55 protein-coding genes and 1 pseudogene (1 of these 56 cut by a window edge) are annotated in these 54,823 nt (G+C 63.3%); 25 read left to right on the top strand and 31 right to left on the bottom strand.

Translation table 11 applies throughout. From position 1 onward, the window contains the following. The 4 genes in view from AC0L2A_RS19580 to AC0L2A_RS19565 are tightly spaced (each overlapping or abutting the next) and all read right to left on the bottom strand, a layout consistent with a single transcriptional unit that may run on beyond the window. On the bottom strand, positions 1-821 hold the 5' portion of the coding sequence (locus AC0L2A_RS19580) for an SMP-30/gluconolactonase/LRE family protein (protein WP_473610174.1). Its footprint begins 61 nt before the window's first position; only the first 821 of its 882 coding nucleotides appear in the window; it begins with the start codon at positions 819-821; its stop codon lies off the left edge, out of view. Beyond that, positions 818-1,459: a 2-dehydro-3-deoxy-6-phosphogalactonate aldolase gene (locus tag AC0L2A_RS19575; RefSeq protein ID WP_473610172.1), complete on the bottom strand. Its 642-nt coding sequence runs from the start codon at positions 1,457-1,459 to the stop codon at positions 818-820. The genes AC0L2A_RS19580 and AC0L2A_RS19575 overlap by 4 nt, the downstream gene beginning before the upstream one ends. Next, positions 1,456-2,409, bottom strand: coding sequence for a 2-dehydro-3-deoxygalactonokinase (locus AC0L2A_RS19570; RefSeq protein WP_128185705.1), 954 nt, complete (start codon positions 2,407-2,409; stop codon positions 1,456-1,458). The genes AC0L2A_RS19575 and AC0L2A_RS19570 overlap by 4 nt, the downstream gene beginning before the upstream one ends. Then, positions 2,406-3,173, bottom strand: coding sequence for an SDR family NAD(P)-dependent oxidoreductase (locus AC0L2A_RS19565; RefSeq protein WP_128185707.1), 768 nt, complete (start codon positions 3,171-3,173; stop codon positions 2,406-2,408). Before AC0L2A_RS19565 ends, AC0L2A_RS19570 begins: the two co-directional genes overlap by 4 nt. A gap of 444 nt (positions 3,174-3,617) precedes the next feature. Between AC0L2A_RS19565 and gshB the strand changes: the two genes are divergently transcribed. Next, positions 3,618-4,559, top strand: a complete 942-nt coding sequence (gene gshB, locus AC0L2A_RS19560) for a glutathione synthase (protein ID WP_473610171.1) — start codon at positions 3,618-3,620, stop codon at positions 4,557-4,559. 181 nt (positions 4,560-4,740) lie between these two features. Continuing rightward, positions 4,741-6,273, top strand: a complete 1,533-nt coding sequence (locus tag AC0L2A_RS19555; RefSeq protein WP_473610169.1) for a YifB family Mg chelatase-like AAA ATPase — start codon at positions 4,741-4,743, stop codon at positions 6,271-6,273. Positions 6,274-6,380: 107 nt separating this feature from the next. Here AC0L2A_RS19555 and AC0L2A_RS19550 read toward each other — a convergent pair whose 3' ends face one another. The 4 genes from AC0L2A_RS19550 to AC0L2A_RS19535 form a co-directional block, all read right to left on the bottom strand. Continuing rightward, positions 6,381-6,923 carry a hypothetical protein gene (locus AC0L2A_RS19550; protein ID WP_473610168.1) on the bottom strand — a complete coding sequence of 181 codons (543 nt, stop codon included), beginning with the start codon at positions 6,921-6,923 and terminating at the stop codon, positions 6,381-6,383. Between the two features lie 144 nt (positions 6,924-7,067). After that, positions 7,068-9,260 (bottom strand): malate synthase G, encoded by a 2,193-nt coding sequence (locus AC0L2A_RS19545; protein ID WP_473610167.1) that lies wholly within the window; start codon positions 9,258-9,260, stop codon positions 7,068-7,070. Between the two features lie 167 nt (positions 9,261-9,427). After that, entirely contained in the window at positions 9,428-11,452 is a 2,025-nt protein-coding gene (locus AC0L2A_RS19540; protein ID WP_473610166.1) for a hydantoinase/oxoprolinase N-terminal domain-containing protein, read from the bottom strand. Positions 11,453-11,714: 262 nt separating this feature from the next. After that, entirely contained in the window at positions 11,715-12,341 is a 627-nt protein-coding gene (locus AC0L2A_RS19535; RefSeq protein WP_473610164.1) for a CDGSH iron-sulfur domain-containing protein, read from the bottom strand. Between the two features lie 560 nt (positions 12,342-12,901). On the opposite strand from AC0L2A_RS19535, the gene AC0L2A_RS19530 reads away from it, so the two are divergent. After that, positions 12,902-13,603, top strand: a complete 702-nt coding sequence (locus AC0L2A_RS19530; RefSeq protein WP_473610163.1) for a hypothetical protein — start codon at positions 12,902-12,904, stop codon at positions 13,601-13,603. Between the two features lie 249 nt (positions 13,604-13,852). Continuing rightward, entirely contained in the window at positions 13,853-15,241 is a 1,389-nt protein-coding gene (locus AC0L2A_RS19525; protein ID WP_473610161.1) for a hypothetical protein, read from the top strand. Between the two features lie 80 nt (positions 15,242-15,321). On the opposite strand, the gene lepA is transcribed toward AC0L2A_RS19525, so the two are convergent. Beyond that, positions 15,322-17,127 carry a translation elongation factor 4 gene (gene lepA, locus AC0L2A_RS19520; protein WP_473610160.1) on the bottom strand — a complete coding sequence of 602 codons (1,806 nt, stop codon included), beginning with the start codon at positions 17,125-17,127 and terminating at the stop codon, positions 15,322-15,324. A 164-nt stretch (positions 17,128-17,291) separates the two neighbouring features. Between lepA and AC0L2A_RS19515 the strand changes: the two genes are divergently transcribed. The 3 genes from AC0L2A_RS19515 (at position 17,292) to msrA (ending at position 19,883) form a co-directional block, all read left to right on the top strand. Then, on the top strand, positions 17,292-18,341 hold the full coding sequence (locus AC0L2A_RS19515) for a TadE/TadG family type IV pilus assembly protein (protein ID WP_473610159.1): 1,050 nt from the start codon (positions 17,292-17,294) through the stop codon (positions 18,339-18,341). Positions 18,342-18,757: 416 nt separating this feature from the next. Beyond that, positions 18,758-19,036, top strand: a complete 279-nt coding sequence (locus AC0L2A_RS19510) for a hypothetical protein (RefSeq protein WP_128245691.1) — start codon at positions 18,758-18,760, stop codon at positions 19,034-19,036. Positions 19,037-19,178: 142 nt separating this feature from the next. Then, positions 19,179-19,883 (top strand): peptide-methionine (S)-S-oxide reductase MsrA, encoded by a 705-nt coding sequence (gene msrA / locus AC0L2A_RS19505; RefSeq protein WP_473610209.1) that lies wholly within the window; start codon positions 19,179-19,181, stop codon positions 19,881-19,883. Between the two features lie 167 nt (positions 19,884-20,050). On the opposite strand, the gene AC0L2A_RS19500 is transcribed toward msrA, so the two are convergent. The 7 genes from AC0L2A_RS19500 to AC0L2A_RS19470 all read right to left on the bottom strand — a co-directional run bounded on the left by AC0L2A_RS19500 (position 20,051) and on the right by AC0L2A_RS19470 (position 25,727). Continuing rightward, positions 20,051-20,776, bottom strand: coding sequence for an amino acid ABC transporter ATP-binding protein (locus tag AC0L2A_RS19500; RefSeq protein ID WP_128173919.1), 726 nt, complete (start codon positions 20,774-20,776; stop codon positions 20,051-20,053). Next, positions 20,754-21,413 carry an amino acid ABC transporter permease gene (locus tag AC0L2A_RS19495; protein WP_023801425.1) on the bottom strand — a complete coding sequence of 220 codons (660 nt, stop codon included), beginning with the start codon at positions 21,411-21,413 and terminating at the stop codon, positions 20,754-20,756. Before AC0L2A_RS19495 ends, AC0L2A_RS19500 begins: the two co-directional genes overlap by 23 nt. A 10-nt stretch (positions 21,414-21,423) precedes the next feature. Continuing rightward, positions 21,424-22,095, bottom strand: a complete 672-nt coding sequence (locus tag AC0L2A_RS19490) for an amino acid ABC transporter permease (RefSeq protein WP_473610157.1) — start codon at positions 22,093-22,095, stop codon at positions 21,424-21,426. A gap of 40 nt (positions 22,096-22,135) precedes the next feature. Continuing rightward, positions 22,136-22,906, bottom strand: a complete 771-nt coding sequence (locus AC0L2A_RS19485; protein ID WP_128169341.1) for a transporter substrate-binding domain-containing protein — start codon at positions 22,904-22,906, stop codon at positions 22,136-22,138. A gap of 215 nt (positions 22,907-23,121) precedes the next feature. Continuing rightward, on the bottom strand, positions 23,122-24,126 hold the full coding sequence (locus AC0L2A_RS19480) for a cytochrome d ubiquinol oxidase subunit II (RefSeq protein ID WP_091591938.1): 1,005 nt from the start codon (positions 24,124-24,126) through the stop codon (positions 23,122-23,124). Positions 24,127-24,136: 10 nt separating this feature from the next. Further along, positions 24,137-25,495 (bottom strand): cytochrome ubiquinol oxidase subunit I, encoded by a 1,359-nt coding sequence (locus AC0L2A_RS19475; RefSeq protein ID WP_027154716.1) that lies wholly within the window; start codon positions 25,493-25,495, stop codon positions 24,137-24,139. A gap of 70 nt (positions 25,496-25,565) precedes the next feature. Next, entirely contained in the window at positions 25,566-25,727 is a 162-nt protein-coding gene (locus tag AC0L2A_RS19470; RefSeq protein WP_156941598.1) for a hypothetical protein, read from the bottom strand. Here AC0L2A_RS19470 and AC0L2A_RS19465 point away from each other — a divergent pair. From AC0L2A_RS19465 to AC0L2A_RS19450, 4 genes are all read left to right on the top strand, one after another. Continuing rightward, complete coding sequence (locus AC0L2A_RS19465) at positions 25,714-26,640, top strand: ABC transporter ATP-binding protein (RefSeq protein ID WP_473610156.1); 927 nt, start codon at positions 25,714-25,716, stop codon at positions 26,638-26,640. The two genes, AC0L2A_RS19470 and AC0L2A_RS19465, sit on opposite strands and share 14 nt — an antisense overlap. After that, on the top strand, positions 26,637-27,398 hold the full coding sequence (locus AC0L2A_RS19460) for an ABC transporter permease (protein ID WP_473514383.1): 762 nt from the start codon (positions 26,637-26,639) through the stop codon (positions 27,396-27,398). Before AC0L2A_RS19465 ends, AC0L2A_RS19460 begins: the two co-directional genes overlap by 4 nt. A 162-nt stretch (positions 27,399-27,560) precedes the next feature. Beyond that, positions 27,561-28,064 (top strand): MarR family winged helix-turn-helix transcriptional regulator, encoded by a 504-nt coding sequence (locus AC0L2A_RS19455; protein ID WP_473610155.1) that lies wholly within the window; start codon positions 27,561-27,563, stop codon positions 28,062-28,064. Beyond that, positions 28,048-28,728 (top strand): GNAT family N-acetyltransferase, encoded by a 681-nt coding sequence (locus AC0L2A_RS19450; protein WP_473610153.1) that lies wholly within the window; start codon positions 28,048-28,050, stop codon positions 28,726-28,728. Before AC0L2A_RS19455 ends, AC0L2A_RS19450 begins: the two co-directional genes overlap by 17 nt. A gap of 90 nt (positions 28,729-28,818) precedes the next feature. On the opposite strand, the gene AC0L2A_RS19445 is transcribed toward AC0L2A_RS19450, so the two are convergent. Continuing rightward, positions 28,819-30,807 carry a PhoX family protein gene (locus tag AC0L2A_RS19445; RefSeq protein ID WP_473610152.1) on the bottom strand — a complete coding sequence of 663 codons (1,989 nt, stop codon included), beginning with the start codon at positions 30,805-30,807 and terminating at the stop codon, positions 28,819-28,821. 204 nt (positions 30,808-31,011) lie between these two features. Between AC0L2A_RS19445 and AC0L2A_RS19440 the strand changes: the two genes are divergently transcribed. The 4 genes from AC0L2A_RS19440 (at position 31,012) to AC0L2A_RS19425 (ending at position 34,481) form a co-directional block, all read left to right on the top strand. Beyond that, positions 31,012-31,350 (top strand): hypothetical protein, encoded by a 339-nt coding sequence (locus tag AC0L2A_RS19440; RefSeq protein WP_027154722.1) that lies wholly within the window; start codon positions 31,012-31,014, stop codon positions 31,348-31,350. A 118-nt stretch (positions 31,351-31,468) separates the two neighbouring features. Further along, the gene (locus AC0L2A_RS19435; RefSeq protein WP_473587054.1) at positions 31,469-32,170 is read left to right on the top strand and encodes a phosphatase PAP2 family protein; all 702 of its coding nucleotides are present in this window, start codon (positions 31,469-31,471) and stop codon (positions 32,168-32,170) included. Positions 32,171-32,367: 197 nt separating this feature from the next. Further along, positions 32,368-32,637, top strand: coding sequence for a helix-turn-helix domain-containing protein (locus AC0L2A_RS19430; protein WP_023801411.1), 270 nt, complete (start codon positions 32,368-32,370; stop codon positions 32,635-32,637). A 122-nt stretch (positions 32,638-32,759) separates the two neighbouring features. Continuing rightward, a complete protein-coding gene (locus AC0L2A_RS19425; protein ID WP_473610150.1) occupies positions 32,760-34,481 on the top strand; it encodes a SulP family inorganic anion transporter in 1,722 nt (573 codons plus the stop codon). Positions 34,482-34,526: 45 nt separating this feature from the next. On the opposite strand, the gene AC0L2A_RS19420 is transcribed toward AC0L2A_RS19425, so the two are convergent. Both AC0L2A_RS19420 and AC0L2A_RS19415 read right to left on the bottom strand, forming a co-directional pair. Continuing rightward, a complete protein-coding gene (locus tag AC0L2A_RS19420; protein WP_473610149.1) occupies positions 34,527-35,474 on the bottom strand; it encodes a CHAD domain-containing protein in 948 nt (315 codons plus the stop codon). After that, positions 35,471-35,944 (bottom strand): CYTH domain-containing protein, encoded by a 474-nt coding sequence (locus AC0L2A_RS19415; RefSeq protein WP_473514376.1) that lies wholly within the window; start codon positions 35,942-35,944, stop codon positions 35,471-35,473. The genes AC0L2A_RS19420 and AC0L2A_RS19415 overlap by 4 nt, the downstream gene beginning before the upstream one ends. Before the next feature lie 104 nt (positions 35,945-36,048). Here AC0L2A_RS19415 and AC0L2A_RS19410 point away from each other — a divergent pair, with 104 nt between their 5' ends. Genes AC0L2A_RS19410 through AC0L2A_RS19395 form a run of 4 tightly spaced genes read left to right on the top strand, consistent with a single transcriptional unit; the run spans position 36,049 to position 39,805 of the window. Beyond that, positions 36,049-36,786 carry a CerR family C-terminal domain-containing protein gene (locus AC0L2A_RS19410; protein WP_473610148.1) on the top strand — a complete coding sequence of 246 codons (738 nt, stop codon included), beginning with the start codon at positions 36,049-36,051 and terminating at the stop codon, positions 36,784-36,786. A gap of 3 nt (positions 36,787-36,789) precedes the next feature. Next, a complete protein-coding gene (locus AC0L2A_RS19405; protein WP_023801406.1) occupies positions 36,790-37,743 on the top strand; it encodes an HlyD family secretion protein in 954 nt (317 codons plus the stop codon). Then, complete coding sequence (locus tag AC0L2A_RS19400; protein WP_091591967.1) at positions 37,740-38,660, top strand: ABC transporter ATP-binding protein; 921 nt, start codon at positions 37,740-37,742, stop codon at positions 38,658-38,660. The genes AC0L2A_RS19405 and AC0L2A_RS19400 overlap by 4 nt, the downstream gene beginning before the upstream one ends. Before the next feature lie 8 nt (positions 38,661-38,668). After that, positions 38,669-39,805, top strand: coding sequence for an ABC transporter permease (locus AC0L2A_RS19395; RefSeq protein WP_473610208.1), 1,137 nt, complete (start codon positions 38,669-38,671; stop codon positions 39,803-39,805). 78 nt (positions 39,806-39,883) lie between these two features. Here the strand turns inward: AC0L2A_RS19395 and AC0L2A_RS19390 are convergent, their stop codons facing one another. The 3 genes from AC0L2A_RS19390 to AC0L2A_RS19380 form a co-directional block, all read right to left on the bottom strand. Then, positions 39,884-40,537, bottom strand: coding sequence for a glutathione S-transferase family protein (locus AC0L2A_RS19390; protein WP_473610146.1), 654 nt, complete (start codon positions 40,535-40,537; stop codon positions 39,884-39,886). Positions 40,538-40,579: 42 nt separating this feature from the next. Then, on the bottom strand, positions 40,580-41,557 hold the full coding sequence (locus AC0L2A_RS19385) for a threonine/serine dehydratase (protein ID WP_473610145.1): 978 nt from the start codon (positions 41,555-41,557) through the stop codon (positions 40,580-40,582). A gap of 127 nt (positions 41,558-41,684) precedes the next feature. After that, the gene (locus tag AC0L2A_RS19380) at positions 41,685-42,008 is read right to left on the bottom strand and encodes a hypothetical protein (RefSeq protein WP_023801401.1); all 324 of its coding nucleotides are present in this window, start codon (positions 42,006-42,008) and stop codon (positions 41,685-41,687) included. A gap of 171 nt (positions 42,009-42,179) precedes the next feature. Here AC0L2A_RS19380 and mbfA point away from each other — a divergent pair, with 171 nt between their 5' ends. Continuing rightward, positions 42,180-43,163, top strand: coding sequence for an iron exporter MbfA (gene mbfA, locus AC0L2A_RS19375; RefSeq protein ID WP_027154734.1), 984 nt, complete (start codon positions 42,180-42,182; stop codon positions 43,161-43,163). A 51-nt stretch (positions 43,164-43,214) separates the two neighbouring features. Here the strand turns inward: mbfA and AC0L2A_RS19370 are convergent, their stop codons facing one another. From AC0L2A_RS19370 to AC0L2A_RS19360, 3 genes are all read right to left on the bottom strand, one after another. Then, on the bottom strand, positions 43,215-43,559 hold the full coding sequence (locus AC0L2A_RS19370; protein ID WP_473610144.1) for an antibiotic biosynthesis monooxygenase family protein: 345 nt from the start codon (positions 43,557-43,559) through the stop codon (positions 43,215-43,217). After that, positions 43,556-43,888 carry an NIPSNAP family protein gene (locus AC0L2A_RS19365; RefSeq protein WP_027154736.1) on the bottom strand — a complete coding sequence of 111 codons (333 nt, stop codon included), beginning with the start codon at positions 43,886-43,888 and terminating at the stop codon, positions 43,556-43,558. Before AC0L2A_RS19365 ends, AC0L2A_RS19370 begins: the two co-directional genes overlap by 4 nt. Before the next feature lie 96 nt (positions 43,889-43,984). Further along, positions 43,985-44,212: a DUF1127 domain-containing protein gene (locus AC0L2A_RS19360; protein ID WP_473610142.1), complete on the bottom strand. Its 228-nt coding sequence runs from the start codon at positions 44,210-44,212 to the stop codon at positions 43,985-43,987. 68 nt (positions 44,213-44,280) lie between these two features. On the opposite strand from AC0L2A_RS19360, the gene AC0L2A_RS19355 reads away from it, so the two are divergent. Then, on the top strand, positions 44,281-44,955 hold the full coding sequence (locus tag AC0L2A_RS19355; RefSeq protein WP_473610141.1) for an ArsR/SmtB family transcription factor: 675 nt from the start codon (positions 44,281-44,283) through the stop codon (positions 44,953-44,955). A gap of 8 nt (positions 44,956-44,963) precedes the next feature. Here AC0L2A_RS19355 and ligD read toward each other — a convergent pair. Continuing rightward, positions 44,964-46,002, bottom strand: a pseudogene (gene ligD / locus AC0L2A_RS19350) (DNA ligase D); the annotation flags it as partial. Between the two features lie 43 nt (positions 46,003-46,045). Then, the gene (locus AC0L2A_RS19345) at positions 46,046-46,552 is read right to left on the bottom strand and encodes a YciE/YciF ferroxidase family protein (protein WP_473610139.1); all 507 of its coding nucleotides are present in this window, start codon (positions 46,550-46,552) and stop codon (positions 46,046-46,048) included. Positions 46,553-46,970: 418 nt separating this feature from the next. Here AC0L2A_RS19345 and AC0L2A_RS19340 point away from each other — a divergent pair, with 418 nt between their 5' ends. Next, entirely contained in the window at positions 46,971-47,117 is a 147-nt protein-coding gene (locus AC0L2A_RS19340; RefSeq protein ID WP_023801394.1) for a hypothetical protein, read from the top strand. Positions 47,118-47,380: 263 nt separating this feature from the next. Here AC0L2A_RS19340 and AC0L2A_RS19335 read toward each other — a convergent pair whose 3' ends face one another. Beyond that, complete coding sequence (locus tag AC0L2A_RS19335; protein WP_473610138.1) at positions 47,381-47,833, bottom strand: Lrp/AsnC family transcriptional regulator; 453 nt, start codon at positions 47,831-47,833, stop codon at positions 47,381-47,383. Positions 47,834-47,950: 117 nt separating this feature from the next. Here AC0L2A_RS19335 and AC0L2A_RS19330 point away from each other — a divergent pair, with 117 nt between their 5' ends. Continuing rightward, positions 47,951-48,946, top strand: a complete 996-nt coding sequence (locus AC0L2A_RS19330) for a nucleoside recognition domain-containing protein (protein ID WP_473610137.1) — start codon at positions 47,951-47,953, stop codon at positions 48,944-48,946. A gap of 115 nt (positions 48,947-49,061) precedes the next feature. Here the strand turns inward: AC0L2A_RS19330 and AC0L2A_RS19325 are convergent, their stop codons facing one another. The 3 genes from AC0L2A_RS19325 to AC0L2A_RS19315 form a co-directional block, all read right to left on the bottom strand. Beyond that, positions 49,062-49,424: a DUF1850 domain-containing protein gene (locus AC0L2A_RS19325; protein ID WP_031255764.1), complete on the bottom strand. Its 363-nt coding sequence runs from the start codon at positions 49,422-49,424 to the stop codon at positions 49,062-49,064. Continuing rightward, positions 49,421-51,523, bottom strand: coding sequence for a TRAP transporter permease (locus AC0L2A_RS19320; RefSeq protein WP_473610136.1), 2,103 nt, complete (start codon positions 51,521-51,523; stop codon positions 49,421-49,423). Before AC0L2A_RS19320 ends, AC0L2A_RS19325 begins: the two co-directional genes overlap by 4 nt. Before the next feature lie 164 nt (positions 51,524-51,687). After that, complete coding sequence (locus AC0L2A_RS19315; RefSeq protein ID WP_473610134.1) at positions 51,688-52,647, bottom strand: TAXI family TRAP transporter solute-binding subunit; 960 nt, start codon at positions 52,645-52,647, stop codon at positions 51,688-51,690. Positions 52,648-52,889: 242 nt separating this feature from the next. Between AC0L2A_RS19315 and AC0L2A_RS19310 the strand changes: the two genes are divergently transcribed. Together AC0L2A_RS19310 and AC0L2A_RS19305 are read left to right on the top strand one after the other, a co-directional pair. Next, positions 52,890-53,243 carry a YciI family protein gene (locus AC0L2A_RS19310; protein ID WP_027155901.1) on the top strand — a complete coding sequence of 118 codons (354 nt, stop codon included), beginning with the start codon at positions 52,890-52,892 and terminating at the stop codon, positions 53,241-53,243. Then, positions 53,243-54,493, top strand: coding sequence for an RNA polymerase sigma factor (locus AC0L2A_RS19305; RefSeq protein ID WP_473610133.1), 1,251 nt, complete (start codon positions 53,243-53,245; stop codon positions 54,491-54,493). The genes AC0L2A_RS19310 and AC0L2A_RS19305 overlap by 1 nt, the downstream gene beginning before the upstream one ends. Positions 54,494-54,823: the final 330 nt, after the last annotated feature.

The raw sequence follows: 54,823 nt of genomic DNA, 5'->3' as shown, positions 1-54,823 counted from the left end.
ATGCCGGCTTGCGGGTCCAGCAGGCGCTGTTTCTCATCCTTGCCCGACCAGGCGGAGGTGACCGCCAGCCGGTCGGCGTCCCTGCCGACAAAGGCCGGGCAGGACGGCTGCGTCACCGGCATCGCGACCGAACGGATGAGCTTGCCGTCAGGCCCGTAGGCTTCAACGACGCTGCCGCCCCAGCAGGCGTTCCACAGGACACCGTCGCGATCGAGCACCGAACCGTCGATATAGCCCTTGGCCTTGCGGTGATCGACGAAGATTTTTGGCTCGCCAGCCGGCAGGCCGGTCGCCGGATCGCAGCCGACGCGCATCAACAGGCCGGTGCTGGTATCGGTGTAATGGGCAACGGTTCCATCTTCGGAAAAACAGATCGAGTTCGACACCGTAATGTCTGAATAGAGCCGGCGCAATTCACCCCTGAAGAACCAGTAGATCGAGCCAGCGGCCTTTGCCTCGCCCTTGCCCATCGTGCCGACCCAAAAGGCGCCGCAGGGATGGACGCGCGAATCGTTCGAGCGCGTCGCCGGATTGTCGGCCTCGATGGCCGTATGCAGCGTCATTTTGCCGGTCGCCACGTCGCGGACATGCAGGCCGGTTTCGGTGGCGATCAACTGTCTTTTGTCGTCGACGACGGCGATCGCGCTGGCCATTTGGCCAAGCTCGTGGATTTTGACGGCACCGCCGGACAGGGGCTTTTCCAGAAGCTGGCCGTTGACGATGTCGAACCAGTAGAGCGTTTCGGTGGCGGGGTCATAGCTCGGGCCTTCGCCGAGTTGACAGACATGGTCGGAAAAAACCGAAACGATGGCTTCGCTCATGGCGCTGCTCCAAACGCTGCGTCCCAGGCCGCGACTGCGGCCTGCGCCCGCGTTGCCACCTCGTCGACGCTCATACCAGGCTTGAACAGGCTGGAGCCGAGGCCGAAGACGCTGACACCGGCCGCCTTGTAGCCGGCAAAGTCCTTCTCCGACACGCCGCCGACCGCGCCGACCAGCGTCTCAGCCGGCAAAACGGCGCGCATCGCCGCGATCCCGGCCGCGCCGAGCACGCTGGCCGGGAAGAATTTCAGCGCCGAGGCGCCGAGCCGGATGGCCTGGAAGGCTTCGGTCGGCGTGAATACGCCCGGCATCGTCACCATGCCGTAATTCATCGCGCGACCCATGACCTCGGCATCGATGTTGGGGCTGACCAGCAGCCGCCCGCCGGCCTTGCTCAGTCCGTCGACATCGGCTGCGGTCAACACAGTCCCGGCGCCGACCAATGCCGTCGCCGGCAGCGCCTCAACAATTCTCGCGATGGAGACAAACGGATCCGGCGAATTGAGCGGCACTTCGATCGCTTCGATGCCGGCCTCGAAGATCGCCCGGCCGACGGCCACCGCCTCGTCCGGCTTGAGGCCGCGCAGGATAGCGACAAGCCCGCGCTCGAGCTTCGGAAACGATGCGGTCTCGGTCATGCGGCAACTCCGCTTCCAGCAATCATGCCATTTTTGCGCGCCGCCTCGATGAGGCCGGCACGCACCGCCTCGTCGGCATCGACGGCTCTCACCGCAAGTCCGGCAAGACCGAGCGCCTCAGTGTAGAGCGCGCCGAGCCCGCCGGAAGCAATCAGCACGACTGACGCCGCGCCTTTTCGATAGCGGCGGCTGGCCGAGGCGATCTCGCCGCCGATCAGCAGGCCGGACAGGCAAGCAGCGGCATCGTCGGGTTTCAGGTTCTGCAAAAGGCCCGCAGCGCGGATCGAGAACAGCCTCGATGTGACATCGCCGCCCTCGGCCAGCGCGATCTCGCACCAGCGCTGGAAAAACGGGTTGCCTGGTGCAACCGGCTTGGGCTGCTCGCCCAGCGAATGGCGCAGGATCGAATGCGCCGCCAGCACCGAAAACAGCTCGCCGGTCGGCCAGGTGCCAAAACCGGCAACGGCGCCGTCCTCGACCAGCACCCATTTGGAGTGGGTGCCGGGCATGCAGACGAGATGGCGGCTTGTTGCCGGCAAACCGGCGCCGGCAAGCTGCGTTTCCTCGCCGCGCATGACGTCAGGCGCGTCGGCCTGGCGCTGGGCAAGGCCCGGCACGATGCGGATGTCGCGGCGCTGGCCGGGAACGCGCGCAGCACCGGCAAGGATGGCGCCGATCGGCGCCGGCACGCTGACATAGGGCGCCTCCAGCCAGCCCTGGCGCGAGCCGGCCATGCCGCAGATGATCACGGGCATCGCTTCCGGCGCGCCCATCGCCGCCAGATGTCCTTCGAGGATGGTCGAAAACCCGGCCGCCTGCGCGGTGATCAGCCCGTCGTCGCCGCGACGCTCGGCGAGGACATTTCCGGCCTCATCGACCAGCCAGACCCTGAGACGGGTGGTGCCCCAATCGACGGCGGCCACAGAAGGCACGTTGCTCGCTGAGTTCACAGGAAGCCCCCGTCGACGATCAGCATCTGCGCGGTCAGCATGCGCGAAGCGTCCGACGCCAGGAACAGCACCGTGCCGACGACGTCTTCCGGCTGCATCACCTGCTTGATGCATTGCTTGGCCACGTGGGCGGAGAGCGCCTGTTCGGTGACCCAGAGCTGCTTCTGCCGCTCGGTGATCACCCAGCCGGGTGCGATCGCATTGACGCGAATGCCGTCGGCGCCGAGCTTGCCGGCAAGCCCCTTGGTCAGGCCGACGATTCCGGCCTTGGCGGCGGTATAGGCCGGCATGTCGGGGTGATTGATCAGGAACGACGTCGACGTGAAGTTGATGATCGAGCCGCCGCCGGCGCGCTTCATGCCAGGCGCGACCGCCTGTGCGGAGAAGAAATGCGGACGCAGGTTGACCGCCTGGTTGTTGTCCCAGAACTCCACGGTGACGTCTTCCACCGCGTGGCGATCGTCAAGTGCTGCATTGTTGACCAGCACGGTGACGTCGCCATGCGCCTCTGCGGCCCTGGCGGCCGAAGCCCGCAGCGCCTCGACGTCGCGTATGTCGGTCTTGAGATAGAGGGGGCGGCGGCCGAGATCCTTTTCGATGCGGTCGGCCAGCGCCAGGCTCGGGGCGTCGGCGATGTCGATGAAGGCGACCTTTGCCCCCTGGCGGGCAAAACCCTCGGTCAGCGCCGCGCCGATGCCGGAGCCACCGCCGGTGATCAGCACCGAAGCGCCCTCAAGGTCGGCAAAGCGCGCCGATGGCATCATTTTTTTCTCCCTGCGCGTGGCCCCGAAAATCGGTTGCGATTTACGGAAAAGGATCATGCGCAAAATCAAAGTGCTACAGCGTCGTTTGCGCGTCCAAAAGGACGCGCGGCGCTGTAGGCTCGGTCGGCGCGCATCCTAGCCAGCCCGGTCGGGGGAGCAAGGGAGAAAAAACAAATTCGCGGGCTTATGTCTGACAAGTCGCTCGTCAGATCGCCTTGACGCGCAAGGTGCCACGGAGGGAATTTCTGAGATAGCCGAGCGTGGCATCGAAACCCGACCGGCCCGCCGAACGGGAATCGTTGCTGCCGGCGCAGCCGAACTGACAAGGCGCTCCGCCTGCGCCTTCATCGAGGCCCAGCAGGCGATCCTCAAAATGTCGCGATTGGCAGATGACCGGCGAGGTTGTAAGGGCAAGCAGCCCATCCGATCCGCCGGAGATCCGCCATGCCTCTGAAAGTCGCTGTCCAGATGGACCACATCTCCACCGTCTCGATTGCCGGCGACACGTCGTTTGCGCTGTCGTTGGAAGCGCAGCGGCGCGGCCACCAGCTGTTTCATTATACGCCCGACCGGCTGTCGCTGCGCGACGGCAAGGTGTTTGCCGGCGTCGAGGAAATGCAGGTCCGCGACGAGAAGGGCAATCACTATTCGCTCGGCGAGAAAGTGCGCACCGACCTGTCGGAGATGGACGTCGTCCTGCTCAGGCAGGACCCGCCGTTCGACATGAACTACATCACCACGACGCATATGCTCGAGTGCATCCATCCCAGGACGCTGGTGGTCAACGACCCGGCCTGGGTGCGCAACAGCCCGGAAAAGATCTTCGTCACCGAGTTTCCCGACCTGATGCCGGAAACGCTGATCACCAAGGACAGCCAGGAGGTTGCCGCCTTCCGCAAGGAGTTCGGCGACATCATCGTCAAGCCGCTCTACGGCAATGGCGGCGCCGGCATCTTCCACCTGCACGAGGCCGATCGCAACCTCGCCTCGCTGCTCGAAATGTTCGGCCAGATGTTCCGCGAGCCCTATATCGTTCAGCGTTATCTGAAGGAGGTGCGAGCCGGCGACAAGCGCATCATCCTGATCGACGGCGAGCCGGTCGGCGCCATCAACCGGGTGCCGGCCGAGACTGATTCACGCTCCAACATGCATGTCGGCGGCCGTGCCGAAAAAACGGAACTAACGGAGCGCGAACGCGAGATCTGCGCCCGCATCGGCCCGTCGCTGAAGGAGCGCGGTTTTATCCTCGTCGGCATCGACGTGATCGGCGACTACATGACCGAGATCAACGTGACGTCGCCGACCGGTGTGCGCGAGGTAAAACGCTTCGGCGGCGCCGACATCGCCAGCCTGTTCTGGGATGCGGTCGAGGCCAAGCGCAAGTAACGTCCCTGCATGCCGGGACGGCGGTGTTCCGGCCCGTAGCCGATGCGACGCCATAACGGCACAACGTTCGATTGTTCCCGTAATGTTCTTGCCTTTGCCCAAAATCTGTGGTTGTCTCGGATGACGCCGTTCGCGGCATGATCGCATGGGCTCGGGCGAGCCCATGTCCGGGGGCAGAAAAATGGTTGCGCGGGTCCGCACGGTCGCTTTCCAAGGCATCGAGGCCGTGCCGGTCGACGTGCAGGTGATGATCGCGCCGGGCAAGGTCAACATGCACATCGTCGGCCTCGGCGACAAGGCGGTGGCCGAAAGCCGGGAGCGGGTGCAGGCGGCGCTGCACGCATCGGGCCTGTCGATGCCGTCGAAGAAGGTCACCGTCAATCTGGCGCCTGCCGACCTGCCCAAGGAAGGCAGCCATTACGATTTGCCGATCGCGCTTGGCCTGATGGCGGCGCTTGGCGCCATTCCAGGCGACATGCTGGCCGGCTACGTCGTGCTTGGCGAACTGTCGCTCGACGGCACCATCGCCGCGGTGGCCGGCGCGCTTCCCGCGGCGATCGGCGCCAATGCCGAAGGCAAGGGCCTGATCTGCCCTTTCGCCTGCGGCCCGGAAGCGGCGTGGGCCGGCAAGGATTTCGACATTCTGGCGCCGCGCAGCCTGATCGCCATCGCCAATCATTTTCGCGGCACGCAAGTGCTGTCGCGGCCGGAGGCCGGCATCCATGCCTCGGCGCGCGACCTGCCGGATCTTGCCGACATCAAGGGCCAGGAGACCGCCAAGCGGGCACTCGAAGTGGCGGCGGCCGGCGGCCATAACATGCTGATGATCGGTCCGCCAGGATCGGGAAAATCGATGCTGGCGCAGCGGCTGCCGTCGATCCTGCCGCCGCTGGCGCCGAGGGAATTGCTCGAAGTCTCGATGATCGCCTCGGTGGCCGGCGAGCTTGGTGAAGGCAAGCTGACCGACCGGCGGCCGTTCCGCGCGCCGCACCATTCGGCCTCGATGGCGGCGCTGGTCGGCGGCGGCCTGCGCGTGCGGCCGGGCGAGGCCTCGCTAGCCCACCACGGCGTGCTGTTCCTCGACGAGTTCCCCGAATTCTCGCCGCAGGCGCTCGACGCGCTGCGCCAGCCGCTGGAGACCGGCGACTGCATGATCGCCCGCGCCAATCATCGCGTCACCTATCCGGCGCGCATCCAGCTGGTCGCGGCGATGAACCCGTGCCGCTGCGGCATGGCCGGCGAGCCGGGCTATCGCTGCCTGCGCGGCGACCGCTGCCGCACCGACTACCAGGCGCGCATATCAGGCCCGCTGCTCGACCGCATCGATCTCCGGATCGAGGTGCCGGCGGTCTCGGCCAGCGATCTGATCCGGCCGGACCGGGCGGAGAAAAGTGCCGATGTGGCGCTGCGCGTGGCCCGCGCGCGGACAACCCAGCGCGAACGTTTCGAGCGGCTCGGCGCGACCTCCGTCACCACCAACGCGCACTGCTCACCCTCTGTTATCGAGGAGATCGCGATGCCGGATCCATCAGGCCTGTCGCTGCTCAGGGATGCCAGCGAAAAGCTCGGCTTTTCAGCGCGGGCCTATCACCGGGTGCTGAAGGTGGCGCGGACGCTGGCCGATCTCGAGGCCAGCGAGACGGTCGGCCGCATCCATCTGGCCGAGGCGATTTCGTACCGCATGAGTTCGGAGCGAATGGCGCAGGCGGCGTGACGTTCCCCTCCCCCCGTGAGGGAGGGAGGGTGACCGGCCCGGCCCGCAGGAACTCGACGGTCTGAGCTACGCGGCCCGATCGTTGTGGCCAATGATTTCCGCGGCAGCTACTTAACCGGAATCATGAGATGTGCGTAGGGAGTGCCCGCCCACATCACATATGGCCTGGACGTGTCAGGTTTGGGGTCAGCCGGATAGCCCTGCATCATGTCCGTTGCGTTGACGATCATCACGTGCGGTCCGGTCTCCACCCAATTGTTGCCTTCCTCGGGCTTCGTCGCATAAGGATCGGTGTTGCTGCCATCGGTGCCGCCGGCCAGCATATACATGAAGCCGACCTTGCCCTTGGGCGGTTCCTTTTTTCCAATCCACGCCATTGCCCATTCCATCGCGTTGGCATCGCCACACATTGGATCCGGGCCAGGTGTGGCCGGGTTGTCCGGCATGCACCAGAAGCCGTTTGTGCCCTCGCGCAGTGTGCGCATTGCACCCTTCTCATCCATAGCGTGGATCGCAGCGCCGCTTGCTACAGCGGGGGGTGCGGCGGATTCAGCGCTCTTGATCATCGCAGCGTCATCGGCGGCTGCGCCTTGCATCGCAACCAAACTGCCCGCCGCCACAAGGGCAGCGACCGTCAGAAGCCGTTTCATGGCCGTTCTCCGGTTTTGAGTTGATCTTGTGCATGATGTCGGACGCACGGCCTCCCAGAGCCGTTTGTCGGTAGTTAAATCGTAGCAGATCGCGTGCACTGGGACAACGACGTTTTAGTAATTGCTAATATCTGTCGGGTTATACTAAAACTCTGTACGCGCTATCGAGGGGCCTTCCTTCGCCTTCAGCTCGAGCCGCCGCGCGTGCAGCACCGGCTCGGTGTAGCCGTTGGGCTGGACCCGGCCCTTGAAGACGAGGTCGCAGGCGGCCAGGAAGGCAATCGACTTGTCGAAGTCAGGGGCCATCGGCCGGTAGAGCGGATCGCCTGCGTTCTGGCGGTCGACGACGCCGGCCATGCGCTTCATCGTCTCCATCACCTGGTCTGAGGTGCACACGCCGTGATGCAGCCAGTTGGCGATGTGCTGCGAGGAGATGCGCAGCGTCGCGCGGTCCTCCATCAGGCCTATGTCATTGATGTCAGGCACTTTCGAGCAGCCGACGCCCTGGTCGATCCAACGAACGACATAGCCCAGAATGCCTTGCGCGTTGTTGTCGAGTTCGTTCTGGACCTCCTCCGGCGACCAGTTCGGCCGCACCTCTACCGGCACCGACAAGATGTCGTCGAGCTTTGCCTTGGGGCGGCTCTTCAGCGCCGCCTGCACAGCGTGGACGTCGACCTTGTGGTAATGGGTGGCGTGCAGTGTCGCCGCTGTCGGAGACGGCACCCAGGCGGTGTTGGCGCCGGCCCTGGGATGGGCGATCTTTTCCGCCAGCATCGCCGCCATCAGATCGGGCATCGCCCACATGCCCTTGCCGATCTGGGCGCGGCCGGCCAGCCCGCATTCCAGCCCGGTGTCGACGTTCCAGGCTTCGTAGGCGGCAATCCAGACGGCCTGCTTCATGTCGCCCTTGCGGATCATCGGGCCGGCTTCCATCGAGGTGTGGATCTCGTCGCCGGTGCGGTCGAGGAAACCGGTGTTGATGAAGACGACGCGATCTTTGGCGGCGCGGATCGCCTCCTTGAGGTTGACGGTGGTGCGCCGCTCCTCGTCCATAATGCCCATTTTGATGGTGTTTTTCACCATGCCGAGCAGCGCCTCGACGCGGTCGAATATCTCGACGGCGAAGGCAACTTCTTCCGGGCCGTGCATCTTGGGCTTTACGACATACATCGAGCCCGCGCGCGAGTTTAGCCGGCGGCCGTTCGGGCCGACATCGTGTAGCGCGATCAGCGCCGTCATCGCCGCATCCATGATGCCTTCCGGGACTTCGTTGCTGTCGCGATCTGTAATCGCCGGATTGGTCATGAGGTGGCCGACGTTGCGGATCAGCATCATCGAGCGGCCGGGCAGGGACAGTGCGCGCCCATCAGGCGCGGTGTACGACCGGTCGGGATTGAGTTTTCGTGTAAACGTGCTGCCGGCCTTGGTGATCTCCTCGGCAAGGTCACCCTTCATCAGGCCGAGCCAGTTGCGGTAGACCAAAACCTTGTCCTGCGCATCGACCGCCGCCACCGAATCCTCGCAGTCCTGAATGGTGGTCAGCGCCGATTCCAGCACGACGTCGGCAATGCCGGCCGGATCGGTCTTGCCGATCTGGTTGCTGCGGTCGATCGATATTTCGACATGCAGGCCATTGCGGGTGAGCAGGACGGCTTCGGGATTATCGGCGTCGCCGCGATAGCCGGCAAACTGTTTGGGATCGGCGAGCGTGGTGGCGCCGGCGCCCTCGCCCAGCCGCAGCATGCCGTTGGCCACGGAAAGCCCGTTCACCCCTGCCCATTTGCCGGTCGTCAGCGGGACCGATTCGTCGAGAAAACCCTTCGCCCAGGCAATGACCCTGGCGCCGCGCACGGGATTGAACCTGGCGCCCCTCTCGGCGCCGTCAATCTCGGGAATGGCATCGGTGCCGTAGAGCGCATCATAGAGCGAGCCCCAGCGCGCATTGGCGGCATTCAGCGCGTAACGCGCGTTCATCACCGGCACTACCAATTGCGGCCCTGCAACCACCGAGATCTCGGGGTCGACATTGTCCGTCGCGACGGAGAAGGCCGGCCCTTCCGGCGCGAGATAGCCGATTTCCCTCAGGAAATCCTTGTAGGCTTCCATGTCGCTGGGTGCGCCATTGTCGCGATACCAGCGGTCGATCTGGCCTTGCAGCGCGTCGCGCTTTGCGAGCAGAGCCCGGTTCTTCGGCGCCAAATCATCCACGATGGCGGAGAAGCCGGTCCACAAGGCGTCGGCTGCAATGCCGGTGCCCCGCAGCGCCTCGTTCACGACGAAATCATAAAGTTCGCGGGCAATCCGCAATCCGGCGATTTCGACGCGATCGGTCATCGGGGCTTCTCCAGACGAAAGGCTTTGGCCGGGCGTTTGACACGTCAAGGTGGCAGGGTCAATTCAGCTTAGGGTGAAGGTAGGGCAATTCGCTTCTATTTCGAATGACGCCTCACCCTTTGCGTTGACGCAGGCTGGTGCGGCTCCCCCTTCTCCCACAAGGCGCCCTATACCGCGATCCTTGGCCTGCCCGACGCCACCGCCACAACATGCGCCTCGATGAACATGCGCTGGCCCTCGACGGTCGAAACGCGGAATTCGCTGGCGATCTCGATTTCGGCGCTGTCGGTGCCGGCGTCCCTGGCCCGCCCGGCGGCAATGGCGCGGACATCGGTTTCCGCTGCCGCGATCGCCGCCGCCTCGTCATTGAAGTCGCGCACGCTTTCGCCCGAGGCGACGCGAAACAGCCCTTCCTGGGGCTGGCTGACGCGCGCCTCCGCCGAAACCCTGACCTGGCCGACGACGGCGCCGAGCGCATTGGCGACATCGGTATCTTCGGGCACCACGCAGTCATGGCCGACCAGCGGCGGCAGCCCGGCATAATGCAGCGGCGCCGAGGCGCCGAGGCCGATGACCGGGCGGTCGAGCGCGACGCTGAGCCGTGCGATGCCGGGATGGGAATCGACGGCGCGCTGGACCAGCGCGTGCGCCACGGTCGCCGCGCCATCCAGCCCGTCCTCGGCAAAGGCGGTTTCGAGGATGACTTCCGCCGACAGCCGGGTCAGCGTGGTCAGCACCCGTTCCGAGATCGCCTCCGGCGTGGCGGCGATCGCCTGTCCGCGGCCGTCGCGCTTGCGGGCGAACAGCTCGGCACCGAGCCGAGCCGTGGCGGCGTCCCAGTTGGCCTGCTTGCCCAGCACATGGGCGGCGTCCGACGGCGTGAAGCCGGCGACATGCACCAGCCCGCGCGACACCAACCGGTTCAAGGTGGCGTTCTGAGCATTTGATGTCAAAAGCCGGTCGACGGCGAGCGGCGTCGGGCCGATCATCTCGTAAAGCTTGGCCTCCGCGCCGGTCAGGCCGGCGGCCAGCCGCTCCGGCACGCCGGTCCTGACCGCCAGGCGGCCATCCATGCGGCCGGGGTTCGCCCGCAGCTGGCGTTCCAGTTCGACAGTCACGGCCGCGCCATGCATCATGCCGGCCAGCGCCAGCGGCACCAGGCGGCGCGGCCCGAGCAGGATTCTTGGGTTGAGCGCGCCATCCTCCAGCGTCACTTCGGAATCGCCGCCGAGTCCAAAGGTGCGCATGGCGACCGCCTCGACCATGGTGCGGAAGCCGCCGACGGTGGCGCCTTCCGGGTCAAGCCTGGGACGGCCCTGGTCGAGCACGGCAACGTCGGTGGTGGTGCCGCCGATGTCGGAGACGACTGCATTGTCGAGGCCGGTCATGTGGCGAGCGCCGACAAGGCTGGCGGCCGGGCCTGAAAGAATCGTCTCGATCGGCCGCTGGCGGGCGAAGGCGGCCGAGACCAGGGCGCCGTCACCGCGCACCACCATCAGCGGAGCGGCGATGCCGCGCGCAGCAAGAAAGCCCTCGGTCGCCGCCACCAGCCGGTCGATCATCGAGATCAGCCTGGCGTTGAGCAGCGTTGTCAGCGCCCGGCGCGGGCCGCCGAGCTTGGCCGAAAGCTCGTGGCTGGCGGTGACCGGCAGGCCGGTCTTTTCGCGAATGAGGTCGCGAGCGGCAAGCTCGTGCGCCGGGTTGCGGGTGGCGAAATAGGCGCAGACGGCAAAGCCCGACACCGAGGCGCCCAGGTCCGGCAGCGCTGCCTCCAGCCCGGACAGATCGAGTTTTGCCGCATTGCCGTGGACATCGTGGCCGCCGGGGCAGAACACGACAGGGTCGGTGCCGAGCGCGGTCTTCAGCCCGTCGCGGGCAAGGTCGCCCTCGGCAAAGCCGATCATCACCAGCGCGACGCGGCCGCCCTGGCCCTCGACCAGCGCGTTGGTGGCAAGCGTCGTCGACATCGACACCAGTTTTATATCTGCCGGATCGGTGGCGGCTTTTTGCAGCACCGCATCGACCGCGCCCGAAATGCCGACCGCCAGATCATGGCGGGTGGTCAGCGCCTTGGCCTTGGCCAGCACTTTGCCGCTTGGTCCGCCGGCTTCCGACCACAGCACGGCATCGGTATAGGTGCCGCCGGTGTCGATGCCGAGGAACAGCGGGGAGGATTTGGTCTTGGCGGTCATATTCTGGCAGCGATCCGGCGAATTTCGTCACCGCCCCTTAGCCGATACGGAACGGCGGATAAAGCCGCGAGCGCTGGGCCACGGCGCCTAATCTCCCCCCTTGAGGGGGAGATGTCGCCGAAGGCGACAGAGGGGGTCGGTACGTCCTGACGCGACCTCCATCGTGGACAGAGGATGCAGGCGCTCTACGCGAGACGACCCCCTCTGGCCTGCCGGCCATCTCCCCCTCGAGGGGCCCTCGAGGGGGAGATTCCAGCGCCAGCTACCCTACAAACCCCACGCGCTTGTGGCTGCCATCACAGAACGGCTTGTTGGCGGAATGGCCGCAGCGGCAGAGGAAGGTGCGTTGCGTGCGGTCGACCGTGTGGCCGGTGCCGGTGACGATCTCGACATTGCCTTCGAGCTTGAGCGGGCCGTTGGTCGTCGGCGTCACGGTGAGCGGGCCATTCCTCGCGTCCAGGGCCGGCGTGTCCTTCAGCGCCGGCTCGCCGGTGGCGGCAAAACCTGATTTGGTGTGGCTGCCGTCGCAGATCGGCTTGTTTTCCGAAGCACCGCAGCGGCAGAGCGTGGCGCGAAAAGACGTCTCATCGCCAAGCACGATCTCGGCATGCAGCGCCAGCGGACCGTTTTCCCTAATGCGCACGGTGTTGACCACCGGCGGCTGTTCCTGCGGCCCGCCATCCTTTCTGATATAGGTGATGGCGCCGGACGGGCAGCTTTCGGCGATCGCCACGATCTTCTCGACACTGGCCGCCTCGGGATGGATCCACTCACCCGGTGCGTTGGGCACGAAGACATGCGGATCGCCCAGCACGCAATTGCGCGAATGGATGCAGCGCCGGCCGGAAAAGCCGACATCGATTTTCTCGCCTTCGACCGTGCCTGCCATGGGTGTGGTCTCCTCGGTTGCTGGCAGGCTAAGGCTGCCGCGCGAAGGGCGTCAAGTAGCGATCTCCCCCCTCGTGGGGGATGTCCGGTCCACCCTCCGCAGCTGCAGCACAGCTGCTGCGGAGGACGGGCAGGACGGAGGGGGCGGGCGTGAAGGACCGCCAACGTGTCAGGCTCGATCAACCGATAGTCACCGAAGGTCGCAGCTCGATTTGATCGACATGCCGGCGGGAAAGCGCCCCCTCTGCCCTGCCGGCCTTATGAGCAAAGCGTCAAACTCCACCGGATAAGATCGTCAAACTGTGGCTATGGCTATCTAATCAAACACAATTCTGCTTTGCTTCAACAATGGCGACTATCAACCTTCCAATACAAATCACTTACGACACAAGAGGCTCAACACCTTTGGTGGACGTAATAGCGGCGCTGCAAGCAGCAGACATAGCAATCCAGGATGCCGTTTCCTTACTTCCCAGCCTAATCGATGGTGTTCATATCGAGCGGAGTCAGATAAACGTTCGCTCTTTGTCCCAAGAAAGCCCCCTTCGGGAGCTATTCATAGTGTCGCTGATCGTCGCCTTTCAGGACGATTTGAAAACCGAGATTCCGCCGATGCTTGAAGACCTTTTCAAGGTCAACATACCGGACTCGTACGACTCGTTGGTCACGGTCGTTACGATGATCGTCCTGTTTTACGGCGCGTCGTTTTTGAAGGATGCAGCGGTAAAGGCGGTGGAGGATGGTGCGCTCAGGCGGAAACTAGACAACATTGTCGATCAGCTAGCCAAAAACACCGGTAAGTCGAAAGAGGACATAAAGAGAATTCTTGATGCGAAGTATGGGAAACCCGCCACGGTAAAGCGCTTGGCAAAGGCGGTGCAGGGCTTCTTCATTCCAAGCCAGCGTGAAGGCGGTGTGCCAATCCTATTTGATAGAGAACGTGTCGAGTCAGAAGTCGTCAAGCAAATCCCATATGCTGAAGAGTTCAGCGCCAAAGAGGATTTTGAACGGTACGACAGTTACAACGACGTCACGCTTGAAATACACGCTCAGGACAAGGACAAGATCAATACCGGCTGGGCGGCCGTCCCGAAAGGCGTCACAGAATCACGCCTCAGAATGAAGCTGGTCGACCCGGTGACGGCTCATGATATCTGGACCAAAGATACCGTTCGGGGGGATATCACCATTGTTTCTAAGCTCACAAGCGACGGCTATGCACCGGCGGAAATCCATCTGACCGCTGTACGCAATTCGGACTAAATCGAATTTCAAGACCCTACTTTGCGGCAGGAAACCGCCCCACTGATTCTGCGATTCCGGCTCAATGACGAAAATTATCGCCGCGCGCCGCGCGGGTTGAACAACTCGACGGCGACGGTGGGCTGACTGCTTCTTCATGAAGAGGGCCACGTCGGCGGCATACAAGTGCAGAGGATTTATCTTTCCTTGCAGGCAACTTACAGTATTTGACACGAATCCAAATAGGTTGGCATCTGGAAGGAAGTTCCCATGATAGATGAGACGACAGATGCACCCGTAGACGGTGGTGATCAAATCTCTCTTAAAGATCCGCTCATATCCAAAACTCGACCGGTCGTCGGGCTAGGAGTTCCCACCGGCCTTGCAAAGCAGATGGCGGGCCTCGGCTCTGGATCGGATTTCGCCAAGCAGGTGATGGGCCTCGGGTCCACTTCCAGCCTTGCAAAGCAGATGGCGGGCCTCGGCTCTGGATCGGATTTCGCCAAGCAGATGATGGGCCTCGGCTCCACCTCCAGCCTTGCAAAGCAGATGGCGGGTCTCGGCCTTGGATCGGATTTCGCCAAGCAGATGATGGGCCTCGGCTCTACTTCCAACCTTGCAAAGCAAATGGCGGGTCTCGGCTCTGGATCGGATTTCGCCAAGCAGATGATGGGCCTCGGCTCCACTTCCAACCTTGCAAAGCAAATGGCGGGTCTCGGCCTTGGATCGGATTTCGCCAAGCAGGTGATGGGCCTCGGCTCCACTTCCAGCCTTGCAAAGCAGATGGCGGGTCTCGGCCTTGGATCGGATTTCGCCAAGCAGGTGATGGGCCTCGACGCAACGGCCAAGTTCGCTAGACAAATGGCGGGCTCTGGTTTTGCCAGGCCCTCCATTGGCGACGCGTTAGGCTTGGCTGCAAAGCTAGGTCCGTTCTCCACCCGCCAAATGGTCGGTGCAATTCTGGCGGAAGCCAAAGTCGCCGCAGAGGGTGTAGGGCGAGATAAAGCCGTCGAATCTTCTTTGACGATCGATGCATTCGAGTTTGCTCAGGCCGCAGATCGCAAAACCGAGCAGCTCTCCACGGCACTGGAGTTTCTCGGGGAATTTCAGGACGCGTTACAAGGTTGGCTGGGAAGAGCCCGCTCCCTACCCGAAGCAATCGGTTTAGCGAACTGCATAATAATTGTGCTGATGGCCATACAGATATGGCTAGCCTGGACGCCAGCAGACGCAGACGATTTTGCGGAACTTAGCGAAACGATGCAGCAACAAACAACGATTTTGAAAAAAATCGGCGACTTAGAGAAAAATCGCTTAACCGATTACTTTTCAAGTAAAGAGGAAGCCAAAGCTAATATTGAAGCACAAACCCGCATTAGTGAAAAGATTGTCGAACTTTTGGAACTCGGCCTCCAGTACCCAGTCACCCTCTTTCAAAGGGAAAATACCTATTATCAGGCTAGCCGCACAATCGTCCTTAAATCCGATAGAAAGATGACATCGGACGACGCTGGCGTAGTTTCCGCCGGGGAAGTGGTGATGCTAATCGATCGGCAAAGCAAATGGGTCTTGGTCGAGGCTTTTGATCCATTACTTGGCAAAGCGGTTAGAGGTTGGGCACGGAAGAAGTACTTCCGTGATATGCGACCGCGCAGATAGCGCCCCGCCTGCCCCCGGCAGCTCCCCCCGGACTGGCGCTCACCTACCGGATCGATACGTCCCCCCTTTGGCCGAACCGCTCAATCCCCCATCTTCAGCGCCTGAATAAAAGCCTCCTGCGGGATATCCACCTTGCCGAACTGCCGCATCCGCTTTTTGCCCTCTTTCTGCTTGTCGAGCAGCTTGCGTTTGCGCGAGACGTCGCCGCCGTAGCATTTGGCGGTGACGTCCTTGCGCAGCGCCGAGATTGTCTCGCGGGCGATGACCTTGCCGCCGATCGCGGCCTGGATCGGGATCTTGAACAGATGGTTCGGGATCAGTTCCTTCAGCTTCTCGCACATCAGCCGGCCGCGCTTTTCTGCCGCCGTGCGGTGGACCAGCATCGACAGCGCGTCGACCGGCTCCTCGTTGACCAGGATCGACATTTTAACCAGGTCGCCTTCCTTGTAGTCGGTCAGGTGATAGTCGAAGGAGGCGTAGCCCTTGGAGATCGACTTTAGGCGATCATAGAAGTCGAAGACGACTTCGTTGAGCGGCAGATCGTAGGTCAGCATGGCGCGCTTGCCGACATAGGACAGGTCGGCCTGGATGCCGCGCCGGTCCTGGCAGAGTTTTAGGATGCCGCCGAGATACTCGTCAGGGGTGAGGATGGTGGCGCGGATCCACGGCTCCTCGATGGCCGATATCTTGACCACGTCGGGCATGTCGGCGGGGTTGTGCAATTCCTTCGTCGTGCCGTCGCTCAACAGCAGCCGGTAAACGACCGACGGCGCCGTGGCGATGAGGTCGAGGTTGAACTCGCGCTCCAGCCGCTCCTGGATGATTTCCAGATGCAGCAGGCCAAGGAAGCCGCAGCGATAGCCGAAACCGAGCGCAGCACTGGTTTCCATTTCAAAGGAGAAAGAAGCGTCGTTGAGGCGCAGCTTGCCGACTGCGGCGCGCAAATCCTCGAAATCGGCGGCATCGACCGGGAACAGGCCGCAGAATACCACCGGCTGCGCCGGCTTGAAGCCGGGCAGGGCCTGTGCCGTCTGGCGCTTGTCCTCGGTGATGGTGTCGCCGACGCGGGTATCGGCGACCTCCTTGATCGAACCGGTGAAGAAGCCGAACTCGCCGGGGCCGAGCTCGTCGACATTGATGCGGGCCGGGGTGAAGACGCCGGTGCGCTCGACCAGGTACTTGGCGCCGGTGCCCATCATGCGAATGGTCTGGCCCTTCTTCAGCACGCCGTCGATGATGCGGACCAGCACGATGACGCCGAGATAGGCGTCGTACCAGCTGTCGACCAGCATCGCCTTCAGCGGTGCTGTGATGTCGCCCTCGCGCGGCGGCGGCAAATCGTTGACGATCGCCTCCAGCACGTCGGGAATGCCGAGCCCCGTCTTGGCCGAGATCAGCACGGCGTTGGAGGCATCGATGCCGATCACCTCCTCGACCTGCTCGCGGATGCGCTCGGGCTCGGCGGCCGGCAGGTCGACCTTGTTCAGCACCACGACGATCTCGTGGTTGTTGTCGATGGCCTGGTAGACATTGGCCAATGTCTGCGCCTCGACGCCTTGCGAGGCATCGACGACCAGCAGCGAGCCCTCGCAGGCGGCCAGCGACCGCGACACTTCATAGGCGAAGTCGACATGGCCGGGCGTGTCGATCAGATTGAGGATATAATCCTCGCCATTGCTGGCGTGGTATTTCAGCCGCACCGTCTGCGCCTTGATGGTAATGCCGCGCTCGCGCTCGATATCCATCGAGTCCAGCACCTGCTCCTTCATGTCGCGCAACTCCAGCCCGCCGGTCAGCTGGATCAGCCGGTCGGCAAGCGTGGATTTGCCATGGTCGATATGGGCGACGATGGAGAAATTGCGGATGTTCTTGATCGGCGTGGTCATGTCGGGCGCTTTAGCAGGGGCAGCTTGCCCGGGCAAGCGGCGGCGGGCGCGGCGCATAAGCCGCCGGCGGACGCAAAGCCGTTAAACTTTGGTCCATCAGATTAGGGCATAGTTCGCGCCCTGCGTGACAGGCCACGAGCTGTCACCCTTTGGGGGGCCAAGCAATGCCACAATCTGGACGTCATTTTCTCAATTCCGAGAGCGGCTCCCTCGCGCCGCTACTCGCCATCATGCTTATCCCGATGTGTGCCGCTCTGGGCTTTTCAATCGACTACAACTCAGCCGTTGCGACCAAGGGATCGATGCAGAATGCGCTCGATGCCGCGACGCTGTCGATCACGACGCTGCCAACCAGCACGTCACTGGCGGACCGTCAGGTGAAACTGCAGGAGTCGTTTACGGCCAATAGCGGGCAAGGCACCGCCAAGCTCGATAGCTTCGTCGTCGCCGCCGACGGCACCGCCAGCATCGATGCTTCGGCCAAGTTTGCCATGCCGACGAACTTCATGCAGATCGCCCACGTCGACACGGTGCAGATCGGCGTCGCGTCGGCAGTGCGCAAGCGGCCGGCGCTGGTGCAGACCACGTTCAAGGTCGACAAGGTTTCGGGCCATTGGAACAAGACAATGACGCTCTACGGCACGAAATTCACCGAGACGGCGATCAATCCGCTGATGAAGATCACTTATGTCTACAACAATTTTGGTGATCCGAAAGGCTACGGCACGTCGACAGTGTATACGGTCAACGGAGCGACGAGCACGAAGGTCCAGGAACAGAAATGCACGACCAAGACGGTGCAGAATTTTAACGGCCTGCCTACCGGGGCGATTACCCAGACGAGCGGCAACAAGAAATACCTGACCACCTGCACCAACACTATGTACCCCGCGAACGGCGCCGGCGCGGTGATCGACGTCAGCCTGATGGATGTGCTGTATCTGCAGATGGATGTACCATCGGCCCAAACACCCAAGCTCAAGTCGAATGACGCAGACACATCGAACCGGTTGTACATCGACGGCGTTGAAGTCGCGAACGGCAAACTGGTGGACATCTTCACCGCCGTGCCGTGCGGCCAACCCAGCCAGCAGGCCTGGGAAGACGGCGGCAATCCCGTACCGGCTCCGGTGTCCAACGCCGACTTCTTCTACACCGTGACCGGCAAGTGCGACTTCAATCAGCGGCCTTCGCAAACAGTGCTTACGCAATAGGGGCAGGCGCCTGAGCTGCCAATCTCCACCCTAGTGGGGGAGATGGCCGGCAGGCCAGAGGGGGGCGCTGTCCCGCGGCCTTGCCAAGATCGAAAATCCCGCCGCCGTGATCCACCCCTGTTGCCAGGAGATTCGACCGCCTCTCCGGTTATCGATGCATTAACCTGGCGTTAGGGAGCGAGGCCACTGCACGCAAGGGCTGCCTCGCCGCGCTTTACGTCGCCCCCCTCTGTCCTGCCGGACATCTCCCCCACAAGGAGGGAGATTGGATGTCGCACCCGCTCTCGCCATATCCAGCGTTGCAAAAACAGCGAGCCTTCCGATCACGAAGCGGTGATGGCTGTAACGAAAGCCCAGGCGGCGGCGAACAGCTGATGTGATCGCCATTCCGGCGCCCCACCAACCTGGAGACCATCATGACCAACCTCACCCGCCTGACCTTGCCGGCACTTGCCTTCGCACTGTGCTCGACGGCGCTTTTCGCCGGCGGCATTGCGCGCGCCGAAGATGCGATGAAGCCGGCCGATGCGATGGCGACCGACGCCATGAAGCCGGCGACCGACGCGATGAAGCCGGCGGATCCGATGGCGGCCGAAAAGATGAAGGACTGCATGGACAAGGCTGCCATGGAAACCGACGCGATGAAAAAGGACGAGGCGACCAAGGCCTGCGACGCGATGGGGACGGCCAAGTAGGCCGCGTCCGGAACCGGGCGCGGCCGGTGCACGCGCCGCACGGCAATGTGAGACCGCGACGGACCTATCTGTCGTATAGTCTTAAACTCATGCAGGGAGATCAGAGATGACCGGCATTGAAAAAACCGCCGCGAAACGATTGATGAACGTCGCCTGGAGCGCGCTTGCGGCGCTAATGCTCGCGGCGGCCGGCGCCGCCTTGTGGCAGACGCCGGCAATCTCGGCCGAGGCGGCGGTGGTGATCCCGCCGCCGGCGGTGGACGAAAAACCCGCCGCCGGCGCGGCCAAGGCGGTCTTCGCCGGCGGCTGCTTCTGGGGCGTGCAAGGCGTGTTCCAGCACGTCAAGGGCGTGACCAGCGCCGTCTCCGGCTATGCCGGCGGCGACAAGGACACCGCCGTCTACGAGACGGTCGGCACCGGCCGGACCGGGCATGCCGAGGCCGTCGAGATCATCTACGAGCCGTCCAAAGTCACTTACGGCCAGTTGCTGCAGGTGTATTTCTCGGTCGCGCACAACCCGACGCAGCTGAACTACCAGGGTCCGGACCGCGGCCCGCAATACCGTTCGACGATCTTTGCCGAAAGCGACGCGCAGAAGAAGATCGCCGAGAGCTATATCGCCCAGCTCGACAAGGCCAAGGTATTTCCGGAGCCGATCGTGACCACGCTGGAGACGGGGAAAAAATTCTATCCGGCCGAGGACTACCACCAGGACTTTTTGACGCTGAACCCGACCTATCCCTACATCGTCTACAACGACCTGCCCAAGGTCGAGAATTTGAAGACGCTATTCCCAGACCGCTACAGCGACAAGCCGGTGCTGGTGCTGGCCGGCAACAAGAGCTGATCTTTTGCCGTGTATACCTGGTGCGTCCTAATGGACGCATGTCGGCGTCAGGTGGTGAGGTACAGGTCAGGCCGCGCCGAAAATGGTGGATTCCGAGAACCGGAACGGAGCGTACTTTCGGGTACGCGAGTAGCGCCGGTTGCAGGCCGGCTGAATATCAACACAGCTTATTGCACGCCCAGAAACTGCCGGAGCTCCGGCGTCCTGGGATTGGAAAAAACGTCCTCGGGGGCGCCGATCTCATGGACGCGGCCTTGATGCATGAAGACGACGCGCGAGCAGACGTCGCGGGCAAAGCGCATCTCGTGGGTGACCATCACCAGCGTCATGCCTTCCGCCGCCAATTCCTTGACGACGGCCAGCACCTCGGCGACGAGCTCGGGATCGAGCGCCGAGGTGATCTCGTCGCATAGCAGCGCGATGGGCTGCATGGCGAGCGCCCGGGCGATCGCCACGCGCTGCTGCTGGCCGCCGGACAATTCGTCCGGCAACGCATCGAACTTGTGGGCGAGACCGACGCGGTCGAGCATTTTTCGCGCGACCGCCTCGGCGTCCTTCTTCGGCGTCTTCTTCACCACCATCTGCGACAGCATGACATTGCCGCCGGCGGTGAGATGCGGGAACAGGTTGAATTGCTGAAAAATCATGCCGACCTTCAGGCGCAGCGCCTTAAGATGCACCTCGTCGGGCAGGAACTGGGCGCCGGCGACGACGATCGAGCCTTCATCGATGGTCTCGAGCCCGTTGATGCAGCGCAGCAGCGTCGACTTGCCCGAACCGCTCTTGCCTATGATGGCGACGACCTCGCCCGCCGCGACGTCGATGGAAATCCCCTTCAGCACCTCGTTGTCGCCGAAACGCTTCTTCACCTCAGTGATTGCGATGAGCGACATTGAGCTTCCTTTCCAGGAGCTGGCTGGATTTCGACAGCGGCCAGCACAAAGCAAAATAGATGAGCGCGACCAGGCCATAGACGGTGAACGGCTGGAATGTCGCGTTGGTGACGATCGAACCGGCCTTCGACAGTTCGACGAAGCCGATGATCGAGGTGAGCGCGGTGCCCTTCACCACCTGCACCGAGAAGCCGACGGTCGGCGGCACCGCCACTTTCAGCGCCTGCGGCAGGATGACGTAACGCATCTGCTGGAGATAACCCATGCCGAGGCTGGCTGACGCCTCCCATTGACCCTTGGCAATGCTCTCGACGCAGCCGCGCCAGATTTCGGCGAGGAAGGCGGCGGTCCACAGGATGAGCGCGACACAGGCGGCAAGCCAGGCGGGAACGTCGATGCCGAACAGGCCAAGACCGAAGAAAGCCAGAAAGAGCTGCATCAGGAGCGGCGTGCCCTGAAACAGCTGGATGTAGCCGCGTGACAGAAACTGCATCCCACGCCGGCCGCCGATGCGCAGGAAAAGCAGGGCCGCACCGACGATGCCGCCGCCGATGAAGGAGACCAGCGAGAGGACAACGGTCCAGCGGGCGGCCAGAAGCAGGTTGCGCAGGATGTCCCAGAAGCTGAACTCGATCATGGCGCCTGTCTCATCGCGACGCCTTCCTCGGGAACAGCATCCCGCCCAGGCCGGCCAGCAGCTGGCGCAGCAGGATGGCGAGCGCCAGGTAGATCAAGGTGGAGACGATGTAGGTTTCGAAGGCCCTGAAATTGCGCGACTGGATAAAATTGGCGGCGAAGGTCAGGTCCTCAGCGGCAATCTGCGAAACGACGGCCGAACCCAGCATGACGATGACGATCTGCGACGACAGCGCAGGCCAGATGCGCTGCAGCGCCGGGACCAGAACCACGTGCCAGAAGGTCTGGAACGGGGTCATGGCGAGGCTGGCGCCGGCCGCGAACTGGCCGCGCGGCGTGGCCTGGATGCCGGCGCGGATGATCTCGCAGCTGTAAGCGCCGAGATTGACGATCATGGCGAGGTTGGCGGCGGTCAGCTCCGACATCCTGATGCCAAGCGACGGCAGGCCGAAGAAAATGAAGAACAGCTGGATGAGGAAGGGCGTGTTGCGGATCAGCTCGACATAGGTCGCGACGACGGGTTTTAGCCATTTCGGCCCCAGCGCCCGCACCCAGGCGCAGGCAATGCCCAATGCCACGCCGAACACCGCGCCGATCAGGATAAGCTGCACGGTGATCCGGATGCCCTTGAGCAGCACCGGCAGAGATCCGATCAGCCAGCTGAAATCGAACTGATAGGTCATGACTTGCTATCCGACCTCAGCCACACGCGGCGGGCGGCGATCACAGCTCAGCCGGCAGGTCCACCTTCAGCCATTTTTGCGAAATGGCGTTGAGGGCGCCATCGGACCTGGCGGCGGCGATGATCCCGTTGATCTTGGCCATCAACGCCGGCTGCTCCTTGTTCATGCCGATGTAGCAAGGCGAGTTCTTGATCAGGAACTTGAGCTCCGGTCGCTTGGGCGGGTTCTTTTCGAGGATGGCGGCGGCGACGACATTCCCGGTCGCGATCACCTCGACCTGGCCCGACAGGAAAGCGGAAATAGTGCCGTTATTGTCCTCGTAGCGCTTGATCTCGACGCTCGCGGGCACAACCTTGGTCAGTTCGAGATCTTCGATCGCGCCGCGGGTGACGCCAACGGTCTTGCCGGCGAGGTCTTCCGCTTTTGCGACGGCGACGTCTGCCGGAGCGAACACGCCGTTGTAGAACGGAGCATAGGCTTCGGAAAAGTCGATGACCTTCTCGCGATCGGGATTCTTGCCGAGGCTGGAAATGACCAGGTCGACTTTGTTGGTCTGGAGATAGGGAATGCGGTTGGCGCTGGTGACCGGGACGATCTCGACCTTGGCGCCGAGCTTTTCGCCAATCAGATTGGCGATGTCGACGTCGTAGCCTTGCGGCGTCATGTCGGCGCCGACACTGCCGAAGGGCGGGAAATCCTGTGGAACGGCGATGCGGACGGTGCCGCGCGCCGCGATGTCGCTCAAGGCGTCGGCCCGCGCCTGCGGAGACGAAGCCATGGCCATTCCAACGGCGGCGGCGAAGGCCAGCATGCAGACATTGCGACGGTTCATTATCTTTCCCTTTGACTGGACAAAACCAATTGGTCGCCAGGGCAAAGCAACAGACATGCCAAACCATCGAAATCGCTGCGAATCGGACTTTCCCGGCGGGATTGGCAAGGTGGGATTGGCAAGGCAGTCTTCACGAGCCGCTGCCGCCCGAGCAATCGACTGCCTAAATATTGTGCAGTTCGGCGGTTTGCCAGTCAGTCGTAGGTCAGATCCGTCGCCTTGCCGCCGAAGACGCGGTAGGCATAAAACGAATAGAAAATGATGATCGGCAGCACCACCACCGTGCCGGCCAGGATGATGGCGAGGCTTTCCGGCGCGGACGCCGCCTGCCAGATGGTCAGCCTGTCGGGCACGACGAAGGGATAGAACGACCAGGCGAGGCCGGCAAAGCCCAGGGTGAAGATGGCGGCCAGCGTCAGGAACGGCGTCAGCGCATGGCGGTCGCCGGCCTTGGGCAGATGGAAGGTCTGCCGCCACAGCCATGCGAACAGCACCGCCGACAGGACCGGCAGCGGCGACAAATAGAGCATGGCCGGCCAGACGAACCATTTGTCGAAGATGCGCGGACTGGCGAGCGGCGTGGCCAGCGACACGGCGACCATGCCGAGCGCGGTCAGCACCAGTGCCCGGCGCAGCCATAGCACCGCCTTCTTCTGCAATTCGCCTTCCGTCTTGTAGATGACCCAGGCCGCGCCCATCGCCGCGTAGGCGGCGGCAAGGCAGAGCGCCACCAGCGCGCCGAAGGCCATGCCGCCGAGGCCGACATCAAGGCCCAGCACATAGATCCCCAGCATGTAGCCCTGCGCCAGCGATGCGATGACCGAGCCCAGAAAGAAGATGCGGTTCCAGCGATGCTTGTGACCGGCCGGCACCTTGGCCCGGAAATCGAAGGCAACGCCGCGCAGGATCAGGCCGACAAGGAGCAGGAAGACCGGAATGTAGAGCGCGGTGAGGATGGTGCCGTGCGCCAGCGGGAAGGCGACCAGCAGCAGGCCGACGGCCAGCACCAGCCAGGTCTCGTTGGCGTCCCAGAACGGCCCTATTGCGGCGATCATCGTGTCCTGCTCGGCGTCTCCGGCGGCTGCGAACAGGATGCCGATACCGAGGTCAAAGCCGTCGAGGATGACGTAGATCAGGATGGCAAGGCCCATCAGGCCGGCGAAGATGAGGGGGAGCAATGTCGGCCAGTCGAGGGTCATCGCCGTTCTCCTATTTCGCCGCCGGCTGCGACAGCGGCGCGTCGAGAACGCCCGGCAGCGGCGAGGCATCGCCGTCCTTCGCCGCCTTCAGCGCCAGATAGACCAGCACGCCGAGATAGGCGATCAGAAGCAGCGCATAGAGGATGAGATAGACCGCGAGCGACAGCGCGACCTGGCTGCCGGCGACCGGGCCGACGGCATCGACAGTTTTCAGCACGCCGGTGACCAGCCACGGTTGGCGGCCGATCTCGGTGGTGTACCAGCCAGCCAGCGTCGCCAGCCAGCCGGACAGCGCCATCGGCACCATCACCAGCGCCAGCGGTCTCGGCAGGCTGTGCCGGCGCTTGAGGAAAAAGGCGGCCGACCAGGAGACGACGAGCATCAGGACGCCGGTGCCGACCATGATGCGAAAAGCCCAGAACACCGGGAACACCGGCGGGTGGTTGCCGGCATAGTCGTTCAGCCCCGGCACGACGCCGCTGGCGCTGTGCCTGAGGATGAGGCTGGCGCCATCGGGGATGGTGATCTCGTATTTGTTCTCCCTTGCCGCCTCGTCGGGAAGCGCGAAAAGGACCAGCGGCACGTTGGGGCCGGTGTTCCAGTTGGCCTCCATGGCGGCGATCTTCTGCGGCTGATGCTCGAGCGTGTTGAGGCCATGCTGGTCGCCGGCGAAGATCTGGATGGGGATCAGGATCGCCGCGGTGAAGACACCGGTGCGCAAGGCCTTCCACATCGATTCCGAACGGTCGCCATAGAGATAGCGCAGCGCCGACAGGCCGGCGATCAGGAACGAAACCGTCAGGCCGGAGGCAAGCAGCATGTGGACGAGCCGGTAGGGCATGGACGGGTTGAAGACGATCGCCCACCAGTCGGTAGCGTGGGCTACGCCGTCGCGCATCTCGAAGCCGACCGGCGTCTGCATCCATGAATTGAGCGCGATGATCCAGAAGGCGGACAGGGTGGTGCCGCCGGCCACCAGCACGGTTGCCAGCGTGTGGATGCGGTTGGAGACGCGGCGGAAGCCGAACAGCATGATGCCGAGGAACGCCGCCTCGAGGAAGAAGGCGGTGAGTATCTCATAGGCGAGCAGCGGGCCGGCGATGTTGCCGACGGTCTCCATGTAACCCGGCCAGTTGGTGCCGAACTGGAAGCTCATGGTGACGCCCGAAACCACGCCCATGGCAAAGGACAGCGCGAACACCTTCACCCAGGTGAAATAGGCGCGCATCCAGGCGGTATCGCCGGTGGCGTTGTAGCGAAGCTTGAAGAACAGCAGCATCCAGCCAAGCGCGATGGTGATAGCCGGAAACAGGATATGGAACGAGATGTTGGCGCCGAACTGGATGCGCGAAAGGATGAGCGGGTCCATGGCGGGCTCCGGCTGCTGCTATGTCAGGGAAGATAGGCCGGATGCGCCAGGCGGTCAAAGCGGCGTGGCGTCACGCGAGGCGGAACGCCGCAGGACCGCGCAGCGGTGGATGCGCCGATGTCCAGAATGTCAGGAGTGCCATTGACTTCCGGCCGCGCGCACCGACATTCAGCGGACTAAAATCAACAGACCTCCTTTCAAGCAGCCGTTTTTCAACCATGCCATCGATCATTGCCATTTCCGGGGTCACCAAGACCTACGCCACCGGTTTCAAAGCGCTGAAGGAGATCAACCTCGATATCGAGCGCGGCGAGATTTTTGCGCTGCTCGGGCCGAACGGCGCCGGCAAGACGACGCTGATCTCGATCGTCTGCGGTATCGTCAACCGCTCGTCGGGCACGGTCAGCGTGGACGGCCACGACATCAGCCGGGATTATCGCGCCGCACGCAGCCTCATCGGGCTGGTGCCGCAGGAACTGACCATCGACGCGTTCGAGAGCGTGTGGGCGACGGTCAACTACAGCCGCGGCCTGTTCGGCAAGCCGGCCAATCACGCCTTTGTCGAGAAAGTGCTGCGCGACCTTTCGTTGTGGGACAAGAAGGACGCCAAGGCGATCACCCTGTCCGGTGGCATGAAGCGGCGGCTGATGATCGCCAAGGCGCTGTCGCACGAACCGAGGGTGCTGTTCCTCGACGAGCCGACAGCCGGCGTCGACGTCGAGCTGCGTCAGGACATGTGGGCGATGGTGCGCCGGCTGCGCGAGGATGGCGTCACCATCATCCTGACCACGCACTATATCGAGGAGGCCGAGGCGATGGCCGACCGCGTCGGCGTCATTAATCGCGGTGAGATCGTGCTGGTTGAGGACAAGGTGCAACTGATGCGCACACTCGGCCGCAAAAGGCTGTTGCTGGAATTGCGCAGCCCGCTCGCCACCATACCCGAGACGTTGTCGCGCTACGCTTTGGAGCTTTCGCCGGACGCTGATCGACTGACTTACACCTATGACAACCAGAGCGAGCGGCCGGGCGTCGCCTCGCTGCTGCGCGACCTTGAGACGGCCGGCGTCCAGTTCCGCGATATCGACACGCAAAACAGCTCGCTCGAGGAGATCTTCGTCAACCTTGTGAGGAAGGGCGCATGAACCTGCGAGCCGTCTGGGCGATCTACAAGATGGAAATGGCGCGCGCCTTTCGGACCGTGCTGCAGAGCATTGTCTCGCCGGTCATCTCGACATCGCTCTATTTCGTCGTCTTCGGCTCGGCCATCGGCTCGCGCATCACCGAGATCGACGGCATCAGCTACGGCGCCTTTATCGTGCCGGGGCTGATCATGCTGTCGCTGCTGACGCAGTCGATCTCCAACGCCTCCTTCGCCATCTATTTCCCGAAATTCGTCGGCTCGATCTACGAACTGCTGTCGGCGCCGGTGTCCTATCTGGAGATCATCATCGCTTATGTCGGGGGTGCGGCGACCAAGTCGATCATACTCGGCCTGATCATCCTGGGGACCGCGTCGCTGTTCGTGCCGCTGACCATCGAGCATCCGTTCTGGATGTTCTCCTTCCTGGTGCTGACGTCGGTGACCTTCAGCCTGTTCGGCTTCATCATCGGCATCTGGGCGAAGAGCTTCGAGCAGCTGCAGCTGGTGCCGCTGCTGATCATCACGCCGCTTACCTTTCTTGGCGGCAGCTTCTATTCGATCGACATGCTGCCCGGTACCTGGCGCACGGTGACGCTGTTCAACCCTGTCCTTTATCTGGTCAGCGGCTTTCGCTGGAGCTTCTACGGCAAGTCCGACGTCTCGATCGGCATCAGCCTCGGCATGACCGTGGTTTTCCTGCTTATCTGCATAGCGATCGTCGCGTGGATTTTCAGGACCGGCTACCGGCTGCGGAACTGACCGAACGGCCTGCCCAGGCGACGCAGCGCCAGCATCCGAGCGATGTTCCCGACCCAAGACGACCAAATCTGGTGACGACGCTTGAAAGCGGCCGTGCGATGGCGGCGCTTGATTTCCATATAATGTTATATATCGTGTTATCAATTGGCTGGCAGGTTGATTATGGAAGACGTCGTAAGGTCCTTTGGCTTCCTGTGCCTGGGCAGCAGGCTGAAGCGTATTGGCGAGCAATTGCAGGCGGATACGCAGCGCCTGCTCGACTGCCTCGATGTGCCGGTTCAGTCGAGCCAGTACCCGCTGCTGGCTGCGCTCGACAGGCTGGGCCCGCTGCCAGTCGGGGAACTGGCGCAATCCCTCGGGGTCGCACAGCCAGGTGTAACGCGGAGCGTGTCGCTTCTGGCCGAATTGGGACTGGTCGAGGTCAGTCCATCGGATGATGACCAGCGGCGCAGGATTGTCTGCCTCACCCTGCACGGCCAGCGGCTGGTCGATGTTGCAAAGCACGACGTCTGGCCGCGCATCGAGAATGCCGTCGCGGATCTGTGCGCGGATCTTTCTGGGCCGTTTCTTGCTCAGCTGGCCGCCATCGAGGACGGCCTCGCCGCGGCGCCTCTCGACCGTCGTGTAAAGAAGCCGGAAGTGCCACGCGATGAAATACCTGCTTGACCGTCCCGTGTGGAGCGCGCTTCGGACGCGACACCAAGCCTTCGCGCAAGGTGACGACCACGCCATGCGGTATCGGCCCTCGATAGCTCCCTTCGCCGCCAGTGCCGCGGACGATGCGGAAAGCCTGCAGGCGCTCGGAAAATTTGTCTCCCCAGGCGAGAGTGCGATCCTGCTTCAGGTGGACGCAATTGCTCTGCCCGCGGAACTTTCGGCGACTTCGACCGCGCCCGGGGTTCAGATGATTGCCGAGCGGCCATTGCAGATGGTCTCCGACAAGCGCGTGCAACGTCTGACGCGAGACGATGCAGCTGAGATGCTCGCCTTGGCATTGGTCACCAAGCCTGGCCCATTCACGCTCGAAGCCTTGAGCCTAGGCGATTTTTGGGGTGTGAAGATCGAGGGCCGACTTGCGGCGATGGCCGGCGAACGCATGAAGCAACCCGGCTATACCGAACTTAGCGGCGTGTGCTCACATCCGGAATTTCGGGGCGGTGGTCTGGGCAGGCTGATGTCGCTGTTCGTGGCAAACCAGATAGCGGCGCGCGGCGAAGTTCCCTATCTCCACGCCTTTGCCAGCAACACCACGGCCATCGGATTATACGAGTCCATTGGCTTCAGGTTGAGAAGCATGATGAACGTGGCCGTGGTTCAGCGCGCCGAATGAGCCCATCAGGCGCATTCCCGCGCATCAGGAAAAGGAAGGATTTCGTATCGACGAAATCCTTCCTTGGCGCTGCTAGCGCCTTGCAGTGATTCAGACCGCGATTTTGCCGCCGCCCTGTTTGGTGATGGCGACGACCGACGGCCGCACCGGCATATCGGGCTTGAAGTCAGGCCAGCGGGTCGATAGGTCCTCATAGTAGGAGGGACGGCCAAAAGCCTCCCAGTCCTCGCCGCCATCGGCCGGATGCTGGACCGCGACGAAGGCGGTCTGGTCGTCGGGCGTGAACAGCGGGCCGCAGAGTTCGGCGCCGATCGGCACGCGGAAGAACAGCTTCGAGGTCGCCCGCGCCTCGCCTTCGGTGTCGACCGCCCACAGGCCGTCGGTGCGGCCGGTCGCCTTCGGGCCCTGACCATCGGTCGAGACCCAGAGCCGGCCGGCCGCATCGATGGCGCAATTGTCCGGCATGCCGAACCAGCCATTGGCGGTCGTTGCGGTCGAGAAGGTAGCGCCGACTTCGGCCACCGAGGGATCGCCGCATTTCAACATGATTTCCCACTTGCCCTTGGTGGCAGTGAAATCGCCACCGTCCTCGACAATCTCGACGATGTGGCCAAAAGCGTTTTCGGCGCGCGGGTTGGCGGCGTCGACCTGCTCCGTCTTGCGCTTCGAATTGTTGGTCAGCATGACGTAGACCTTGCCGGTCGTCGGGTTGGGCTGAATATCCTCGGGACGGTCCATCTTGGTGGCGCCGAGAAGATCGGCGGCACGGCGCGTCTCGATCAGCACCTCGGCCTGGCTGGCAAAGCCGTTCTCCGCCGTCAGCGGGCCCTGGCCGAAGACGATGGGAAGCCATTCAATCGAACCGTCCTCGGCGAATTTGGCGACATAGAGCGTGCCGTCGTCGAGAAGATCCATGTTGGCGGCGCGGTCCTCGGCGTTGAACTTTCCGGCCGTGACGAACTTGTAGACATAGTCGAAGCGCTCGTCGTCGCCGAGATAGAAGACGACGCGGCCATCCTTGGCGACGATCGATTCAGCGCCCTCATGCTTGAAGCGGCCCATGGCAGTGCGCTTCCTCGGCACCGAAGTCGGATCGTTGACGTCGACCTCGACGATCCAGCCGAAGCGATTCGGCTCGTTCGGCTCCTTGCCGATGTCGAAGCGGTCGTAATGCGCAGCCCATTCATAGGCGCCCTCGGGAATGCCCAGGCGCTTGTAGTTGGCGGCTTCCTTGTGGCCTTCCGGCAGCTCGCCCGAGAAATAGCCGTGTATGTTTTCCTCGGCCATGACGTAGGTGCCCCAGGGGGTGACGCCGCCGGCACAATTGTTGATGGTGCCGAAGACCTTCGTGCCGGTCGGATCGACACTGGTCTTGACCCGGTCGTGGCCGGCGACGGGGCCGGACAGTGCCATCTCGGTGTTGGCGGTGATGCGGCGATTGAGCTTGCCGTCGCGCACCACCTGCCATTTGCCTGATACCTTGCGAACTTCGACGATGGTGCCGCCATGCGCGGCTAGCTCGATATCGACCTGTTCCTTGCTCAGTGGGGCCTGCTTGGCCTCGCCATCGACGATGCTGACAAGGCCCGGGAACATCAGATGCGGATTGGTGTATTCGTGGTTGACCACCAGCAGGCCGTGCTCGGCCGAGCCGTCTATCGGGAGATAGCCGACATAGTCGTTGTTGTAGCCAAACTGTCTTTCCTGGGCCTGCGCCGACTGTTTTGCCGGATCGAATTCCGGCGAATCGGCAAACAGCGGATCGCCCCAGCGCAACAGCACGTCGGCGTCGTAGCCGGCAGCGACATGGTGCTTGTCGTCGACGCCTGCCTCGACCTCGTCGAAACTGAAGACCGAGCCGCCGCCGGCGCGGGCATCGTGGGCGAGGATCAGCGCGAGCGGGCTGACGGTGGCGGCGATGGCGGTTGCCGCGAGCGATCCCTGCAGAAAACCACGGCGCGAGAATCGCGCGGCGATGATTTCGCCCATCGTCTGGTTGTCAGTGGGATTGGTTCCTGGCCCATCGTTTTCCTCGAGCAGGCTGGTGCGGAAATGGGCGTCGGGGCGATGTTCAGTCATGGGGGCGTGCCTCTGGCTCTTTGGGATGGCTGGAGCGTGTTGCTTGACTGACCGCGTATCGCCAGCAGATCACAGTTTGATGACGTTGCCGACCAATTTCCAGCCCGATTTCATGTCTTTGATCAGGCCGCTTGACCGCGACCGACGCTTCCGAAACAAGATCTGCGGCAGGCGCGCAAGCACTGCGTCGGGAGGAACAAAAAAGTGAGTTTCTGGGGACTGGGGCAGCTCGGCATTTCGACAGTGATCTTCTTGCTGGCGGCGACGGCGGCCAAGCAATGGGGGCTGGCGCCGAGCCTCGGCAAGATCGTTCTGACTCTGGCGCTCTATTCAGCGGGCAATCTGATCATGCTGAGGCTGATCCGTGAATTCGGCATGTCGGTGTCGTTCAGCCTGTCGGCAGTGATCCAACTGGTGTCGGTGAACGTGGTGGCACTGGTGTTCTTCGGCGAGCGCGTCAATTCGTTGCAGGCGACCGGCATCGTGCTCGCCGTCGCAGCGGTGGCGCTGATCACGCTCGGACCCTATCTGCAAAAACTGTAGTTGCGCATGACCCCGAAAATCGGAAACGATTTCGGAAAGGATCATGCGCCAAATCAAAGTGCTACAGCGTCCTTTGCGCGTCCAAAAGGACGCGCGGCGCTGTAAGACGATTGGCCCGATGAAGAATACCGCAAACAAGCTGCTCAACTGGATCGAATTCCCGGTGCTTTTGGCCGGACTGGTCATCGCCGGCGGGCTGTGGGGGTTCGAGGAACTGATGGAGGTGGCGCGGGACACCACGCCGCACGCCTTCGACACGGAAATCATGCTCGCCTTCCGTGAAGCGGGCCAGCCCGACAATCCGATCGGACCGCCATGGCTGGAAGGGGCGATGCGCGACATTACCAGCCTCGGCAGCGCCATCGTGCTCGGGCTGATCACAGTGGCGGTGATCGTCTATCTGCTGCTGATCCACAAGCCGGGAGCAGCGTTTCTGGTCTTCGTCGCGGTGGCGGGCGGGCAGGCCCTGTCGAGCACGCTGAAGCTCGGAATCGATCGGCCGCGCCCCGACCTGGTCTCGCATCTCGCCGACGTGGCGACGCTTTCGTTTCCAAGCGGCCATGCGATGCTGTCGGCGGTGACATATTTGACGCTGGGCAGCATGGCGTCGCGTTTCCTGCCTGGGCGAACGACCAAGATCTATGTGCTGGCACTTGCCGTGCTGACAGCACTGCTCGTCGGCATCAGCCGCGTCTATCTCGGCGTTCATTGGCCATCGGACGTGTTGGCCGGCTGGTGCGCCGGCTTCGCCTGGGCGATGCTGTGCTGGCTGGTCGCATGGGCGTTCCAGCGATGGCGCGGGCAGACCGCCGGCGCCTGAACCGCCGTTCCGAACGACGCTGTACCAATTCTCCTTTAAGTTGCGGCGGCTGGGGCGTGCTGGTCCAGCAGGCGCAGGCTCGCCAGGATGCAACCGGGCCGTGTGAGCGCATGTCTGATATGTGCATGATGATGCTTGAACCATCACAATGATGGTATTATACATGGAATGCAGACTCAGACGGGGGTTTTTAGCCGATGATCACTGCCGCGCAGATGCGCGCCGCAAGGGCTCTGGCCGGCATCGATCAGAAGACGCTCGCCGAGCGCGCCGGGGTTTCGCTTCCAACCATTCAGCGCATGGAAGCGAGCGACGGCGTGGTCAGGGGCGTGGTCGATACGCTGATGAAGGTCATCCAGGCCCTCGACCGGGCCGGCGTGGAGCTGATCGGCGAGAACCAGGCCAGCGAGCGCGGCGGCAGGGGGGTGCGCCTCAAGCCGGTCGTGCCGCAGAACCCGCCAGGCTGAGCCGAAATAGAGTCGCGACGGCGACCGCCGACAGTCCTGCCGACGATCCCGCCGCCTGCTTGGTTTTATGCGTGGCCGCTGTGCACTTTTTGGCGGCATGCATCAGGAGCGGAAGGCAGTCCATGCATCGAACCCAGCGGGCAATTCATCAACCGGCGCAGCCGACATTTTCCGAACTGTTCACGCCGAAGCTGGCGACGGTGCTGCGCGAAGGCTACACATCAGAGCACTTCAAGGCCGATGCCATCGCCGGACTGACCGTGGCCATCGTGGCGCTGCCGCTGTCGATGGCGATCGCGATCGCATCGGGTGTGTCTCCGGAGCGCGGGCTCTACACTTCCATCATTGGCGGTTTCCTCGTCTCGGCTCTGGGCGGCAGCCGTTTCCAGATCGGCGGGCCGGCGGGCGCCTTTATCGTGCTGATGGCGGCAACCGTGGCACGGGTCGGCGTCGACGGGTTGCTGCTGGCGACGATGATGGCCGGCGTCTTGCTGCTCGTCATCGGCTACCTCAGGCTTGGCACCTACATCAAATTCATTCCTTATCCGGTGACCGTCGGCTTCACCGCCGGCATCGCCATCATCATCTTCTCCGGCCAGATCGTCGAGCTGTTCGGGCTAAAACTCGCCGGCAAAGAACCTGGACCGCTGGTGCCGAAGCTGATGGCGATCGGCGAGGCGGCCGGCACGATCAATCTCGCCGCCACCTTCGTCGCTCTGCTGACCATCGTCGCCATTGCCCTGATGAAACGGTGGCGGCCGAAATGGCCCGCCATGCTGATCGCCATCGGTCTGGCGTCGCTTGTCGTGGCGCTGTTTTCTCTGCCTGCCGAAACGATCGGCACGCGCTTCGGCGGTATCCCGCGCAGCCTGCAAATGCCGGCCTTTCCGCCGATCAGCTTCGACAGGATGATCGACGTCCTGCCGGACGCCCTAGCCTTTGCGCTGCTCGGCGCGATCGAATCGCTGCTGTCGGCGGTGGTCGCCGACGGCATGACAGGAAGGCGGCACCGCTCCAACTGCGAACTCGTGGCGCAAGGCTTCGCCAACATCGTGTCCGCCCTGTTCGGCGGCATCTGCACCACCGGCACCATAGCCCGCACCGCGACCAATGTGCGGGCCGGCGCGCATGGACCGGTCTCGGGCATGATCCACTCGGCCCTCCTGCTTGCCCTGATGCTGGTGGCGGCGCCGCTGGCCAGCTACATCCCGCTTGCAGCCCTTGCCGGCGTGCTGGCGGTGGTGTGCTGGAACATGTTCGAGAAGCAGGCCTTTGCCACGCTGCTGCGTGCCTCGCGCGGCGACGCGCTGGTGCTGATGGCGACTTTCCTGATCGTCATCTTCCGTGATCTCACCGAAGGCATCGTCGTCGGCTTCGCGCTGGGCTCGATCCTGTTCATCGACCGCATGGCCAAGAGCATTGCGGTTGAGCCGGATCAGGGACTGGTGCAGGACGATGTCGCCGACAGAACCGGCGCCGCCAGCGCATACGATTCCAGCGAAGCCAGCGATGCCGACACCGTCGTCTACCGGATTTCCGGCGCCTTCTTCTTCGGCGCCGCCTCGACCGTCGCCACGGTGCTGGACCGCATCGCCGACCAGCGCAAGAACTTCATCCTCGACTGCTCGGCCGTGCCATTCTTCGATTCAACGGCGGCCAACGTCATCGAGAGCGCTGCCCACAAGGCGAGGCGCGCCGGCGTGCGCTTCATCATATCAGGCGCTTCGCCGCAGACACGCCGCATGCTGATCAACCACGGCGTCAAACGGCCGCTGGTGACATACGCCGCCTCGATCAGGGACGCGCGAGCGCAGTTGAAGAATGCCGCGCCGGGAGAGGTCTAACCCTCTCCTCATCGTCAGCGATGTCGGACGGACGCAAGCACCGCGTCAGGCAGCGGCGCCGGGCGCGCTGGCGTCTTCGTGCGGCGCGGCGGCCAGATCGGTGCGCGCCTTGCGCGCGAGTTTTTTTGTCGAGCGCCTGGGCCTGTCGCCGAACAGATCGGCTGCCGCCGCAAGACAGGTCTTTTTCAGGCTTTTCTCCGAGCGCTTCAACAGCTTGCTCAGCAGTCGCGTTTCCTGAGGAGAGCCGAGCGGCCGGTCGTGGGCCTCGAGAAGCGTGCGCAAGACGAACACATCATGCAGTTCGCCCAGCTTTTCGCCAAGTTCGTCGACCGCCTTGCGCCGTGCCTTGATCGGCGTCGGCCACAGCCTTCCAAGCAGCGACAGATGCATGCCGTGAGTCTTTGCCGCCTTGCGCAGATCGTGGAAATCGTCGGCATCACCGCGGGAGCCCGCCTTGTCCAGCGCCTTTCTGGCGCGACGCAGAGTGATGCGGGCGCCTTCGGCAAGCACGTCGGCGGCCTGTTCGGGCTGGTCGGGCAAGACCAGAGTATCGATGCGGCTGATGCCATCCTCGCAAGCTGCAGTCGCGGCAGCTATCGCGGCGCCGAGGCCAACTCCACCATGCAATTGGTGCTGGCGCGCCGCCAGCGTGTCGCGAACGGCATCGAGACCGCCGCCGGCGCTTTGCTCGGGAAAGTTTTTTGCCAGCCGGTCGATGGTTTCAACCAGCGCGGTCGCCTCGCGCGGGCCGGCAAGGAGGGCAGCCACCTCTCGGTAGCATTGGTTCTCGGTACTGCAAAATGTTTCGTCTCCGGGACGGACCAGGCGCAGCAAGGCACGCACCTTCTTCAGCCGCCTGCGGCATTTGTGCAGCGCCTGCTCCGGCCTGTCATGCGCCGCGTCCAGATGGACGAGCGCCTTGCCGATCTCCTCAGCGAGGATGCGCCTGACCTCGCCGGTCAACGGCAGGCGCGGATCGATGCGATAGCTCATGCGGCGATCTCCGGAATCCCCTCGAGGGCGAGCGACGCGTTGTAGAACCTGTGCTCGCCGGTGACTTCGCGGCCGAGCCAATCTGGCAGCATTTCGCCCTGCACGTCCTGCGGCGTCTCAAGCTCGGCGACCACCAGACCGCTGAGCATCCCGCCGAAGACATCGACTTCATAGAGATGGCCGCGATGCCTAACATGGTGGCGTGTCTTCTCGATGACACGACCGATGGCGAAGGCCAGCATCTCTTCCGCATCCGCCAGAGGGATCGGATATTCGAATTCGTCGCGTTCGCGGGCCTTGCTGCCGAATTTGAGCGTCAGCTTTGCCGAGGCGCCGTCGCTGATACGCACGCGGACCGAGCGGTCGGGCGCGGCAACGAGATAGAACTGGCGAATGCGGATGTCCGCTTCGACCAGATCCCGCCAGCCATCGCCGGAGACCAGGAACTTGCGCTCGATTTCCTTGACCATGGCTCCACACTAAAGCGCGTGCGGATGGGATGGCAAGGTGGAGATCGACAGGTGGAGATCGGCAAGGCTTGACTTTAATCATTCGATTGATTAAATTGCGGATCATGAGCAAACCGACAAACGCCAAAATTCCGCGCCGCGAGGCATCCCCCGCCGAGATGACGCGCGCGGCACTTGTTCGAGCAGCGCTGAAGCTGTTCGGACGCCAGGGTTTTGACGGCACCTCGACGCGCGAGATCGCGGCTGAGGCCAGGGCCAATATCGGCTCGATCGCCTATCATTTCGGCGGCAAGGAAGGGCTTCGCACCGCTGCGGCCGACTATATCGTCGACACCATCCAGACCATTGCCGGCCAGGCGATCGGCAATCTGCAGGGGCCAAGCGATTCAGAAACGGACGAACCAGAAACGGGCGACCCCGAAGCGGGCGACCCCGAAGCGGCGCGGGCACAACTGTTCACCGCGCTGGAGCGGATGGTGGCTTTCATCGTGGCAAGGCCGGAGGCCGGCGAGATCGTGCAGTTTGTCCTGCGTGAGCTGTCGCATCCGACGGCGGCACTCGACCGCATCTATGACGGCGTATTCGAGCCGACGCATCGCCGGCTCTGCCTGATCTGGGAGCAGGCGACGGGCGAGCCGGCCGAAAGCGAGGCAACCCGACTCACCGTGTTCACGCTGATCGGCCAGGTCGTCTATTTCCGCATCGGCCGCGAGGCGGTGATGCGCCGCATGGGCTGGCGCGCGATCGGCGACGCCGAGGCCACCAAGATCGCGGCGGCAGTGACGGATAATCTCGGCGCGATTTTGGCTCGGCGTCATTTTAACCGACCGGAAGGATCGTAGATCATGAGTTTCCTCTGCTCTGTGCCGCTCGCCGCCCTGCTTTTCAGCACCTGCGCACCGGCGGCGCCGCTCGCCGTCGGCTATGTCGAGGGCGACTATGTGCTGCTCGCGCCGATCGAGGTGGCGCAGGTCGAGACGATTTCGGTCAAGCGCGGCGATCGCGTCGCGCCGGGCACGCCAGTGGTGACGCTGGAAAGCGCCGACGCAAAAATAGCCGTCGCGCAAGCCGAGGCGGCCCTTGCCCAGGCCCAGGCGCAACTTGCCGACCTGCAGGTCGGCAAGCGTCCGGAAGAGATTGAGGTGCTCAAGGCGCAGGTCGACATGGCCAAGGCGCAAGCCGCCGACGCCAAACGCAGATACACCCGCGCCAGCGATTTGTTCAAACGCGGCACCGGCACCCAGGCCGATTATGATACGGCTTCGGCGTCGCTGGAAACTGCCAACGCGCAGCTCGGCCAGGCGGAAGCCAATCTCGCTGTCGGAGGCCTGCCGGCGCGGCCCGAGACGATCAAGGCCGCCGACAATCAGGTCAGGCAGGCGCAATCGGCGCTGGAGCAGGCGCGCTGGCGGCTGTCGAAGCGTGTGCTGGCGGCGCCTTCGCCCGGCCGCATCAACGATGTGATCCGCTATCCCGGCGACACCGCCGGGCCGACCGCGCCGGTCATTTCGATTCTGCCGGACGGCGCCGTGAAGCTCAGCGTCTATGTGCCGGAGAGCGCGTTTTCGTCGGTGGAAGTCGGCACGCTGCTCAACGTCCATTGCGACGGCTGCGGGCCGGACGTGAAGGCTCGCGTCAGCTACGTGTCGCCGGACCCGGAATTCACGCCGCCGGTGATCTACTCGCTCGAGACCCGGCAGAAGCTGGTCTATCTGGTCGAGGCGCGGCCGGAGGGCGATGCCGGCGCGCTGCAACCGGGGCAGATCGTTGATGTCGAACTGGCGGATATCGGCAAATGAACGTCATCGACGTCCACGGCCTGGTCAAGCGTTTTGGTGACAAGACCGTCGTCGACCATGTGACGATGACGGTGGCCGAGGGCGAGATCGTCGGCTTCCTCGGCCCCAACGGCTCTGGCAAGACGACGACCATCCGCATCATGTGCGGCCTGCTGACGCCGGATGAGGGCGAAGGCACGGTGCTCGGCTTCGACATCCGCACCGACAGTCTGAGGATCAAGCGCGAAGTCGGCTATATGACCCAGAAATTCTCGTTCTACGAGGATTTGACCATCGCCGAAAACCTGGAATTCGTAGCGCGGCTCTATGGGTTGAAGCCGCTCAATGAGCATGTCGCCAGGACGCTGGAGGATCTTGGCCTCACCTCGCGCAAGGACCAGTTGGCCGGCACGCTGTCCGGTGGCTGGAAGCAGCGGCTGGCGCTGGCCGCCTGCATCATGCACAAGCCCAGATTGCTGCTGCTCGACGAGCCGACGGCGGGCGTCGATCCGAAGGCGCGGCGTGAATTCTGGGACGAGATCCATCGGCTGGCCAGCGGCGGGCTGACCGTGCTGGTCTCCACCCACTATATGGACGAGGCCGAGCGCTGCCATCGCATCGGCTACATCTCCTACGGCAGGATGCTGGCCACCGGCACGGTCGACGAGGTGGTCAGGAATGCCGGGCTGACGACCTTCGTTGTGCAGGGTCCGCGCCTCGACCAGGTCGCTGCCGCACTCAGCGGCCGGTCCGGTGTCGACCAGGTGGCGCCGTTTGGCGCGACGCTGCACGTCGTCGGCTCCGACAAGACGGCGCTTCAGGCCGCCCTCGCCGATGTCGAGAAAGACCACAAGGGCGTCACGGTGACGCCGGGCGAGACCAGCCTGGAGGATGTGTTCATCCAGTTCATGTCCGGCTCGAAGGACAATATGGGATGAAAAACGGGATAAACAGCGTCTTTTCCTTCGCCAGGCTCGGCGCGCTGCTGATCAAGGAGTTCATCCAGATGCGGCGCGACCGCATCACCTTTGCCATGATGCTGGGCGTGCCGCTGATGCAGCTGGTGCTGTTTGGCTATGCCATCAACAACGATCCAAAGAGCCTGCCGGCAGCCCTGGTGGCGATGAACAGCGATCCCTATACGCGAGCCATGGTTTCGGCGCTGCAGACCACCGGCTACTACCGCTTCGACCATGTCGCGCAAAATGCCGCCGAGGCGGAATTCCTGATGGCGCGTGGCGACGTCGCCTTTGTCGTCACCATTCCCGCCGACTTTGCCCGGCGAGTCGAGCGCGGCGACCAGCCGCAAATCCTGATCGAGGCTGATGCGACCGACCCGGCAGTCGCCAGCGGGGCCATTTCGACGCTCGGCACCGTTGCCAACCAGGCGCTGCTCAGGGCGCGCGGCATGCAGGAGACGGCCGCCGAAGCTGCCCGAGGCCAGCTCGAAGTGGTGGTGCACCGACGCTACAATCCGGAAGGCATCTCGCAATACAACATCGTGCCCGGCCTGCTCGGCGTCATCCTGCAGATGACGATGGTAATGATGACCTCGATCGCACTGACGCGCGAGACCGAGCGCGGCACGATGGAAAACCTTCTGGCGATGCCGTCCAGCCCGCTCGAAATCATGCTCGGCAAGGTGCTGCCCTATCTGGTGGTCGGCGCCGTGCAAGTGGCGGTGGTGCTGGCGGCGGCCAAGCTGCTGTTTGGGGTTCCCTTCTCCGGGTCGTTGTCGCTGCTGCTTGCGGCGGTTCTGGTCTTCGTGCTGGCGCTGGTGCTGCTCGGCTACACCATCTCGACGATGGCGCGCACGCAGATGCAGGCACTGCAGCTCACCTTCTTCTTCTTCCTGCCGTCGATCCTGTTGTCGGGCTTCATGTTCCCCTATCGCGGCATGCCTGGCTGGGCGCAGATCTTCGGCGAGATCCTGCCGCTGACGCATTTCCTGCGCATCATCCGCGCGGTGATGCTGAAGGGCGCCGACCTGCCGGCGGTCGCAACCGAAATAGGCTGGCTGGTCGTGTTCGTGGCGCTGTTTGCCGGCGTGGCGCTCGTGCGGTTCCGTCGGACGCTGGATTAGGAATTAGGATCCAACTCAAGCAGCTTACGCAAATGGCCGAGGTGTCACCTTGGATGCATGACCATTCGGATCGAGATTTTATGCGTGTCTGGCCTGATCCGGGACCGGCGGCAATTCAGGCGCATCCAGTCCCTGGAAGGGATCGCGCCAGGCGTCGATCTCTTCAGGCTGGCGATACCAGCGACTGACCGAAGGATAATCGTCGAGCGGCAATCTGGCGACATCGTTGAAAGGCAGAAACGTCGCCATGCGAAAGTCGGCATAGGAGACCGAGTTTTCGACCAGCCAGTCTCGCTCGGAAAGCGCGTTCTCAAGTGTTGCAGCGGCCGTGCGAAAGTCTCTCAGCCCCTCCTCAACCCGGTGCTGATCGATCGGGCCAATCCCATAGCGCTGCTTGGTCCCGCGTTCGAAATGCACGACGTCGCAAGCTCTTGCGAAGTTCTCTTTACCCCAACTGAGCCATCGGATCATCTCGGGTTCGTCGTCGCCGGTGCGCCAGAGATCCGAATGCGCGTCGCGTGAAAGCCGGCAGGCTATGGCGTCAGCCTCCCAGAGGCTGTTTCCCGAGCCTACGAGTATCGGCAATGAAAGATTGGGATTTAGCTGGCGATATCGCTCAGCCTGCCCGGGAGCGAAGGGCGATGCGAACTCAAAGTCGAGCTTCGCGTCGAGATAGCGTGCCACGGCGACCGCGAGGCGAGGATTGGGATTGCGGCTGAAGAGCAGTTTCATTTCGTGTCAGCCTTTTTTGAATGGTGCCGGTTCGGTCGCCACCTAAGCCGCGGCCATGATCTCCGCATAGGTGCCGAAATCGACATTGCCGCCGGACAGCACCACGGCGACGCATTTGCCTGATAGCTCGATCTCGCCCGATGACAGCGCGGCCAGCCCGACGCAGCCGCCGGGCTCGACCACCAGCTTGAGATGGGCCATGGCGTCGCGCATCGCCTGTGCCGCCGCTCTGTCGGACACGGCAATGCCGCCGGCGAGATTCCTGCGGTTGATCTCGAAGGTGATCGCGCCCGGCTCGGCGGTGAGGAGCGCGTCGCAGATCGAAGTGTGGCCGGGTTCGATCGAAACCCGGGCACCTCTGGCCAATGAACGACAGGTGTCGTCGAAATGCTCGGGTTCCACCGCCCAGACGGCGGTGCCCGGCGAGGCGTCCTTGACCGCGACGGAGATGCCGCTGCTCAGGCCGCCGCCGCCGCAGGGGATGACGACCGCGTCGAGGCTCACCCCGAGTGCTTTTGCCTGCGCCATCAGTTCGAGGCCGATCGTTCCCTGGCCGGCGATGATGGCCGGGTCGTCGAAAGGCGGAACCAGGACCATGCCCCGTTCCATGTAGGGGCGAACCACCGCCATGCGATCGTCGCGAAACCGGTCGAACGGAACCACCTCGGCGCCCATTTTCCGGACATTGCCGACCTTCATTGCCGGCGCATCGGTGGGCATGGCGATAACCGCCTTGACGCCGAACATCGCCGCCGACGCGGCGACGCCTTGCGCGTGGTTGCCCGACGAGAAGGCGACGACGCCGCGGCTGCGCTGCTCATCGCTCAGCGACGACAGTTTGTTGTAGGCGCCGCGGAACTTGAACGAGCCGGTGCGCTGCAGCGTCTCCGGCTTGAACAGGATCCTGGCGTCGAAACGTTTGTTCAGTTCCGGTGATTCGATCAGCGGCGTTTCGACGATCAGGCCGGACAATCGCGTTGCTGCGCGGTGGATATCGGCGATGCCAGGAGGGGTGGTCATGGTGAGGTCCTGCGGGAGTAAGATCGCCCATGGTGCACGGAAAACCAGGCCGCGCACCACTGGAAAAATGTGACCGAGACAATTCGTGGATTGCGAGCAGAGAGTGGCGCTCCTCGCCGACCGTTCCTCACCCCAAAAGCGTCCGTTGCCGTTTGGCGCCGCCCATCTTGCGCCAGGTGTTGAAGCGATGGGTGGCGGCGGCGAAGGATATCTTCATCTGCTGGGCAACCGAATAGCGCGACTTGCCCTCATCGAACAGGCGGTAGCAGCATTCGACGCCCTCCTCGGTCAGCTTGCCGTCGGGGGCCTTGTTGTGCGGATTGGCCGGGTCGAATTTCTCGACCTGCTGCTCGACCAGGCCCTTCAGGCGCTGCAGATCGGCCTCGATGCTGGCGATCAGGTCGAGAACGGGTTTCGGGTCAAAGGCATGGGTGGGCTGTTTTGCCGGCATCCGGATTCCTTTCTCTTGGCTTAAGCCTATCATATAGGTGAACATTCGCCAATAATGAAGGGCGATGGCGGAGGATTCCCGCAACCATAAATTTGAACTCGGCTACAAGCGATTGACCAACGGTGCACCAAACCCTAGTTTAGAACTATTCTAAACTAGGGCGGATTTCTCATGCTTTCCCGTGTTTTCGGTTTTGGTCGCCGTCCCTTCGAGTCGCTCTCGGAGCAAGAGATCCTGGCGCTCGCCATCTCTTCCGAAGAGGATGACGGGCGTATCTACCGCGCCTATGCCGACGGGCTGGCGGATAGGTTTCCGCATTCGGCCAAAGTGTTCGAGGAAATGGCGGAGGAGGAGGACGGCCATCGCGATTCGCTGATCGAGCTTCACCGCGAGCGTTTTGGCGAGCGCATTCCGCTGATCCGGCGCGAGCATGTGAAGGGCTATTACGAGCGCAAGCCCGACTGGCTGGTCCGGCCGCTCGGCATCGAACATGTGCGCCAACAGGCCGAGTCTATGGAGCGTCAGGCCTACCTGTTCTATGTCGAAGCGGCGAAACGCACCAGCGACGCCTCGACGCGAAAGCTGCTCGATAATCTGGCGGTGGCCGAACAGGGCCACGAGACGCTGGCGCAGCGGCTGGAGCAAAAGCATGTGCCGGGCGCGGTGAAGGCCGAGGAAGCAGCAGCCGAGCAGCGCCAGTTCATCCTGACCTATGTGCAGCCGGGACTGGCCGGGCTGATGGACGGATCGGTGTCGACGCTGGCGCCGATCTTCGCCGCCGCGTTCGCCACGCACGACACATTCCAGACCTTCCTGGTCGGGCTTGCCGCCTCGATCGGCGCCGGCATCTCGATGGGCTTCACCGAGGTCGCCTCCGATGACGGCAAGCTGTCGGGCCGCGGCTCGCCGGTGAAACGCGGCATCACCACAGGCGTGATGACGGCGCTGGGTGGCCTCGGTCACGCCTTGCCCTACCTCATTCCGTATTTCTGGACCGCGACAATTCTCGCGGTCGTGGTGGTGTTCTTCGAACTGTGGGCGATCGCCTTTGTGCAGAACCGTTATATGCAGACGCCGTTCTGGCGCGCCACCTTCCAGGTGGTGCTGGGCGGCGCGCTGGTGTTTGCGGCTGGAGTGCTGATCGGGAATGCCTAGCAGCCCTCTTGCCTTCTCCCTTTGTTGTGGGAGAAGGAAGAGCCGCCCCATTCACCCGTTCGCCGCCCGGCTGTCCTCAGGCGCCTCGGCCCGTTCGGTCAGGCCATAGTCGCGCACGACGTGGGCGATGCGCAGACGGTAGTCGGCAAAGATGCCGCCACGGCCGGCCCTCTGCGCCTGCCTATGTTCCTCCGTGTTGCGCCAGGCTTTCACCGCTTCCTCGTCACGCCAGAACGACAGCGACAGCATGCGGCTCGGGTCGACAAGGCTCTGAAAGCGCTCGATCGACAGAAAGCCGTCGATGCCGTCGAGCAGCGGGCGCAGGTCGGCGGCGAGGCCGAGATAGGCGTCGCGCTTGCCCGCTGCCGGCTCGACCTCGAAGATGACGGCGATCACAGTTTCACCAAAGAGGCATGCGGCCCGGATGCGAGTTTCAAAAAAGTCCGATCCTCTTTCAGGATGAATTTTTCACGCCGGGCGAACTCGTAATTGGCCTTGCCGGCCGGGTCGGCGGCGAGCCTGATACGGTAGGCTTCGTAAGCCGCCAGGCTGTCGATGTTGTAGGCGGCATAGGCTGTCGTGGCCGAGCCCTCATGCGGCGCGAAATAGCCGATCAGATCGGCGCCACAGCGCGGGATCGCCTGGCCCCAGTTGCGGGCATACTCCTCGAACGCCGCCTTGCCGAACGGATCGATCTCGTAGCGGATGAAGCAGGTGATGGTCATCTTTTGTCTCCTTGCTGACTCTGATTTGTTGCGGCGACAGTTCGAGCGGTGTCGAAATATTCCGTGGATCGATGTGCTAGGCAATTTCTCCGGTGGTCATGCTCGCCAGAAGGATTTCGCGCATTCGCGGCGAACGTCTTGTGGCGTCAGGCCAAGATCGCGCAAAAGATGCTCGTCAATCTCGGCGAGGTCGAGGCGTTGCAGATGGCGGTCATACCACCGCGCCAGCAGCCGCAGATGCACCCGGCGCAAGATCATGAACGGAGACGGCCGACAGCCGAGGCGGCTGACAGGCACGGTGGGGGGAACGGTTCTTGCGGTCATCGTCGTCTCCTTGATCTCGGCGCAGGATAGTGGTTATCTGACGTCAATGCTTCGATGAAGGACGAACTATGCGTGAAGGACCAGACATAGCCCGCATCGCCAGCCTGGTCGGCGATCCGGCGCGGGCAAACATGCTGACCGCGCTGATGGGTGGCACGGCGCTGACAGCGAGCGAACTGGCGCTCGAGGCCGGCGTGTCGCTGCCGACCGCCAGCTCGCATCTGTCGAAACTGATGGAGGGCGGGCTGCTGACGCTGGCAAGCCAGGGGCGGCATCGCTACTACGGGCTCGCCGGACCGCAGGTGGCTGGCATGATCGAGGCGATCACCGGCGTCGCCGCTGCGGTCGGGCCGCAGCGGGTGCGGCCGGGTCCGCGTGATGCGGCGATGCGCGTGGCGCGGGTCTGCTACGACCACCTCGCCGGCGAGCAGGCCGTGGCGATGCTGGACCGTCTAGTCGCTCGACAAGTGCTGCTGCGCGACGACAAGGAGATCCGGCTCGGGCCGTCGGCCGCCTCGCATTTCGCCGCGATCGGCATCGATGTCGTGAGCAAGGCGCGACGACCGGTGTGCCGGGCTTGCCTCGACTGGAGCGTGCGGCGCTCGCATCTGGCCGGCACGCTGGGCGCTGCCATCCTCGACAAGATCCTTTTGGAAAAATGGGCGCGGCGCGACAAAGACAGCCGCGCGGTGATCTTCTCGCCGATGGGCAAGCAGGCGTTCGAGAGGGTGTTTCTCGACTGAGAAACTGATCAGCCTCGCTTGAGCGGCTTGCCCTGCTTGAAAAAATCCACCCAGGGATCGGCTTTCGCCAACTGTTTCAGCGTCGTCTTGTCGCCGATCGGAAAGGCGTTCGGCGCCAATCCGGCTTCAATTTCCGCCCAGGTCGCCGGCATCGATACCGTGGCGCCCTTCTTGGCGCGCGACGAATAGGGCGCCACCGTGGTCGAGCCGCGGCCGTTGCGCAGATAGTCGACGAAGATCTTGCCGGTGCGCGCCTTCTTCGACAGCGTCGCCGTATACCGATCAGGGGCGGCCTGCTCGAGGGCGCGGGCGAAATCATGGGCGAAGTCCTTCGCCTCGTCCCAGTCCGCCGACGGTTTCAGCGGCACCACGACATGGTAGCCCTTGCCGCCCGAGGTCTTGACGAAATTCGGCAACGACTGCGCATCGAGCCGGCCGTGAATCTCGAGCGCCGCCGCGCGCACCGCTTTCACGTCGACTTCTTCGTCGGGATCGAGATCGAAGGTGATCTGGTCCGGCTTGTCCAGTTCGTCGATGGTGCAGCCCCAGATATGGATCTCGACCACGCCGAGCTGGACCAAGGCAGCGACACCGTCGAAATCACGGATGAACAATATCTCCTCGCCGTCGGTCGGATCCTTCATCCGGGCGATTTTTTCATGCATGCCCGCGGAGGCATGCTTCTGAAAAAAGCGTTGGCCGTCGACGCCGTCCGGCGCGCGCACCAGGCTGAGCGGCCGATTGACGACGAATTGGTGCATGCGCGGCCAGACCAAAGCGTAATGATCGAGCAGGCCCTGTTTCGATACCTTCTCCTGCGGCCACAGAAGCTTGTCCGGATGAGAAAGTTTTATGACGGTGTCTGCCGCCCCCGTGGATTTGACAGCGGCGGATGTCTCGCCCTTGCCGCTGGCAGGCTTTGCCTTGCTGTCGGCCCTGCCAGCGGGTGCTTTCGGCTTTTCCTGCACGACTTCCTCCGCCGGTTTGTCCTCGCGCAATCCCTGGAACGAGCGTGGCCCATTGTACGGTCGACGTCCAGCTACGGAAAGTGAGGCAAAGCCGGCTGTCCGGCGTTGCCTCGATCGAGAGTCTACTCGGCGGCCTGAAGGTTGACCTTGGCTTCCGCAATCTCGGTGAGCTTGCGGTCGGTCGCCTGTTCTTCCTTGATGTTGTTGGCCAGGACATTGGCGCAGTCGGTGCGGCCAAGCTGCTTGGCCCAGGCGATCAACGTGCCGTAACGGGTTATCTCGTAGTGCTCGACCGCCTGCGCGGATGCGATCAGGGCGGCGTCGAGAACGTCCTTGTCGCCGATGTCGCCGCTGACTTCATCGGCTTCCTCGAGAATGCCGTCGATGGCCGGACAGTTGACCGTCTTGGCCTTCACGCCATGCAGTTCGAACACCTTCTCGACCCGCTCGATATGACCTTTGGTCTGGCCGAGATGCTTCTCCAGGCCGGCTTTCAGCTGCGGGTCGGTCGCCTTGTCGATCATCTTCGGCAGCGACTTCTCGATCTGTTTCTCGGCGTAATAGATGTCGCGCAGCGTGTGGACGAAGAGGTCGTCCAGCGTCTTGATGTCTTTCGAAAAGAAACCCATGGCTTTCCTTTCCATTGTTCTTGCTGTGTTGGGGGTTCCGGCGGCGGTTCCGCTCGGAAGCCGCTGGGCCGGGGTTGGTCCCGGCTCTCAGCGTCAACGTGCTTCTATCGGACGGGTTCCTGGCTTCCCCGAGTAATCCGAGAAATTTGCGCAAGCACGGAAATTTCGCGGCACCGGCCAAGTTGAAACACAAGCGCGTCGGAGCGACATCCAAACGAAACATGTGTGATGCAAAAGTCACACTAGCCGGAATGCCGACGAACTGCATGGAAAGACCCCGAATCAGCCGCATTCCAGCCACGAACCAAGGCCTTTTTGACCAAAGATTAACATCGTGTTCACCGAGTATTCACGCCTCGACGCTATGATCCCACGCAATTCGGAAGGGACATCCGAAATCGGGACAGGGACAGGGAAAATGAACTTCTTGACGCACCTCATCGGCTACGCTGCCGCCATCCGCGAATTCGTCGCGCCGACCTACCGGCCGGAGCGCTATTACATGCGCGGCCCAGGCCCCGCTTGCGCACGCCGCGGCCACACGCTCGGCATCAGCGCGCACTGATGACGACCATGGAAAGCCGTCACGATAGCCGGATCTGCAGGCCGGCCGCCGATCATCGTGCGACCACATATCGCACGGAACGTCCTGGGCTCGCCGACAGGCGGCGTGCGACAACGCCAAGGGTCTGAGTTTCCAGAATTTTGAGATTCTGGGGCTTAGATCTCGCCGCCGGCAAGCTAAGTGCCGTTTGACACCAGGCAGCCGGGACTCGCGTGACCGCCCAGTAGCTGCAAGATCCCTTCCGCCAAGTTGCCTCCGAAAAGCTAGAGCGGGATTGCGGTCGTCTCCTTGGCGGTTCGAATGACAAACATGGTGTAATACCGCGCCACGTTCGTCCGATTTCGGAACAGCCGCTCGCACAAAGTGTCGAACTCGTCCATATCCATCAGACGCAGCATAAGGACAGCGTCGGTCGAGCCGCTCACGCTGTAGGCCTGGATCACCACCGGTTCCATGGCGGCAAGCTCGAGGAAGCGGCGCATGTGCTGCTCGCCGTGGCGCTCCAGCTCGACCGTGACGATAGCCTTCATTCCCCTGCCGGCCTTGGCTGGATCAAGTAGCGCGACAACGCGGTCGATGACACCGACTGACTTGAGCCGCCGTATGCGGCGCAAGCAGCTGGAGGGCGAAAGCCCGACCTCCGCCGCCAGGTCGGCATTGGTGCGCGAAGCGTCTTCTTGCAACAGTTTGAGAAGCTTCCTGTCGATCCGGTCCATTGCGGTCCTCCGTCGTCTACCCGGTCTGCAATTTTATTGCATAAGTCCGCAGATTTTGACCACAAATGCGAACCGTCTCACGGTAGTCATTTGGCGTAAATCACGGAGACAATCGCCATGGCAGTGCAGGCCGCCCTCTATCGAAAGACGCTGGAAACGCTTGAAATCTATTGGGAATTGGTTCGCATTATCGTTCCGGTCACGATAGCCACACAGATCCTGCAGGATCTTGGTGTCATCCGGGCGATCTCTCCGTTCTTCGCGCCTCTCATGACGCTGGTTGGACTGCCGCCCGAGCTCGCTCTTGCCTGGCTGACAGGATTGCTGGTGGGAATTTGGGGCGCGGTGGTGACCGTGTTCACTCTGGCCCCGGTTTCGACGTTGAGCACTGCCGACATGACCGTTCTTTCAACCCTTTTGCTGTTTGCGCATGCCATTCCGATTGAGCAACGCATCATTCAGAAGGTTGGGCCAAGCTTCATGGTCACTGCGGCGCTTCGCATTGGCGGCGGACTGATCCTTGCCATGCTCCTGCACCAGATATTCGCAGCAACCGGATTGCTATCCGAGCCGCTGAAGCCGGCGTGGATACCAATGGACGAGGGCGCTGACTGGAGCATTTTTTTTCCAGGCATGCTCAAAACCCTGGCAACCATGCTCGTCATTCTCCTCGCACTAAGCTGGCTGATCGAGCTCCTCAAGATGTCGGGCATCCTGGGTTGGCTGAACAAGGGGCTTGCGCCACTCTTTCGCCTTGCCGGCATCCAGTCTCAAGCGGTGCCGTTCACCGCGGTCGGTCTGCTTCTTGGAATTTCCTATGGCGCGGGACTGCTGATCCGCGAGGCGCGCACGACCAGCGTAGAGCCGCGCCAGATCTTCCTCGCTTGCGTGTTCATGGGCTTTGCCCACAGTCTCATAGAGGACACACTGGTTGTCATCGCTCTGGGTGCAGACTTCACCAGTGTGTTTTTCGTTCGCCTGATCTTTGCCGTGCTCGCAACCGCGTTGATCGCCCGGGCTATCAGTTCGGCTTCCGACATTCTGTTTTTCAAAGCATTGTTCCGCAAGGAAGAAAGTCGGCTCGCTCAGTCGGAATCCGGTTTTGGCGGCTAACGATGGAGCGTCTTTGGTCCGCTTATGTGGCTGTGCCCGGAACTCGACATCCGACAACGCCCCGGAGGACGAGGTTCCGCACCCGCTTGCCGACCGTCCGCTACCGCGGCTGGTACTAACCTTCGCACAGCTCCAGCACCGTCGTGTCGCCTGCCGCCTTGCCCAGTTCGCGGCAGCCCTGAACCGTGCACAGCGTCCAGCCTTCACCGGTCGCGCCGGAGGCCGCGAGCACAAGGCGCCGCTGCGGCGCCATCTTGGGTTTATAGACCCACCAACCGTCCCGCAGCACCGAGCCTTCCGGCGGTTCCATGCCGGCGCCCGAGCCCTTGATCCGTGCCTCGGCGATCTCCAAGCCGGAAGGCGTCACCTTCCAGTCCTCCTGCCAATGCGTCTTTTCCACCGAATGCGTCCAGGCGAGCGTGAAGGCGGCGACAGTGAGCGTCACCGTCTTGCCGGCTGCGAGGATACAGAGGCTCATGCGGTGCCGGTGGCCTGCCGCGCCCGCCAGCAGTGCCAGCCGATCCAGGCGACAGAGAGCGCCCAGCCGGCTTCGTCGGTGACAGGCAGCGCGGCAACCAGCAGCACGCCGGCGGCGAAGGCGACGAGACGTTCCCACCAGGCCATGCGCCGGGCCAGGAACCCGACGGCGGCTGCGCCCCACAGGGCAATGCCCATGCAGGCCTTGGCGACGATATAGGCGACCTCGACGGGATAACCGAACTGGGCGGCGATCGGACCAGGGTCCTGCAGCATCAGCGCCGGGGTATAAACCGCCATGAACGGCACGACGAAGCCGGCGACGGCAAGCTTGGTGGCCTGGATGCCGATCTTGAGGCCGCTTTCCTTGGCCATCGGCGCGGCGGCGAAGGCGGCCAGCGCCACCGGCGGAGTGAGGTCGGCCATAATGCCGAAATAGAAGACGAACATGTGGCTGACCACCAGCGGCACGCCGAGTGACAGCAGTGCCGGCCCGGCCAGCGACGAGGTGATGATGTAGTTGGGGATCGTCGGTATGCCCATGCCGAGCACCAGGCAGGTGAGCATGGTCAGCACCAGCGACAGGAACAGATTGTTCTCGCCGATGGAGATTATCCAGCCGATGAAGGTGGAGGCGATGCCGGTGAGCGTCAAGGTGCCGATGACGACGCCGACGATGGCGCAGGCGATGCCGACCGGCAGCGCGTTCTTTGCTCCCTCGGCTAGCGAATCTATGCATATCTGCAGCGTCTCGCGTCCGCCCCTGAAGGTGATGCAGGCGATGACGAGCCCGGCGATGACAAAACTGAGGATGTTGACGCCGAACCTCATGAAGGAGGCGGCGGCAAGCCCCAGCGCCAGCCAAAAGACAATGCGGAAGGCAAGCGGCCCGATCAAAGCCGCCAGCGGCGTGCCGAGGATGAGCACGATGGTCAGCGCCAGCCCCATGGTGCCGGCGAAGATCGGCGTATAGCCGGCAAACAGCAGATAGATGAGCGCGGCCAGCGGCAGCACCAGCGGCCAATGTCTTCTCACCGCGTGCCACGGATTGGGCAGGTCCGCCTTGGCCATGCCCTGCAGGCCGGCCTTGCCGGCTTCCAGGTAGACCTGCCAGAAGCAGGCACCGAAATAGAGGAGCGCCGGGATGATCGCTGCCTTGACCACCTCGGCATAGGGGATGTTCAGCGTCTCGGCCATGATGAAGGCGACCGCGCCCATCACCGGCGGCATGATCTGGCCGCCCATCGACGAGGTCGCCTCGACCGCGCCGGCGAAAGCCGAACGGAAGCCGAAGCGCTTCATCAGCGGGATGGTGAACTGGCCGCTGGCCACCACATTGGCGACGCCGGAGCCGGAAATGGTGCCCATCAGCGCCGACGACAGGACGCAGACCTGGGCCGGGCCGCCGCGCCATGTGCCGACCAGGCCAAGCGCGAAATCGTTGAACAGTGCGATCATGCCGGCGCGTTCGAGAAAGGCGGCGAAGACGACGAAGATGAAGATATAGGCGGCCGAGACGTAGACCGGCGTGCCGTAGATGCCTTCGGTGCCAAAGGCGAAGGTGTCGATAAGCTGGGCGAAATCATAGCCGCGATGGATGAAAGGCGGCGGCAGATGATTGCCGAAGAAAGCGTAGGCGAGAAAGATCAAGGCGATCAGGGCAAGCGGCAGCCCCATCAGCCGCCGCGCAGCCTCGAAGACCAGCACGACCAGCACCGTGCCGACGATCAGGTCCGGCGTGGTGAGGAAGCCGGAGCGCCGGATGAGATCGGCATAGAACACCCAATGGTAGACGCCGGTGCCAAAGCCGAGCAGGCCGAGCGTCCAGAATGCTGCTTTTGCCGGTGTGCTTGTGGCGCGCAGATTGGCGATCAGGCCGAAGCCGAGCAGCAGCAAGAAGCCGACATGCATGGCGCGCACCACCTGGCTCGGCAGGCTGCCATAGGCGGCGATGTAGATCTGGAAGATGGAGAAGGCGATGGCGATGAGAAAGGCGGCCTTGCCGGCGATGCCGGCGCCGAAACCCGGCGGCAGCCCTTCGAGCGGGGCTTCGGCGGTGGGGGAGAGAACGGTCGGCGTTTCGGGATGGGCGTTGGTCATTGGCGGGTTCCTGGCGGGGCGCAATCCCTCCCCCTTGAGGGGAGGGTGGACAGCCGCCGAAGGCGGATGGACGGGGTGGGGTCGTTGCGGCAGTGCGCGGCCTGAACCGACCCCACCCGCCTCGCTTCGCTCGGCACCCTCCCCTCAAGGGGGAGGGAGCGGCCCTATTTCACCAATCCCTTTTCCTTGTAATACCGCTCGGCGCCAGGATGCAGCGGCACCGGCATGCCGTCGAGCGCCTTGGCCATGTCGATCGCCTTGGCGGCGGCGTGGGCAGCGGTGAGCTGGTCGAGATTTTCGAACAGCAGCTTGGTCATCTGATAGCCGGTCTCGTCGGAGACGTCGGCGTGGGTGATGAGGAAATTGCCGACGGCGGCGGTCGCAACGTCCTCGGTCTGGCCTTCATAGGTGCCCTTGGGAATGGTCACCGAAAGGTAGGGCGAGCCGATCTTGGCGACGTCCTGCGCCGGTACGGCGACGACGTTGATCGGCACCGACGTGGCGAGATCGCGGATCGAGGCGACGCCGAGGCCGGCCGATTGCAGCGTGGCGTCGAGCTGGCGGTTCTTGATCAGCTCGACCGATTCGGCGAAGGGCAGATACTCGACCCGTCCGAGATCCTCGTATTTCAGCCCGGCGGCGGCGAAGATGGCGCGGGCGTTGAGCTCGGTGCCGGAGGCCGGCGCGCCGACCGACAGGCTCTTGCCCTTGAGGTCGGCAAGCGTCTTGATGCCGGACTCCTTGCTGGCAACGATCTGGATGTAGTTGGGATAGATGGCGGCGATGCCGCGCAGCTTGTCGAGCTTGCCCGGGAAGCCGGCTTCGGTGTTGCCCTCGGCGGCCAGTTTGACGGCATCGCCGAGCGCGAAGGCGATCTCGCCCTTGCCCTGCTGCAACAGGTTGAGGTTCTCGACCGAGGCCTTCGTCGCCTGCACCTGGGTGCGGGCGCCCTCAATGCCCTTGCCGTAGATTTCCGACAGTGCGACGCCGAGCGGATAATAGACGCCCGAGGTGCCGCCGGTCAGCACGTTGATGAATTCCTGCGCCTTGGCCGGCACCGCGCCAAGGCCCAGCGACAGCGCCAGCGCGCCGGCAGCAATTAATTTCGTCCTGAAATTGTGCATGTGATCTCCTCCCTGAAATATCTGCCACCGCGCGACCCGAGGCGAGTTTAGACAGCGGGCGGGAAATGCCAACCCGCAATAATATCCATTAGACGAACGGCTGGGTGATGCCGCAACGCATGGCCGCTTGCGCGATGTGCGATCGGAGCCGAAAGATTTTCGCAGAGCCTGTCGAAATCGCGCGAGGCCGCGCGACATACGTTCGGCTCGCAACGATGCGGCCTTCGAAAATGGAGAAGACCATGCGATACATGCTTTTGATCTACGTGAACGAAGCCGCGATGGCGGCCGCGCCGACGGAGAAGACCTACGAGATCAGCGCAGCCTATGGCGCCTATACCGAGGCGTTGAAGAAGTCCGGCTCCTGGTTGGCCGGTGACCGGCTGAAGCCGACCCAAGCCGCGACCTCGGTGCGGATGGCCAACGGCAAGACCAATGTGCTCGACGGTCCCTATGCCGATACCAAGGAGCAGCTCGCCGGTTTCTACATGATCGAGGCGGAGGACGCCGACGCGGCTATTGCCTGGGCGGCGCGATGCCCAGCTGCCAGCACCGGCACAGTCGAGGTGCGGCCGATCTGGGAACAAACCATGTGATGACGAATGACCTTGAGGTCGCCCGGGCGGCGGCGGAAGCGGCCGCCCGGCAAAGCTACGGCAAGCTCATCGCCTTCCTCGCCGCCCGCACGCGCGACGTGGCCGGCGCCGAGGACGCGCTGGCCGACGCCTTTGCGGCGGCGCTGGAGCGCTGGCCGCAAACCGGCGTGCCGCAGAAGCCGGAAGCCTGGCTGCTGGCGGTGGCGTGCAGACGCCGCGTCGACGCGATCCGGCGGCGGCTGACCAGCGAGGCGAGCCGCGACCATCTCAGGCTGATCGCCGAGGAGATGGAGGCCCGCATGATCGATGAAGACCTGCCCGATGAGCGGCTGCGGCTGATGTTTGCCTGTGCCCATCCGGCGATCGAGGCTGGCGTGCGTGCGCCGCTGATCCTGCAGGCCATTCTGGGCTTCGACGCAGCGACGATCGCCTCGGCCTTCCTGGTGTCGCCGGCAACGATGGGCCAGCGCCTGGTGCGCGCCAAAAGCCGCATCCGCGAAACCGGCATTCCGTTCCGGGTGCCTGCAAGAACCGAACTCGGCGAGCGGCTGGATGCGGTGCTGGAAGCGATCTACGCCGCGTTCGCCGAAGGCTGGTCCGACCCGGCCGGCACCGAAACCCGCCGCCGCAATCTCGCGACCGAAGGCATCTGGCTCGGCCGGCTGGTAGCCTCGCTGATGCCGGATGAGCCGGAAGCGCTTGGCCTGCTGGCGCTGATGCTGTTTGCCGAAGCGCGGCGTGCGGCGCGGCGCAACGCCGCCGGGGACTATGTGCCACTGGCCGAGCAGGAGCTTGCGCTGTGGGACGGCGCCTTGATCGACGAAGCTGAGACACTGCTCAGGCGCGCCGCGACCAAGGGCGTCGTCGGCCGCTACCAGCTCGAGGCGGCCGTGCAATCCGCCCATACGACCAGGCGGCTGACCGGGCGGACCGACTGGGTCGCGATCAGACATCTCTACGACGCGCTGTCGGTGATTGCCGCCTCGCCGGTGGTCTCGATCAACCGCGCGGTGGCCATTGCCGAGGCCGACGGCGCCGCGGCGGGATTAAGTGCACTTGATGAGCTTGGTGGAGACAAGCGGCTGCATGATTATCAGCCTTATTGGGCCGCCCGCGCGGGCCTTCTGGCCAGGCTCGGCAAAACTCGGGAGGCTACTGAGGCCTATGACCGGGCGATCGGCCTCGAACGCGACCCGGCCGTGCGCCGGTTCCTGCAGGCACGACGGGCTGGGCTCGCAGCCGAAGAATGAGGTGCGGGAAAGGCCGGGGTCAGACGTGATCCGATGTTTGGGATCTAAGGCCGGCCGCTGGCGCCGCCCCTCATTGCCCTGCCCGTCCTCCGCAGCAGCTGCGGAGGGTGGACCGGGCATTTCTCCCCGTAAACGGGGAGAAAGAGGCTGGTCGCGGTGTCGGCACTTTTTTCTGCAACGCTGGCGATTGGCGAACCCGTCAATGAGAGCGCCCCCTCGCCCCGTTTACGGGGAGAGGATGCCGGCAGGCAGGTGAGGGGCGGCGCCGGCTTCGACAATTAGCGGGCGCTACGGAAGCGCAGGAAACCGCAACCGCAGGCCGGCACAAAT

Source organism: Mesorhizobium sp. WSM4844 (genome assembly GCF_055811775.1).
Note: the sequence above shows the minus strand (reverse complement) of the source record. Positions and strands in the feature narration are given on the sequence as shown.

What these genes read in the sequence shown, in the direction of transcription:
- AC0L2A_RS19575 (WP_473610172.1), bottom strand. Translation starts at nt 1,459, where the DNA reads ATGACCGAGACCGCATCGTTTCCGAAGCTCGAGCGCGGGCTTGTCGCT.
- AC0L2A_RS19565 (WP_128185707.1), bottom strand. Translation starts at nt 3,173, where the DNA reads ATGATGCCATCGGCGCGCTTTGCCGACCTTGAGGGCGCTTCGGTGCTG.
- gshB (WP_473610171.1), top strand. Translation starts at nt 3,618, where the DNA reads ATGCCTCTGAAAGTCGCTGTCCAGATGGACCACATCTCCACCGTCTCG.
- AC0L2A_RS19555 (WP_473610169.1), top strand. Translation starts at nt 4,741, where the DNA reads ATGGTTGCGCGGGTCCGCACGGTCGCTTTCCAAGGCATCGAGGCCGTG.
- AC0L2A_RS19550 (WP_473610168.1), bottom strand. Translation starts at nt 6,923, where the DNA reads ATGAAACGGCTTCTGACGGTCGCTGCCCTTGTGGCGGCGGGCAGTTTG.
- AC0L2A_RS19545 (WP_473610167.1), bottom strand. Translation starts at nt 9,260, where the DNA reads ATGACCGATCGCGTCGAAATCGCCGGATTGCGGATTGCCCGCGAACTT.
- AC0L2A_RS19540 (WP_473610166.1), bottom strand. Translation starts at nt 11,452, where the DNA reads ATGACCGCCAAGACCAAATCCTCCCCGCTGTTCCTCGGCATCGACACC.
- AC0L2A_RS19535 (WP_473610164.1), bottom strand. Translation starts at nt 12,341, where the DNA reads ATGGCAGGCACGGTCGAAGGCGAGAAAATCGATGTCGGCTTTTCCGGC.
- AC0L2A_RS19525 (WP_473610161.1), top strand. Translation starts at nt 13,853, where the DNA reads ATGATAGATGAGACGACAGATGCACCCGTAGACGGTGGTGATCAAATC.
- lepA (WP_473610160.1), bottom strand. Translation starts at nt 17,127, where the DNA reads ATGACCACGCCGATCAAGAACATCCGCAATTTCTCCATCGTCGCCCAT.
- AC0L2A_RS19515 (WP_473610159.1), top strand. Translation starts at nt 17,292, where the DNA reads ATGCCACAATCTGGACGTCATTTTCTCAATTCCGAGAGCGGCTCCCTC.
- AC0L2A_RS19510 (WP_128245691.1), top strand. Translation starts at nt 18,758, where the DNA reads ATGACCAACCTCACCCGCCTGACCTTGCCGGCACTTGCCTTCGCACTG.
- msrA (WP_473610209.1), top strand. Translation starts at nt 19,179, where the DNA reads ATGAACGTCGCCTGGAGCGCGCTTGCGGCGCTAATGCTCGCGGCGGCC.
- AC0L2A_RS19500 (WP_128173919.1), bottom strand. Translation starts at nt 20,776, where the DNA reads ATGTCGCTCATCGCAATCACTGAGGTGAAGAAGCGTTTCGGCGACAAC.
- AC0L2A_RS19495 (WP_023801425.1), bottom strand. Translation starts at nt 21,413, where the DNA reads ATGATCGAGTTCAGCTTCTGGGACATCCTGCGCAACCTGCTTCTGGCC.
- AC0L2A_RS19490 (WP_473610157.1), bottom strand. Translation starts at nt 22,095, where the DNA reads ATGACCTATCAGTTCGATTTCAGCTGGCTGATCGGATCTCTGCCGGTG.
- AC0L2A_RS19485 (WP_128169341.1), bottom strand. Translation starts at nt 22,906, where the DNA reads ATGCTGGCCTTCGCCGCCGCCGTTGGAATGGCCATGGCTTCGTCTCCG.
- AC0L2A_RS19480 (WP_091591938.1), bottom strand. Translation starts at nt 24,126, where the DNA reads ATGACCCTCGACTGGCCGACATTGCTCCCCCTCATCTTCGCCGGCCTG.
- AC0L2A_RS19475 (WP_027154716.1), bottom strand. Translation starts at nt 25,495, where the DNA reads ATGGACCCGCTCATCCTTTCGCGCATCCAGTTCGGCGCCAACATCTCG.
- AC0L2A_RS19465 (WP_473610156.1), top strand. Translation starts at nt 25,714, where the DNA reads ATGCCATCGATCATTGCCATTTCCGGGGTCACCAAGACCTACGCCACC.
- AC0L2A_RS19470 (WP_156941598.1), bottom strand. Translation starts at nt 25,727, where the DNA reads ATGATCGATGGCATGGTTGAAAAACGGCTGCTTGAAAGGAGGTCTGTT.
- AC0L2A_RS19460 (WP_473514383.1), top strand. Translation starts at nt 26,637, where the DNA reads ATGAACCTGCGAGCCGTCTGGGCGATCTACAAGATGGAAATGGCGCGC.
- AC0L2A_RS19455 (WP_473610155.1), top strand. Translation starts at nt 27,561, where the DNA reads ATGGAAGACGTCGTAAGGTCCTTTGGCTTCCTGTGCCTGGGCAGCAGG.
- AC0L2A_RS19450 (WP_473610153.1), top strand. Translation starts at nt 28,048, where the DNA reads ATGAAATACCTGCTTGACCGTCCCGTGTGGAGCGCGCTTCGGACGCGA.
- AC0L2A_RS19445 (WP_473610152.1), bottom strand. Translation starts at nt 30,807, where the DNA reads ATGACTGAACATCGCCCCGACGCCCATTTCCGCACCAGCCTGCTCGAG.
- AC0L2A_RS19435 (WP_473587054.1), top strand. Translation starts at nt 31,469, where the DNA reads ATGAAGAATACCGCAAACAAGCTGCTCAACTGGATCGAATTCCCGGTG.
- AC0L2A_RS19430 (WP_023801411.1), top strand. Translation starts at nt 32,368, where the DNA reads ATGATCACTGCCGCGCAGATGCGCGCCGCAAGGGCTCTGGCCGGCATC.
- AC0L2A_RS19425 (WP_473610150.1), top strand. Translation starts at nt 32,760, where the DNA reads ATGCATCGAACCCAGCGGGCAATTCATCAACCGGCGCAGCCGACATTT.
- AC0L2A_RS19420 (WP_473610149.1), bottom strand. Translation starts at nt 35,474, where the DNA reads ATGAGCTATCGCATCGATCCGCGCCTGCCGTTGACCGGCGAGGTCAGG.
- AC0L2A_RS19415 (WP_473514376.1), bottom strand. Translation starts at nt 35,944, where the DNA reads ATGGTCAAGGAAATCGAGCGCAAGTTCCTGGTCTCCGGCGATGGCTGG.
- AC0L2A_RS19410 (WP_473610148.1), top strand. Translation starts at nt 36,049, where the DNA reads ATGAGCAAACCGACAAACGCCAAAATTCCGCGCCGCGAGGCATCCCCC.
- AC0L2A_RS19405 (WP_023801406.1), top strand. Translation starts at nt 36,790, where the DNA reads ATGAGTTTCCTCTGCTCTGTGCCGCTCGCCGCCCTGCTTTTCAGCACC.
- AC0L2A_RS19400 (WP_091591967.1), top strand. Translation starts at nt 37,740, where the DNA reads ATGAACGTCATCGACGTCCACGGCCTGGTCAAGCGTTTTGGTGACAAG.
- AC0L2A_RS19390 (WP_473610146.1), bottom strand. Translation starts at nt 40,537, where the DNA reads ATGAAACTGCTCTTCAGCCGCAATCCCAATCCTCGCCTCGCGGTCGCC.
- AC0L2A_RS19385 (WP_473610145.1), bottom strand. Translation starts at nt 41,557, where the DNA reads ATGACCACCCCTCCTGGCATCGCCGATATCCACCGCGCAGCAACGCGA.
- AC0L2A_RS19380 (WP_023801401.1), bottom strand. Translation starts at nt 42,008, where the DNA reads ATGCCGGCAAAACAGCCCACCCATGCCTTTGACCCGAAACCCGTTCTC.
- mbfA (WP_027154734.1), top strand. Translation starts at nt 42,180, where the DNA reads ATGCTTTCCCGTGTTTTCGGTTTTGGTCGCCGTCCCTTCGAGTCGCTC.
- AC0L2A_RS19365 (WP_027154736.1), bottom strand. Translation starts at nt 43,888, where the DNA reads ATGACCATCACCTGCTTCATCCGCTACGAGATCGATCCGTTCGGCAAG.
- AC0L2A_RS19360 (WP_473610142.1), bottom strand. Translation starts at nt 44,212, where the DNA reads ATGACCGCAAGAACCGTTCCCCCCACCGTGCCTGTCAGCCGCCTCGGC.
- AC0L2A_RS19355 (WP_473610141.1), top strand. Translation starts at nt 44,281, where the DNA reads ATGCGTGAAGGACCAGACATAGCCCGCATCGCCAGCCTGGTCGGCGAT.
- AC0L2A_RS19345 (WP_473610139.1), bottom strand. Translation starts at nt 46,552, where the DNA reads ATGGGTTTCTTTTCGAAAGACATCAAGACGCTGGACGACCTCTTCGTC.
- AC0L2A_RS19340 (WP_023801394.1), top strand. Translation starts at nt 46,971, where the DNA reads ATGAACTTCTTGACGCACCTCATCGGCTACGCTGCCGCCATCCGCGAA.
- AC0L2A_RS19335 (WP_473610138.1), bottom strand. Translation starts at nt 47,833, where the DNA reads ATGGACCGGATCGACAGGAAGCTTCTCAAACTGTTGCAAGAAGACGCT.
- AC0L2A_RS19330 (WP_473610137.1), top strand. Translation starts at nt 47,951, where the DNA reads ATGGCAGTGCAGGCCGCCCTCTATCGAAAGACGCTGGAAACGCTTGAA.
- AC0L2A_RS19325 (WP_031255764.1), bottom strand. Translation starts at nt 49,424, where the DNA reads ATGAGCCTCTGTATCCTCGCAGCCGGCAAGACGGTGACGCTCACTGTC.
- AC0L2A_RS19320 (WP_473610136.1), bottom strand. Translation starts at nt 51,523, where the DNA reads ATGACCAACGCCCATCCCGAAACGCCGACCGTTCTCTCCCCCACCGCC.
- AC0L2A_RS19315 (WP_473610134.1), bottom strand. Translation starts at nt 52,647, where the DNA reads ATGCACAATTTCAGGACGAAATTAATTGCTGCCGGCGCGCTGGCGCTG.
- AC0L2A_RS19310 (WP_027155901.1), top strand. Translation starts at nt 52,890, where the DNA reads ATGCGATACATGCTTTTGATCTACGTGAACGAAGCCGCGATGGCGGCC.
- AC0L2A_RS19305 (WP_473610133.1), top strand. Translation starts at nt 53,243, where the DNA reads ATGACGAATGACCTTGAGGTCGCCCGGGCGGCGGCGGAAGCGGCCGCC.